Source organism: Pelorhabdus rhamnosifermentans, from assembly GCF_018835585.1.
Lineage (GTDB): Bacteria > Bacillota > Negativicutes > UMGS1260 > UMGS1260 > Pelorhabdus > Pelorhabdus rhamnosifermentans.
On the sequence record NZ_JAHGVE010000028.1, the window covers coordinates 1 to 52,086 of the forward strand.

At 40.6% G+C, this 52,086-nt stretch carries 51 protein-coding genes; 43 read left to right on the top strand and 8 right to left on the bottom strand.

The genetic code is table 11. The annotated features are described in order from the left end of the window. The first annotated feature begins 170 nt into the window (after positions 1 to 170). From Ga0466249_RS21850 to Ga0466249_RS21865, 4 genes are all read left to right on the top strand, one after another. Positions 171 to 803 carry a hypothetical protein gene (locus Ga0466249_RS21850; RefSeq protein ID WP_215831617.1) on the top strand — a complete coding sequence of 211 codons (633 nt, stop codon included), beginning with the start codon at positions 171 to 173 and terminating at the stop codon, positions 801 to 803. A 19-nt stretch (positions 804 to 822) separates the two neighbouring features. Continuing rightward, positions 823 to 1,287 (top strand): sigma-70 family RNA polymerase sigma factor, encoded by a 465-nt coding sequence (locus tag Ga0466249_RS21855; protein WP_215831618.1) that lies wholly within the window; start codon positions 823 to 825, stop codon positions 1,285 to 1,287. 97 nt (positions 1,288 to 1,384) lie between these two features. Further along, positions 1,385 to 2,527: a LamG-like jellyroll fold domain-containing protein gene (locus tag Ga0466249_RS21860; protein WP_215831619.1), complete on the top strand. Its 1,143-nt coding sequence runs from the start codon at positions 1,385 to 1,387 to the stop codon at positions 2,525 to 2,527. 150 nt (positions 2,528 to 2,677) lie between these two features. After that, the gene (locus Ga0466249_RS21865; protein WP_215831620.1) at positions 2,678 to 2,824 is read left to right on the top strand and encodes a hypothetical protein; all 147 of its coding nucleotides are present in this window, start codon (positions 2,678 to 2,680) and stop codon (positions 2,822 to 2,824) included. A gap of 354 nt (positions 2,825 to 3,178) precedes the next feature. Here Ga0466249_RS21865 and Ga0466249_RS21870 read toward each other — a convergent pair whose 3' ends face one another. The 4 genes from Ga0466249_RS21870 to Ga0466249_RS21885 all read right to left on the bottom strand — a co-directional run bounded on the left by Ga0466249_RS21870 (position 3,179) and on the right by Ga0466249_RS21885 (position 6,420). Beyond that, on the bottom strand, positions 3,179 to 4,129 hold the full coding sequence (locus Ga0466249_RS21870) for a Bug family tripartite tricarboxylate transporter substrate binding protein (protein WP_215831621.1): 951 nt from the start codon (positions 4,127 to 4,129) through the stop codon (positions 3,179 to 3,181). 888 nt (positions 4,130 to 5,017) lie between these two features. Then, complete coding sequence (locus Ga0466249_RS21875; RefSeq protein WP_215831622.1) at positions 5,018 to 5,248, bottom strand: helix-turn-helix domain-containing protein; 231 nt, start codon at positions 5,246 to 5,248, stop codon at positions 5,018 to 5,020. Between the two features lie 438 nt (positions 5,249 to 5,686). Further along, on the bottom strand, positions 5,687 to 5,995 hold the full coding sequence (locus Ga0466249_RS21880) for a helix-turn-helix domain-containing protein (protein ID WP_215831623.1): 309 nt from the start codon (positions 5,993 to 5,995) through the stop codon (positions 5,687 to 5,689). A 203-nt stretch (positions 5,996 to 6,198) separates the two neighbouring features. Continuing rightward, complete coding sequence (locus tag Ga0466249_RS21885) at positions 6,199 to 6,420, bottom strand: helix-turn-helix domain-containing protein (protein ID WP_215831624.1); 222 nt, start codon at positions 6,418 to 6,420, stop codon at positions 6,199 to 6,201. Positions 6,421 to 6,855: 435 nt separating this feature from the next. Here Ga0466249_RS21885 and Ga0466249_RS21890 point away from each other — a divergent pair, with 435 nt between their 5' ends. After that, on the top strand, positions 6,856 to 7,011 hold the full coding sequence (locus Ga0466249_RS21890; protein WP_215831625.1) for an alcohol dehydrogenase catalytic domain-containing protein: 156 nt from the start codon (positions 6,856 to 6,858) through the stop codon (positions 7,009 to 7,011). A gap of 87 nt (positions 7,012 to 7,098) precedes the next feature. Here Ga0466249_RS21890 and Ga0466249_RS21895 read toward each other — a convergent pair whose 3' ends face one another. Next, entirely contained in the window at positions 7,099 to 7,410 is a 312-nt protein-coding gene (locus Ga0466249_RS21895; protein WP_246588962.1) for a helix-turn-helix domain-containing protein, read from the bottom strand. A 137-nt stretch (positions 7,411 to 7,547) separates the two neighbouring features. Between Ga0466249_RS21895 and Ga0466249_RS21900 the strand changes: the two genes are divergently transcribed. The 27 genes from Ga0466249_RS21900 to Ga0466249_RS26765 all read left to right on the top strand — a co-directional run bounded on the left by Ga0466249_RS21900 (position 7,548) and on the right by Ga0466249_RS26765 (position 34,736). Then, the gene (locus tag Ga0466249_RS21900) at positions 7,548 to 7,796 is read left to right on the top strand and encodes a helix-turn-helix domain-containing protein (protein WP_215831626.1); all 249 of its coding nucleotides are present in this window, start codon (positions 7,548 to 7,550) and stop codon (positions 7,794 to 7,796) included. Between the two features lie 235 nt (positions 7,797 to 8,031). Next, entirely contained in the window at positions 8,032 to 9,048 is a 1,017-nt protein-coding gene (locus Ga0466249_RS21905) for a zinc-binding alcohol dehydrogenase family protein (RefSeq protein ID WP_215831627.1), read from the top strand. Between the two features lie 29 nt (positions 9,049 to 9,077). Further along, positions 9,078 to 10,355: an MFS transporter gene (locus Ga0466249_RS21910; protein ID WP_215831628.1), complete on the top strand. Its 1,278-nt coding sequence runs from the start codon at positions 9,078 to 9,080 to the stop codon at positions 10,353 to 10,355. A gap of 35 nt (positions 10,356 to 10,390) precedes the next feature. After that, entirely contained in the window at positions 10,391 to 11,101 is a 711-nt protein-coding gene (locus Ga0466249_RS21915; protein ID WP_215831629.1) for a cyclase family protein, read from the top strand. A 343-nt stretch (positions 11,102 to 11,444) separates the two neighbouring features. Beyond that, positions 11,445 to 13,616, top strand: coding sequence for a transcriptional regulator (locus tag Ga0466249_RS21920; RefSeq protein ID WP_215831630.1), 2,172 nt, complete (start codon positions 11,445 to 11,447; stop codon positions 13,614 to 13,616). Positions 13,617 to 13,707: 91 nt separating this feature from the next. Next, complete coding sequence (locus Ga0466249_RS21925; protein WP_215831631.1) at positions 13,708 to 14,133, top strand: membrane-associated protease 1; 426 nt, start codon at positions 13,708 to 13,710, stop codon at positions 14,131 to 14,133. A 31-nt stretch (positions 14,134 to 14,164) separates the two neighbouring features. Next, on the top strand, positions 14,165 to 14,572 hold the full coding sequence (locus Ga0466249_RS21930; protein WP_215831632.1) for a membrane-associated protease 1: 408 nt from the start codon (positions 14,165 to 14,167) through the stop codon (positions 14,570 to 14,572). A 77-nt stretch (positions 14,573 to 14,649) separates the two neighbouring features. Continuing rightward, the gene (locus Ga0466249_RS21935) at positions 14,650 to 15,087 is read left to right on the top strand and encodes a DnaJ domain-containing protein (protein WP_215831633.1); all 438 of its coding nucleotides are present in this window, start codon (positions 14,650 to 14,652) and stop codon (positions 15,085 to 15,087) included. 14 nt (positions 15,088 to 15,101) lie between these two features. Beyond that, entirely contained in the window at positions 15,102 to 15,701 is a 600-nt protein-coding gene (locus Ga0466249_RS21940) for an FHA domain-containing protein (RefSeq protein ID WP_215831634.1), read from the top strand. A gap of 15 nt (positions 15,702 to 15,716) precedes the next feature. Further along, on the top strand, positions 15,717 to 16,223 hold the full coding sequence (locus tag Ga0466249_RS21945) for an FHA domain-containing protein (RefSeq protein ID WP_215831635.1): 507 nt from the start codon (positions 15,717 to 15,719) through the stop codon (positions 16,221 to 16,223). Positions 16,224 to 16,226: 3 nt separating this feature from the next. After that, complete coding sequence (locus Ga0466249_RS21950) at positions 16,227 to 17,078, top strand: PP2C family protein-serine/threonine phosphatase (protein WP_215831636.1); 852 nt, start codon at positions 16,227 to 16,229, stop codon at positions 17,076 to 17,078. Between the two features lie 25 nt (positions 17,079 to 17,103). Continuing rightward, positions 17,104 to 19,239, top strand: a complete 2,136-nt coding sequence (locus Ga0466249_RS21955; protein WP_215831637.1) for a PP2C family protein-serine/threonine phosphatase — start codon at positions 17,104 to 17,106, stop codon at positions 19,237 to 19,239. A gap of 23 nt (positions 19,240 to 19,262) precedes the next feature. Further along, a complete protein-coding gene (locus tag Ga0466249_RS21960) occupies positions 19,263 to 20,549 on the top strand; it encodes a hypothetical protein (protein WP_215831638.1) in 1,287 nt (428 codons plus the stop codon). Further along, a complete protein-coding gene (locus Ga0466249_RS21965; protein ID WP_215831639.1) occupies positions 20,546 to 21,241 on the top strand; it encodes a hypothetical protein in 696 nt (231 codons plus the stop codon). The genes Ga0466249_RS21960 and Ga0466249_RS21965 overlap by 4 nt, the downstream gene beginning before the upstream one ends. A 15-nt stretch (positions 21,242 to 21,256) precedes the next feature. After that, positions 21,257 to 23,902 carry an Hsp70 family protein gene (locus Ga0466249_RS21970; RefSeq protein ID WP_215831640.1) on the top strand — a complete coding sequence of 882 codons (2,646 nt, stop codon included), beginning with the start codon at positions 21,257 to 21,259 and terminating at the stop codon, positions 23,900 to 23,902. Between the two features lie 51 nt (positions 23,903 to 23,953). Next, positions 23,954 to 24,730, top strand: coding sequence for a hypothetical protein (locus Ga0466249_RS21975; protein ID WP_215831641.1), 777 nt, complete (start codon positions 23,954 to 23,956; stop codon positions 24,728 to 24,730). A 32-nt stretch (positions 24,731 to 24,762) separates the two neighbouring features. Continuing rightward, on the top strand, positions 24,763 to 25,377 hold the full coding sequence (locus Ga0466249_RS21980; protein ID WP_215831642.1) for a hypothetical protein: 615 nt from the start codon (positions 24,763 to 24,765) through the stop codon (positions 25,375 to 25,377). Beyond that, the gene (locus Ga0466249_RS21985) at positions 25,377 to 26,942 is read left to right on the top strand and encodes a hypothetical protein (protein WP_215831643.1); all 1,566 of its coding nucleotides are present in this window, start codon (positions 25,377 to 25,379) and stop codon (positions 26,940 to 26,942) included. Before Ga0466249_RS21980 ends, Ga0466249_RS21985 begins: the two co-directional genes overlap by 1 nt. Further along, complete coding sequence (locus tag Ga0466249_RS21990) at positions 26,939 to 27,529, top strand: hypothetical protein (protein WP_215831644.1); 591 nt, start codon at positions 26,939 to 26,941, stop codon at positions 27,527 to 27,529. The genes Ga0466249_RS21985 and Ga0466249_RS21990 overlap by 4 nt, the downstream gene beginning before the upstream one ends. Positions 27,530 to 27,570: 41 nt before the next feature. Then, positions 27,571 to 28,095, top strand: coding sequence for a hypothetical protein (locus Ga0466249_RS21995; protein ID WP_215831645.1), 525 nt, complete (start codon positions 27,571 to 27,573; stop codon positions 28,093 to 28,095). 90 nt (positions 28,096 to 28,185) lie between these two features. Then, a complete protein-coding gene (locus Ga0466249_RS22000; protein WP_215831646.1) occupies positions 28,186 to 29,253 on the top strand; it encodes a DUF4280 domain-containing protein in 1,068 nt (355 codons plus the stop codon). Between the two features lie 12 nt (positions 29,254 to 29,265). Continuing rightward, positions 29,266 to 29,934, top strand: coding sequence for a hypothetical protein (locus Ga0466249_RS22005; RefSeq protein ID WP_215831647.1), 669 nt, complete (start codon positions 29,266 to 29,268; stop codon positions 29,932 to 29,934). Between the two features lie 130 nt (positions 29,935 to 30,064). Beyond that, positions 30,065 to 30,718 (top strand): hypothetical protein, encoded by a 654-nt coding sequence (locus Ga0466249_RS22010; protein WP_215831648.1) that lies wholly within the window; start codon positions 30,065 to 30,067, stop codon positions 30,716 to 30,718. Between the two features lie 292 nt (positions 30,719 to 31,010). Continuing rightward, positions 31,011 to 31,862: a DUF975 family protein gene (locus Ga0466249_RS22015; protein ID WP_215831649.1), complete on the top strand. Its 852-nt coding sequence runs from the start codon at positions 31,011 to 31,013 to the stop codon at positions 31,860 to 31,862. 136 nt (positions 31,863 to 31,998) lie between these two features. Then, positions 31,999 to 32,655 (top strand): hypothetical protein, encoded by a 657-nt coding sequence (locus Ga0466249_RS22020; RefSeq protein WP_215831650.1) that lies wholly within the window; start codon positions 31,999 to 32,001, stop codon positions 32,653 to 32,655. Positions 32,656 to 32,659: 4 nt separating this feature from the next. After that, entirely contained in the window at positions 32,660 to 34,060 is a 1,401-nt protein-coding gene (locus tag Ga0466249_RS22025; RefSeq protein ID WP_215831651.1) for a contractile injection system protein, VgrG/Pvc8 family, read from the top strand. Between the two features lie 253 nt (positions 34,061 to 34,313). Next, positions 34,314 to 34,736 carry a hypothetical protein gene (locus Ga0466249_RS26765; RefSeq protein WP_246588963.1) on the top strand — a complete coding sequence of 141 codons (423 nt, stop codon included), beginning with the start codon at positions 34,314 to 34,316 and terminating at the stop codon, positions 34,734 to 34,736. 719 nt (positions 34,737 to 35,455) lie between these two features. Here the strand turns inward: Ga0466249_RS26765 and Ga0466249_RS22035 are convergent. Continuing rightward, complete coding sequence (locus Ga0466249_RS22035) at positions 35,456 to 36,244, bottom strand: IclR family transcriptional regulator (RefSeq protein WP_215831652.1); 789 nt, start codon at positions 36,242 to 36,244, stop codon at positions 35,456 to 35,458. 218 nt (positions 36,245 to 36,462) lie between these two features. On the opposite strand from Ga0466249_RS22035, the gene Ga0466249_RS22040 reads away from it, so the two are divergent. From Ga0466249_RS22040 to Ga0466249_RS22085, 10 genes are all read left to right on the top strand, one after another. Continuing rightward, entirely contained in the window at positions 36,463 to 36,747 is a 285-nt protein-coding gene (locus Ga0466249_RS22040) for a UxaA family hydrolase (protein ID WP_215831653.1), read from the top strand. Between the two features lie 12 nt (positions 36,748 to 36,759). Next, the gene (locus Ga0466249_RS22045; RefSeq protein ID WP_215831654.1) at positions 36,760 to 37,920 is read left to right on the top strand and encodes a UxaA family hydrolase; all 1,161 of its coding nucleotides are present in this window, start codon (positions 36,760 to 36,762) and stop codon (positions 37,918 to 37,920) included. Between the two features lie 15 nt (positions 37,921 to 37,935). Then, positions 37,936 to 38,829 carry a dihydrodipicolinate synthase family protein gene (locus Ga0466249_RS22050; RefSeq protein ID WP_215831655.1) on the top strand — a complete coding sequence of 298 codons (894 nt, stop codon included), beginning with the start codon at positions 37,936 to 37,938 and terminating at the stop codon, positions 38,827 to 38,829. Between the two features lie 33 nt (positions 38,830 to 38,862). Beyond that, positions 38,863 to 40,176, top strand: a complete 1,314-nt coding sequence (locus Ga0466249_RS22055) for a nickel pincer cofactor-dependent isomerase, group 22 (protein ID WP_215831656.1) — start codon at positions 38,863 to 38,865, stop codon at positions 40,174 to 40,176. Positions 40,177 to 40,199: 23 nt separating this feature from the next. Then, on the top strand, positions 40,200 to 41,468 hold the full coding sequence (locus Ga0466249_RS22060; protein ID WP_215831657.1) for an MFS transporter: 1,269 nt from the start codon (positions 40,200 to 40,202) through the stop codon (positions 41,466 to 41,468). 30 nt (positions 41,469 to 41,498) lie between these two features. Beyond that, positions 41,499 to 43,217 (top strand): dihydroxy-acid dehydratase, encoded by a 1,719-nt coding sequence (gene ilvD / locus Ga0466249_RS22065; protein ID WP_215831658.1) that lies wholly within the window; start codon positions 41,499 to 41,501, stop codon positions 43,215 to 43,217. A 304-nt stretch (positions 43,218 to 43,521) separates the two neighbouring features. After that, entirely contained in the window at positions 43,522 to 44,310 is a 789-nt protein-coding gene (locus tag Ga0466249_RS22070; RefSeq protein ID WP_215831659.1) for an electron transfer flavoprotein subunit beta/FixA family protein, read from the top strand. Positions 44,311 to 44,390: 80 nt separating this feature from the next. Continuing rightward, on the top strand, positions 44,391 to 45,590 hold the full coding sequence (locus Ga0466249_RS22075) for an electron transfer flavoprotein subunit alpha (protein WP_215831660.1): 1,200 nt from the start codon (positions 44,391 to 44,393) through the stop codon (positions 45,588 to 45,590). A gap of 59 nt (positions 45,591 to 45,649) precedes the next feature. Continuing rightward, positions 45,650 to 47,065, top strand: coding sequence for an FAD-binding oxidoreductase (locus Ga0466249_RS22080; protein ID WP_215831661.1), 1,416 nt, complete (start codon positions 45,650 to 45,652; stop codon positions 47,063 to 47,065). Positions 47,066 to 47,384: 319 nt separating this feature from the next. Then, the gene (locus tag Ga0466249_RS22085; RefSeq protein WP_215831662.1) at positions 47,385 to 48,866 is read left to right on the top strand and encodes an HAD family hydrolase; all 1,482 of its coding nucleotides are present in this window, start codon (positions 47,385 to 47,387) and stop codon (positions 48,864 to 48,866) included. A 296-nt stretch (positions 48,867 to 49,162) separates the two neighbouring features. Here the strand turns inward: Ga0466249_RS22085 and Ga0466249_RS22090 are convergent, their stop codons facing one another. Beyond that, entirely contained in the window at positions 49,163 to 49,657 is a 495-nt protein-coding gene (locus Ga0466249_RS22090) for a hypothetical protein (protein ID WP_215831663.1), read from the bottom strand. 296 nt (positions 49,658 to 49,953) lie between these two features. Between Ga0466249_RS22090 and Ga0466249_RS22095 the strand changes: the two genes are divergently transcribed. Beyond that, positions 49,954 to 50,700 carry a C1 family peptidase gene (locus Ga0466249_RS22095; RefSeq protein WP_246588964.1) on the top strand — a complete coding sequence of 249 codons (747 nt, stop codon included), beginning with the start codon at positions 49,954 to 49,956 and terminating at the stop codon, positions 50,698 to 50,700. 142 nt (positions 50,701 to 50,842) lie between these two features. Here the strand turns inward: Ga0466249_RS22095 and Ga0466249_RS22100 are convergent, their stop codons facing one another. Next, positions 50,843 to 51,427, bottom strand: a complete 585-nt coding sequence (locus Ga0466249_RS22100) for a hypothetical protein (RefSeq protein ID WP_246588965.1) — start codon at positions 51,425 to 51,427, stop codon at positions 50,843 to 50,845. Positions 51,428 to 52,086 lie beyond the last annotated feature (659 nt).

Genomic DNA, 52,086 nt, shown 5'->3' on the forward strand with positions numbered 1-52,086 from the left:
GTAGAACAAGATATTCAAGCCTCAATTGAAAAAGTAAAAGAAGAAGAAATCACCTTCGCTGAAAACTTCCGTGCCAAACATGGCGTTTCGTGGCAGGTGGCTTTAGTTGGTGGGGCCTTTATTGTTTGGCAGGTAGGTGCTGCTGTTGCGCGTGCCCTGGGGGTGGCGTAATGGAGTATATCAAATCCTTTTTTACCTTCTTAAAATCCCACTGGCAAGCTATCGTTAAAATTATCTTGCTTGTGATTTTGTTTTATTTTATTTATCGTGGGTTTCTAGCTGTTAAACAGGATTACGAAAATTTCAAAGATGAGATACGATCCAAAACAGCGCAGACAAATACTATTGTCCAGCAGCCGACTATTATTCATGTGCAAGGCACAGACACAACGACAACTCAACTTCAGTATGTGGATAAGCCATTCTTAGTCTATACGGACCCTACAACTGGGCGGACTGTTGAAAAAGTTGATCCAACCGATGTGAGACTGACCGCTGATCCGGCAAAAGTGAATGTGATGGTTAATAACAAACCATATACTTTTGATTTGCTGCAAGGTGAATCTCAGAAGTTCGAAAAGGGTCAGGTGACATTAGACCAGAATAGCACGATCAGCTTTAAAATGGATGTGCAGCCAACGATTATAGATAATACTGCATCTGGTGGGATTGATGTTTACGCAGGCAATAAGGATATTGGTATCGGAGTCCGGCATGATCGTGTTGGTGTAGATGTTGGTAGAAATTATAAGGATAACGAAATGGAATATCGCCTCCGCTGGGAAGCGATTAAATTTAAATAATTAACGTTATGGGAGGGATATGTTGGAAATTCTGGACTCTGCACCACTGGTAAAGAAATACACTTGGAATAAATCAGACGATGAAAAAGCCGAAGCATGGCTGGCAGTTGTTGAAGCATTTGCAACATATGACTCAAGCAAAGGGGTGCGGTTGCCGGGATACGTTGAAAGTCGTGTAAAATATGCCGTATGGAATATGCTTAAAAAGAAACGGCAATATGTTAATAGGGAGAACATTGAAAGTTGTTTTGAGCCACAACCAGATCATATTGATGTAGCCGAAGTGGTAGAACTAAAGTTATTACGGGAAAGGCTTTGTAAGGTGTTGAGCGAGTTGTCAATTAAACAGCGGCAAGCGATAGTAAAAACAATAGTTTTAGGATACAGCCTGACGGAATATGCCCGCGAATTGGGGGTTATACCGCAGGCTGTATTTAATTTGAGAAAAAGCGGTTTAAGTAGTTTAAAAAAGATGCTGGCATGAATGTATATATGTGAAAACCGATATACAGGATACACACAATTTAAATAAGAGGTCCGTGGCTATGTTGGTTATCAAAAAAATATTTGGAGGTAATATAATGGCAGTAGATAACAAATATACAGTGTCGTTACTACATTTTGATGGTGGCATTACAGACGAAAGTGGAAAAGTATGGACGGCTGTTAGCAACGCTACTACGAGTACAACGCAAAGTAAATTTGGAGGATCCTCTTTGGCTTTAAATGGTACTACCCAATGTATATATACACCTGCTACTGATGATTTCAATTTTGGAACAGGCGACTTTACTATAGATGCTTGGATAAATACCAACAAGGCTACAGGTACAATAGTATCTAAATATGATGGTGCTGTAGTAAATGAATTTACAATACGTATGGATAATTACTGTGTCAGGTGGTTTGGCAATGAGAATATGTCAGGAACGATTGCTCTTACCCCTAATGTGTGGCACCATGTGGCTATTGTTAGATACGGGGCAACACTGTCACTATATGTAGATGGGGTACTTGATAAAACCGTAGCTACAAAACATGTGGGTAAGTCGGGAAACACTATTATCGCTGTAGGAGAATACAGTTCAATCAATGGCATTGGTGGCATATATTACACAGGTGGATATATAGATGAGGTGCGTATCTCAAAAGGCATTGCCCGTTGGACTTCTAACTTTACTCCTTCTACGGAACCTTATTCACCTGAAATACCATTAAATGCACCAACTAACCTAACTGCTACAGCAGGAGATTCTCAAGTGACGCTCTCGTGGACAGCAGTCACCGGTGCAACTGGCTACAATGTAAAACGTGCTACAACTGCTGGTGGCCCATATATTACCATAGGTGCGAATGTATCAACTAATAGCTATGTAGATGACACTCTAGTTAACGGTACTACCTATTATTATGTTGTAACGGCCATTACAGCGGATGATGAAAGCGGTAACTCAAATGAGGTATCTGCAACGCCAGGAAAACAAGTGACGCCTCCTTCTTCGGATGGAAATGTATTGTTGCAAGTTACTATGATTGATTCAAGTGATCGAGAATTTCAATTGTCCGCTACAGAAATTGATGGCTTTGTTAACTGGTACAATCATCATGCGAGTACGGACACGGGAAGCTATGCGTTAAACAAAAACATTGGTATTCAGGGGAGTAAGGAATACTTAGCTTTCGATAAAATCATTAGCTTCGAGGTTATGCCGCTTACGAAGTAAAACTGTTGGTGCAAGGTTGACGGTGCCATTGTAATGTTGAATCCCGCTCTTAGCAGATGCTAGGGGTGGGATTTTTTTAATTTACATAACATACAGGGAATCTTTGATTAATCATTGAATATAACAAAGAAGCAGTGATGGAGGTTTATTATGGTGATTAAACACGAGTGCGGTGGCAATGCTCATTCTACCGGTGGTACAGTGGTCATCGGATGGAACAAATTTCTTTGCGGTAGGTGTGGAGAAGTATTTTACAAATGGATTACTACAAAGATGCTAGAGAGGATGAACCAATAGCTTAGCTGTCTTGCCTTTCGGGTATTTTCCCCCTATCTCGGACCATGCCGGGATAGGGGATATTTATAATGACGTAAGCCCTCAATCGGTTTATTCCGGTTGGGGGCTTTTTTTATTTCCAGCAAAGGGGTGAGATTTTAAGATCATTTTTTGTAACTCTATTTTTATATATTTATATATTTTTTTTACTAAGAGCGAGTTTATAAAATAGATATAAAAAACTCACTATCTCACCATTGATGGGGTGGAGCCCTGACTGCTGGATTACACGACGATAGTTAAAGCCTCACTGTTTGAGTGAGGCTCATTTCATTGACGTGTGATATCTGGTGAGGGCGGTTTTTGTTAGTTCATTTATTGTTTTTGAGATTGGATTAAGTCTATAATACCAGTTTCTTGAACGGCTTGATTTAATTCTTGACTATCAGATAGCCAATTTTTCTGTGTCTTATCAGGGGATAAATATTTTACTTGTAGTCCCATATTTACTAAGTCTTTTTGAAATTCCGGGTCTGCAATCATTGCTTTCAGTTCCTCAACTAGTTTATTTTTTACTTCAACTGGCATTTCTTTAGGAGCCGCTATACCAAATTGGTTACTGAATAAAATATTAAGCCCTTGTTCTTTGAAAGTAGGTATCTGTTTCCATAATGGATCACTGAGGCGCTGCTTGGCTGTTGTTGCTAGAATTCTTATTGATCCATCTTTGAGGTATTCATTAAATGTGGTTTGCGATGCAACAGCTACTTGAATATGTCCGCCTAGTAAAGCAGCGGTTGATTCACTAGCGCCGCGAAAAGGAACTTGTTCAATTTTAATTCCAGAATAATAGGCAAACATTTCGCCTACTATGTGGGGCAGAGAACCAACACCGGCATTACCGAATTTTACTTTTCCGGGGTTTTCTTTAGCATAACTAATTAAATCAGATATATTTTGCCAGGGTTGATCTGAACGAACGGCAATTACAACTGGAGTTGAACTAATCTGTGCAAGAGGATCAAGCGCAGTGACATAATCGTATTTTGTTGTATCATACAATGACGGTAATAGCATATCTGATGAGATCATGCCAAGTGTATACCCATCAGGGGCTGCTCCGGCCAATTCGTTCCAACCAAGGGTGCCTGATCCGCCTGGTTTATTGACGACGGTAATGGGCTGCCCTAAATATTTGATCGATTGTTTTTCCAGTGTTCTAGCTACTAAGTCTGTACCTCCGCCTGCACTGTAAGGTACAATTAAAGTAATTGGCTTATTCGGATATTTTTCAATCTTAGGTGTAATAACCGTCTCGCTTTGCATGTTTGTACAACCTCCAATCATTATTGAAATAAGCAAAAAGGCTATTAACAAAAATAACGGTTTTTGTCGCACATAAACACCTCCTAACTTCCAAAATACTACATTTAATAGGAAAATCCTGCAATTAAATGTAAATTGATGTACAATGTTGTGTATTTATGGTTATGGAGACAAATTTACACAACATTCCTGGCTACACAAAAGAAGCCTCCAACTATTTTGCTGGAGGTGCTTTTTGTTGGCGTTTAATATGATGATATTGAAAGACTAATTTTTAATATCCGTATTTTTCTCGGATTTCTAGCTTTCTTAATAACTTAGAAAAATATTGTCGATAAAAATTATCCAAAGCTTCTTGGCTGGGATCATTTTCAATTGTTACGTGGACTGTACCCGTTCTTCCATTCTTGAACTGAACTATTTCAGTATATTTCCTCATTATTTTTGCACCTTCTTATATAGGGTATATAATTGGCTTTTCTTCTAATCCGTTTTCTAATCCTTCTAATCCGTTTAGGCATTTTGGCTATTTTTAGTAAGAAGACAAACCCAGTAAAATCAATGTGTTTCAGGTTCGTTCTTTTTAGTCAGAACTAAAAATCTTTATTCACATTCAAGAGGTCACTGGTTCAAAATCGTTTTCATATTTTTCACCGGCTATTATAGGAATCAAAGACAAATACGATAAAAACCTACTGCATTTATTTTGTAGTAGGTTTTTTGTTACTTTAATATTGATTTTATATATATACGCTACTATTTTTTATTAAAGTTTTGAAGAGATGTTAGTTATTTTTCCGTTTTATCTGATCAAAAGTAGGTGTAGGCATAGAAACATATCAATCCTTGATAAAAAAGTCATAGAGTGTCCTTGCGACTTTTACGTAATCATTTTCTTTCTGGTTTGTCGGATAAGCCAGCCAAGTAGTCCAACGATACATTGAAATAATTGGACATAGCTACAAGAGTATCGGCAGAGGGTGAAGTCATAGCCTTCTCGAATTGGGTAATTCCACCTTTGCTTTTTAATCCTAAAGCGGTTGCTAGTTTTTGAGTTGAAAGCCCGTTAGTTTCTCTGAGAGCCTTTAATCGTGTAGCGAAAATTTCTCTATTAAACATAATAAAAACTCCTTGACGATTAGTATTACTAACCGTATAATAAAGATATCGATTAGTAGTACTAACCGAAATGAAAAGAGAATCAAAAGAGGGGATAGGATGAAAATTCAGGCGAAGATTTACTTATGTGGCCGTTAGCAAAGTGGTTGGTGTATCTATAGGTTTTGAATTATTAAATAATCTAATTGAACTAAGAATGGACAAAGAAATTTTCGTGATCTCGTCCATGACCACTGAACGTTTTTGTGATTTGGCTGTATGCTAGAAAACATTGTTCATTGGCACGATGAATATTAGAGTTCACAGTACCTTAATTGTATTTATACATATCAGTAGTTTAATAATTTCATAATATTGTAAGTTCATTATAACGTATCTGTTTAAAGGCGTAAATCTTTATGCCAATTGAATGATCATTCAAATTCAGTGAGCTGATTATTACTTATCATTTTTTAGAGTCAGGATGAATGTAGTTAGTTGGTCGCGCTCTTCTTCAGTAAGTTTTTCAGCAGCGAGCAAAAGGCGTTTTAATGACGGATCAAGAGCTGTAGTTTCAACTGCGAAAAAATCTGCTAAAGAAATTTCTAATGCAGAGCAGATACTTTTTATTAAATCAATGTCGGCGGCTCTGTTATTAGTTTCTAATCTACTAATAACAGGTTGAGAAATATTAGTCATATCAGCTAACTCTTTGGTTGTTAAGTTTTTAAGTTTACGTAGTTCTCTTATACGAGCACCAATATCCATCGTAATCACCCTATTCTAAAATAAAGTTTCTTTATGATTTTATAGTACAGGTTAGGCTCAAGTAAGCCAATATATTAACTTTTTATTCTATTTTAGAATAAAAAGGCTTGACTTAAATAACTTTTTATTCTAAAATAGAATAAAAATGATAATAAACAGATACTTAAAAGTTTAGGTATCCATATTTAAACATTAATAAGATGCTAGTTGCTTTTTTCTGGTTTATCCGATCTACCAACTAGGTAATCAAGGGATACTTTAAAATAGTCGGCCAAAGCGATGAGAACGTCATAACTAGGATTAGAATCATTTTTTTCGTACATAAATATGATTCGACGCTTGACGCCTACTATTTCAGCTAATTCTTCTGCTTTTAAGTTATGTAGTTTTCTTAAGGATCTTAATCGCTCACCGAAAGAGGACATAAAATCACACCAACTCTAAATAAGTATATCGACAGTGCGATTTAACTGAACACTAATGAATCTGCCAGTGCAATTTAATTGCACTAATTGAAACTACAAGAAAGGTGTTAGAGATAAAAAGTAACTACCAAGACCTGCAAATACAATCAACATATTCCTTTTTATTCTTTTAAAAAAACTGCCTGGTTTCTTGAGAAACCAAATCGAAAGGAGTTGATCTCTTAAACGCTTATCCACAAAAATTGAAAGCGAGGTGAACGTAGACAAACGGCATTTATCGCCACTCAACGAAAGGCTACTCTGTCCAATATTTTGATTATTTTTGTATACAAGCGTTCGTATTGTAATTTTATTATAGCGTATCCGGCATAAGACGTAAATGTTTATGCAATTTGGACACTGATTTTGCTGAACTACAAAAGGAGCTGATAGAAAATGAAAGCGGTGAGCTTGAAATCACCTCTTAAAATCGGTATGAAAAGTGTACCCATGGCAGAAATACGGAATGCGAATGAGGTTCTTATCAAAGTGAGGGCTTTAGGAATTTGCGGTTCAGATATTGGTGCTTTTAGGGGAAGTAACCGTTGGTAAGCTATCTGTCGCATTAGTAATCAATTATCGCCGGCGGCAGCCCTTTTTGTACATCATTATGGCTTATGTATGCTACCTACAGGTAAGTTACTCATCATTTTTTAGAGTCAGGATGAATGTAGTTAGTTGATCGCGTTCCTCTTCGGTAAGTTTTTCAGCAGCAAGCAAAAGGCGTTTTAATGAGGGATCAAGAGCTGCGGTTTCAACAGCGAAAAAATCCACTAAAGAAATTTCTAACGAGGTTGTTATTGCATCAAGGGTCTCTAAAGAACACTTTTTCTGACCATTCTCTATTCCCGAGATGAAGCTTTGAGCAACGCCAATTTGTTCTGCCAACCGACTAGCTGTTACTCCTTTGCACTTTCTTATTTCGCGAATTCTTCTGCCTATATTAATCATAATGCTATATCCTCCATAAATAAATCTTGTGTCATAAAAAAGATTACTTGAAATATCACCTTGAGGATATAAAAACAATTGACAATATAACTCATCGGTGATATATTTGAAAGGTAATAAAACCTGGGGGTGATAAAATGATGGAAAAAATTATCGAGCAAATCAAAGCTGAACGTATTCGAAAAAAAGTTACAATGGATGAACTCGCTATTGCAAGTGGTGTTAGTCAAAAACATATTAGCAATATTGAAAATTACAAAGTAAAGCCAACATTGGAAACGCTGGAAAAGTTGGCAAAATCATTGGGACTAGAAATCGGCGTTAGCTTAAAAGAAGTTGAGTTATTAGGCAACAGTAAAAAAAACACTCTAAAATTAGCAGCCTAAAATTAACTGATTATTAAGAAAAAGGAGGCTTTCTACTTTAAATAACATAAAGCGAGGTGAAAAGAGAAGCGCAATACGTCGGGTACGAAGTATTCCAGCCGCCAAGCAAAGGTTTACTTCATCATGGAATTTCATAATATTGTAATTTTATTATAACGTATCCGACACAAGACGTAAATGTTTATGAATTTTGGAATATGATTTTGAACTGAATTACAAAAGGAGTTGATAGAAAATGAAAGCGGTGAGTTTGAATTCACCTCTTAAAATCGGTATGAGAAGTGTGCCCATGGCAGAAAGACGGAATGCGAATGAGGTTCTTATCAAAGTGAGGGCTTTAGGAATTTGCGGTTCGGATATTGGTGCTTTTAGGGGAAGTAATCCGTTGGTAAGCTATCCAAGGATTCTTGGTCACGAAATTGGTGGCGAAGTGCTGGAGGTTGGCGAGAGCGCGTCAGGGATTGCTGTTGGGAACAAAGTTGTTGTCGAGCCTTATCTTCCTTGCCGAGAGTGTTATTCCTGCAGTATGGGACGAACTAATTGTTGTGAGCAGTTAAAAGTATTGGGTGTTCATATCGATGGCGGGATGGCAGAGTATTTTTCCCATCCTGTGGAGTGGGTTCATCGCGTGCCAGACGAAATGGAATGGAAACAGGTAGCCATGATCGAGCCGCTTACGATTGCCTTGCATGCCAATCATCAGGCCAAGGTCAAAACCAGGGAACATGTTTTGATTATCGGGGCGGGGACGATTGGCTTGTTGGCCGCTCAAGTGGCCCAGGTCTATGGAGCGATTCCCATTGTCATGGATATTGAAAAGGAACGGTTAAAACTGGCCAGGGCCATCGGCATGCCCTATACTCTTCAGCCCGGCGAAGGAAATGTAATCGAACAGGTACAGGAAATTACCCACGGCCGAATGGCTGAAGCGGTGATTGAGGCTTCGGGTGCGAAATCAGCCATTTACAGCATATTCGATTATGTATCTTATGCGGGGCGGATTGTCCTGGTAGGGTGGCCGAAGGGGGAAACGCCGCTGGCTACGGCAGTGATCACAAAAAAAGAACTGACTGTTGCCGGATCGCGCAACAGTGTAGGGGAATTTGCGGAAGCCACGCAGTTAATACAAAGTAAACAGGTGCAACTGGAACCGCTTATCAGTCGTGTGGTTACGTTAGAGGGAATTCCCGATGCAGTGGAGAGTATTGCGTCCCATCCGGATAAATTCATGAAAGTTGTAGCGGTATTGTGATAAAAAAACACGGGGAGAGAGGTACTAGCATGGAAAAAGTGCGAAAATTCAGTTTACCAAAGGCCCATCCGATTTCTTGGTGCATGCTTTTGATTACGACCTTGGCCATTTTATTGACATCGGTTTCCCGGCAAATCCTGCCGACTGTCATACCGGCCATTATGCAGGAATATCATTTCGATGCAGTCCAAGCCGGATGGCTGAACTCGTTTATGTTTATCGGCGCTTTTGTCGGTTCGGTGTTTTTCGGGATTCTTTCCGATTGCGTCGGCACCGGCTATAAACGAAGCTGGTCGTGGGTCTATGCGATTGGTGTCGCCGTGATCGGCGGCATCATTACCGCCTATACCCGGACTATCGGATCGATGCGGGCCTGCCTGGCATTTATGGGCATGGGAACCGGCGGTTCAGAGCCGGTCAATGTGGCGATTGTAGGGGAATGGTGGCAAAAGGAAAACCGGGGTTTTGCCATCGGGGTTCATCACACCGGCTTTCCACTGGGGCAATTTGTGGGGCCGCTGATTATCGGAGCGATACTGAGTGTTGGGACCTGGCATGAAGCATTTATTTTTGTTCCGCTAATCGGTGTTCCGATCATGATTGCCCAAGTCGTTTTGGGCAATAAGAAAAATCAGGACAAGGTCTATGGCTGGATCAGAGAACATCATCTGACGGTGCCGGTGGAGGAAGGCAAACCGGCTACCAAATCGTCGTTCAGCGACGCCTTCCGGTATGTCGGAACTTGTTTTAAAAATCGCAACTGCTTGTTGTCGATTGCGATGATTTTCTTGTTTTTATGGGCTGAGCAAGGGATTGGAACGTTTCTAACCTTGCATTTGACGAAGACCGGCATCGGACTTGCCGCTGCCTCGGTCATTTCCGGTGCGTCGGGACTGACCGGCTGGATCGGACAAATTTTTTGGAGTTCATTGTCTGATTATACGGGCCGGAAAGTATCGCTCAAGATTATCACGGCGGGATGGATTGTTGCGACGCTGGCCTGTATTTTTATCGACTCGGAAATGACGGGGTGGGTTATCCTGATCGGCTGGGGCTTGTTTCGCAATTCGCCGTATCCGGTGGTTTATGCTCTGTTGATTGACTCGATGCCGAAAGCGGCGGCGTCTAGTATGGGACTGATGATCGGGATTGCCATGGGGCTGTCCGGTTTTCTGGTAGCTCCGGTTGCAGGCTGGATCATCCAAACTTATGGCTTTACGGTGCATTACCTGATACTTGCGGCTGTTCTTGTCGTCGCATTTATTCCGATGGTTTTGATCAAAGAAACGGTTGTTCCCACGAAGTAATGGATGGGTAATCAGATTGAGGAGATGAAAAAATAATGTTAACCAGGATTGACGAATTAAAGGCTTTTCTTGATAGTATGGAAATGGTGGATTTAACCTTTACGCTGGAATCGGGTATGCCGACTTGGCCGACTCATCCCCGGTTTTATCATGATGTAGTTGAGTCTTATGCTCTGGGTGATGCTTCCTGTCACTATCAACTGGTGCTGGGGGAACATTGCGGCACGCATATCGATGCGCCTGCTCACTTTATTGCGGCGGGGCCCCGTCATTTGGGCATTGATCGAGTGCCGCTGACAAGTTTTTATGGACGGGCAGTGAAGGTCGAAGCAGTGGATAAAGGTGAGAATGGCTTGTTGACGCGCGAGAATTTTGAGCAATGGGAACAGGGGCATGGCAAGATAGGCGCGGGAGATATTGTTCTGCTTCATTTCGGTTGGGACCGGTACTGGGCCAAGAAACCGGACTACGCTAAATTTATGAATAATTGGCCCGGACTTGCTAAAGATGCTGCGCAGTATCTGGTTGAAAAAAAGGTCAAGGCCGTAGGTACAGACGCTATGGCACTGGATGTGTTTACAAGTACGGATTTTCCGGCGCACAATATATTGCTCGGCTCAGGCATACTTATTATTGAGAATTTAAACAATCTTAGCCTGTTGCCAGACTTTTCGCTGCTTCAAGTTTTCCCGTTAAAAATTAAGGATGGATCGGGTTCGCCAATCCGGGCTATCGCTTATAAATAGAGATAAGTCAGGATCGCCCGCTTAGGAACTGTTTAGGGTTATTTGAATTACATAAGCTGATGCCGTTTTTTCAAATGGTGTCAGCTTTATTTTTTGTCTGAATACGTTAGTTTGTTATGAGACGATGGTCCCTTCTTTCAGCAGATTGGCACTTTTTTAATAACCAGTCACAATTTTGTCATATTTCCATGGTACCGTTTGTATATAGATGCAAATAATACCATGGAAAATAGTGGAGAAGGCCCGGGGCTTGTGGGGACGGGCTATTTTTTATGACTGCCAGGTTGCTAATGAAAGATAGTTCGGCAGCAGGGTAAAACGCTTATGAGAAAGGACTGTCAAAATGGAAATCATTGAACAGACAAATCGTACTATTTTATTTGAGGAAATTAACCCGGAAAAATTAGATATCCTCACATTAGTAGGCGACGTTAAAGGGCTGGAAGGCTTGAGTGATGAGAAAATCAAAGAAATTAACGAAGCTCTGGAGGTAAAGAGTTTTGATGAGTTTCTGGATAAGTTTTCGCCGGTTATTTACTCTTTTTACAATGCAGCAAATCAAAAAGTATTATACACGCTAAAAAAGCCTGAAAATCTTCCGGAAAATTGCATTACTGAAATTCCAATTAATAAGCAAAATGATTTTGTAAAAATGCTCATTACGCTGATTGACGCTAAAAGTTCTCAGGGGACAGCGAATGTTGATTTTAAGTTTGAAAATCTGCTTGATATGATATCACCCAAAAAGGTGATGGAGGATATTCGTCAATCCCGTAAAGAGATAAATTATCTGTATAATCAATACGACAAGTTGGATGAAGAAGATCCTAAAAAACTGGATGTTGGCGATAAATTAAACTATATGTTTGAAGAAGCCAGCCAAAACTACAACAATATTATGGCCATGCTGCCTTTGGCTATTGAAGATATAAAAACCCGGCTGTTGTTAGGCAGTGGCGAGCAACAAAGTGCTAACGAGGTATTGCAGATTGGCGTACTTAGTATGGGGGACAATGGTGAACTGAAAATTATTGAAGCGCCGAAAAATGAGACTACGGCACTGATGACGCTGGACGATAAGGCTAACACCGGATTGATAACTGCCTTTGAAGAGGACTATGAGGAAGTCAACCAGACCCCGTCAGGTTATGTAAAAAGTTTGGTTGTCCGGACTTTTTGTCCCTTGCCGTCAACCATGCAAAGTGAAGTTGATGTAGCCACCGAGGTCCAGAACTATAACACTTATCTGGAATTTTATAAAAATGCCAAAGATGACTTTGTCAAAACGGTCAAGCCCTTAGTGGAAAAAATAATCGGCGTGAAGATGTATTTTGATCAATATGCAGTAAAAAACAAGGAAATGCAGCCGTCGCTGCTTGTGACGAATACGAAGTTGGATATGCTGGTAAAAAGCAATAACTTGCCGCGGCTAAATACTTACTTTAACACGGTAAATGCCAAGAATGACTTTACCAATACTGTCTGGTTTGGCATTGTGCCTGATGTAAGTATGGAATTTGGTGGCAAAGTGAAATTAAGCCGGGAGCGTTTCAAAGGCAATCAGCATAGTAATCGCCACGAAACCAATACCATGGAGTCGTTAGTCATTCTCTTAAATGCCATAAAAGACTATAAAGTCCAAATTTTCTTCAGCTTTGAATGCCGGGAGGAAACGACTTTTAGTCATATTGCTACCGCCGGAATTGACAAATTTATTGATAAATGCGGGGACCTGGTCCGCAAGGATTATAGTGAGTATGCCATTCCCTGCATACCGAACTTCACGATTATTCCCAAAGATAAATCGGGAGTTATTCTGGATAATAAAATGACGGTCAATCAAGTGGGGGCCGCTGAACTTTCCACAGAAAAAGAGGATTTGATGAAGTTGTGGCTTGAGGGAGTATATATCAGCAGTTCCTATGTTGCCGCCGGCCTCATGGCCGCTTGGCAATGTCCGGAATTTTTGCGGGAAACCGTAAAAAATGCTGACAAAGCTTATCCTGGTGTACGCTTTGACGTTGAGGCTGGCGATAACGCTTTGAAGGTACCTACCACCCTAGCCAAAGAAATATCAGGTTTCACCAATAATATCAAAAGCATGATTAACAGGCGAAATTTTGGTTTTATCTTTTCATCAGAGAATGCTCAGGTCGGTGGTAAGGATATAAAAAAAATCACGGTGTATAAGGCCAGAAGTTTGGCCAGCAATGGGGATGAATTTGAGCCTGCATACAAAACCACCGTGAGCACCTATATTGAGAGAATTCTGCGCTTTAGCAGTAATGACTTTAAACAGGATAATATTGTATGGTTCTTTAGCAAAAATCCCAGCAGTCAAAAGAGTATGTGGCTGTCTTCAAAAAGCTATGTGAACTCGATTATCCAAGCGGGCGACGATATTAACTATACAATTGATGATAAAAATGGGCTCTGCCAAATTGATCTTACTTTTAATGGTAATGTGAAGAATCTGGAAGTCGCTATTACCAAAAATACGGCAGCTAGAGCCTGAAGGTTCGAACTTTTACTATCTTTCTTTAGTCGAATGGTAACTCGTATCGGTCTAAAGCTCAGATAAATATCATTTATTCAGGAGGATTTTTATGGGATTCAAACTTAAGGTTGAAGGTCAGGAAAACATTGAATTAGGGGTAAAAAGTATCACAACTGTGAAATTTTTAACAGATACACCTGACGATTCTAATGCCCGTTCCACCGATTTGGGAACATCAATCATTGTTACTGGTAAAATATTGGCAGCAGTAGGAGGAGAAGAAGCCGACGGAACCATCAAGTTGGGCAAATGGTCTTTGGTTACAGCTGAGAAGGCTGCTTGTTATCGTAAGCTGACAATTGAAGTAATCGCCGCGGATCAAGTGGTAAGAAAGTTCGAGCTGCCCAATGCTTTTGTGGTGGATTACACCGAGGACTTTGGGACTGAAGAGGGCACAGGTACTTTCTATTTGCACATGAAGCAAAAGAAAGATAAACTTCCCGATGTGAAAATTGAGGGCGGTTATTCGGCTTAGGACTAACAACTAACGAAAGGAGTGGCTATTTATGGGGTTTAAGGTAAAGATTGAAGGGGCCGAAGCCATTGAATTAGATGTGGCCAGCATCACAACAGTTAAATTTAGTATGGACACACCCGTAGATTCTAACGCCCGTTCTACTGATTTAGGGGCTACGGTTACTGTTTCCGGCAAGATATTGGCAGCCGCTGATACCATAAAGCTGGGAAAATGGTCGTTAGTAACAGCGGAAAAAGCCGATTGCTATCGGAAGGCTACTGTAGAAGTACTGGCGGCTGATCAGATAGTAAGAAAGTTTTATTTCCCCAATGCTTTTGTGGTAGTATACACGGAATCTTTTGGTGATACCGAAGGTACAGGTACGTTTGAACTTGTTCTCAAACAGAAAAAAGACAAATTGACGGATTTAACCATCGAAGGTGGTTATCAAGCCTAAGTAATAAGCGTAAGGGGGCTTTGCCCCCTTTACGTTTTATACCAGCTCCAAAAATCTACATTGTAAGGACATAAAAAATGAAAGATTTTTATGAAGTTTTAGAAGTAAACTGCAACGCCGATCCTAGCGAAATTAAAAAAAATTACCGCCGGTTATCAAAAAAATATCATCCTGATTTGAATCAGGGTAACCAAACGGCCGAACAGCGTTTTAAAGACGTGAACGAAGCCTATGCTGTACTTAGTAATACCGAGCGGCGCCATGAATACGATAGAAAGCAGGGTGCTGCGGCTGAAAAGAAACCGAAGCCTAGCAAAGAGCAAGGGCCAAAGCCGAAATTTGCCAAAAGCAGTTTTGATGTAAGCAATATCTCCAGACAATTTGAACATTACTTTGGTTTTGATCCGCAGAGTAAAGCAAAAAGTGTCAATTTTCACGGTAATCAACATCAAGCGAAAGATCCTTTAGATACATCCGACATATTCGAAGGTTTTTTTAAACCGAAAAAGAAGTAATGGGGCTGATTTTTTTGGGTACTCAAGAAAAAGATTTGTATATTTCATTGGAAGAACAAGAGATCCGCCGTATAAAACGTCTTAAGGCTGTGGACATCAGCATAGTATTGCTGGCGGTAGCCATTTGCGGTTTTATTTTAGCATATTACCAAACTTACGAAATGCAGCAGTATGTTTTACTTGGTGTATTCGCTTGTATTGGTTTATATTATGCCATTCGATTGATACCTGCAAAACAGGAGGAGACGCCGGCTGCTGCTCCGGAAATAAAAAGCATTATCAGTGGGATTGCGATGCTCAATGAACATGGAGTCCATATGAAAGAGTGGAATCTTGAGGGGCTGGTATCGCTTATCATTGGCAAAAACACCAAGAACAAAGAGGTTGACATAGATTTGAGCGACAGTGCTTATGATGCTTTAATTCATGAAGAGCATGCTCTGATGAATTTTGCTGCAGGCAACTGGTATCTGGAAGGCCTGCATAAGCCAGCGGGCATCAGCATCAAAAAAATCAATGACACCACGCGTTACCGGCTTACTGACAATAAACCCTGCAAGCTCGACCGCGGCGATATTGTATATATAGCTAACACACGATTGTTGATAAAGTAGAAGGGAGCAATAAAAATGAGTCTTACTAGATGCCAAAATGGACACATGTTTAGTGCTAGGCGGTACGGGACAGTTTGTCCGTTCTGCAATATCGAAACGGCTGCCAAAACTAAAGTGGAGATGGAACCACAAGAGGCAGAATTGGAAGAAGATTTATATTATGAAGAAATAGAACCGGTATGCGGTTGGCTAGTATGTGTGGAAGGCGCACAGCGGGGCTTGGATTATAAAGTCCGTATGGGTAAGAACTTTATCGGGCGCGGCGATGATATGGATATTCAGATACTCCGGGATAATGCGATTTCCCGCCGCAATCATGCCATCATTGTATATGACCCTAAGAAACGCAATACCGTGCTGCTGCCTGGTGAATCTTCCGGCATTGCTTATCTCAATGGTGAAGCGGTATATACCCCGCAAGAACTGGCGCAATATGACATCGTGGAATTAGGAAACAGCAAATTTTTGTTTATGCCCTTCTGTGGTGAAAGTTTTGAATGGCAAGAAAAAGCAGAGGAATAGGCCATGGAGTGGATAGTATTCGGCACATATAGTTTAATGGGTTCAGTATTATTACTGTTGGTTGGACTCATGATTTACCGCTATAAGCTGTCTCATGAGCCGCCGGTGGAGAAACCTCCTGCCGTAGAAATAGGCGAAGAAAATTCTATTGGCGGTATGGAAGTACAAGAAGATGCCGGAGGTGCGGCAGAAAAAGACTGGGGTATTTTAGCGTTACTGGCTGATGGCATCGGCAAGGGACAAGCTGGCTACAACGCCGCGCAAGTTACCGTGCGCACTTTTTTGCGGCTGTTTGCCAGTGAAGATGTTACTACGAATAGTTCCTATTTTTTTACCCAAGCCTTTAATCAAAGCAACAGAGAAATACTGGAACGATTACAGGGGAATAAGGGCGGAACTGCGGCTGCTGCTGCACTTATTAGTCAAGGATTACTGTATTATGCCTCAGTGGGTGATATGAAAATTGCCTTGCTGCGTGATGGGCAGCTTATTCCTGTTAATGAAGGCCATACGATGAAAACTGCGGCGCTAAGGGGCTATAACAAGGGGCTGTTGGACCGGGAACAAGCCTTGGCCATTAGCAAAATCAACAAACAAGCCAATTATGTAGGCCGCGACGGTTTTAAAAATATTGAGATAGGCGGAAAAGCAATTACGTTAGTCCCGGAAGATATCATTTTGATCATGACGGACGGGCTGTATCATTGCCTTACCTGGGTGGAAATAGAAAATATCGTGAAGCAGCCGGCTTCAACTCAGCACTTGGCTGAGCGGATTATTGAAGCTTTTAACGAAAAAACTATGCCCAATAAAGACAATGCCAGCTTATTTGTACTACGGTATAACGGATGCTGAAAAGTATAATACCAGGAGGATTGCTATGAGAAAAATCAACGCGAAATTCAACACTGCTTTTATATCGGAAGCAGGCAGCGCTCTGCAAAACAGGGATTATTTTGCCTTCGTGGAAATGGACGATTTTGCTTGCTATGTCATTGCTGACGGAATTGATGATGATCTGGAATTAGAAAGTGCGAAAATTGCTGTAGCCAGTATTATCAGGCAGTTTAATGACAAGCCATCCATGCGCAAACGCGCCATTAAAAGTTGGCTAAAGGTGGCCAACCAGGAACTGTTGGATCAGAGCAGAACCATGCGGCTCAAGGCGTCGGTAACTGTAGTTGTCACAGACTATATGAGCATGGTATACGGTATGGCCGGAAATACCCGTTTGCAGCTGTTTCGGGAAGGAACGCTCATTTATCAGACGAAGGATCATTCCTTAAGCAGTAATCTGGTGGCTGAGGGGAAAATATCCAAAGACAAGGTGGCCAGTCATTTAGAACGGAATAACTTGTATTGCTATCTCGGCCAGCCAGAGGCGTTTAATCCCGAAATTTCTGCAACGATTAAACTGGAAGAAGGAGACATTATTACCCTGCTTTCCCGGGGCATATGGGAAAATGTAGATGAAGGAGAAATGGCTGATGCCATCGAGGATGCCAAAAAGCCGCAACAAGTATTAAATAATGTTGAAGATCTTATTTTGTCAGGACAGCCGGAAAAACTGGAGAATTATACGCTGGCAGCTATTTTTATTGACAGGGTCTATAAGGATCCCGGCAGACGCCAGGCTTTAATAAAAAGAATGATTGCCGTAGCGATTCCTGTGCTGCTCATTATTGCCGGCCTCTTAATATTTTCTCATATTTCTCAGGCGCAGCGGCAGGATAAGATTGCGACAATGAACGGACATTTCAAGCAGGCGCAAATGCTCAGTGAAAATGGAAATTTTGTCCGCGCTGCTGATGAATACAAGGCAGCCTTGGATATTGCCCAAGCCCTTAAACTACCTGAGGATCAGAAAAATTTTGAAAACTATTATAAAACAGCCCTATTGATTGTTGACGCTGATACGGCTCTGCATCAAAAAGAATTTGCCAAAGCGGTGCAAAAGTATGCCGATGCCTTAACTGCCTCGTATTTTGCCGACCAGTTAGGTCTCGAATACATTCAGAAGCAGCAGAGTTTAATTGCCGATTATATGAGGGTGACGGAACTTATCCAGAGTGGCGACAGTAAGCTGGAGAGAAAAGATCTCATCGGAGCCCATCTGGATTATCTGGAAGCCAAAGTCATTGCCACCAGACTGTATTATGAAGAAGGTCGCAAAGAAGCCGCTGATAAACTGGCAAAAATTGATGAGCAATTGAAAATCAGTGGTGCACAAGCCAAAGAGCAAGAAGCCATGGTGTATGAACAGCAAGCGAACAGTATGGTCAGAGCAGGCAACTATGAAGGAGCCGTGTCCATGCTGATGATGGCATCGGGTATCTATGATCAGGCTGGTAAATCAGATAAGTCGGGTGTCATTCAACAAAAGATTGCTGCTATTGAAAGTAAAATGACGGATGCTCAAAAAGCGTCTCTCATGGAAAACGTATCGCAAGAGGGCGCGAGGTATGAAGCCGAAGGCGATCAACTGATGAATGGCCGGGAGGACTATGACGGTGCTATGGAACAATACTCTTTAGCCCTAGACCTCTATAATCAAAGCGGCAACAAAGAAAAAGCGGCCTTAGTGCAGTCTAAGATGACGAATCTAAATGCCAGAAAGCAAAATGCCCAAACATTTGATATGCAGAATCAAGGCATGGAGAAGGAAAGAGAAGGGGATTTAGCTGTGGCCCAAAGCCAGTTCGATGATGCTAAAACAGCGTATTATTATGCGATTCAGGACTACAGCAGCGTCGGCTTAGCCAACAATGTATCTATGGTGCAAAGAAAAATTGATAGCCTGGATCAGAAACATACTGCTTTTGAACAACAAAAAAGTAAGGCGGCGACCTATGTTGCTGATGGTGATAGCAAAACTCAGGCCGGTGATTATGCGAACGCCAAATATTTATATATGCTGGCCGGGGACATCTATAACAATCTGGGCTTGAAAACCGAAAAAGACGGAGTGAATGAAAAAATAAAATTGCTGCACAAATTGTCTAAAGGCGCAGTATAAGCCAAGCTGAGAGGGGTCATATCGTGAAAGATCAAATCGCTGCAAAGCTCAAGGGTATCAGCAATTTAGAAGACCGATTGATATTAAAAAGTGTACTGAATGAAGTATTTCTGCAATTATATGATCATAGCAGCACAATGTATGGGCAATTAGAAGAAAGAGTATTTGCTGAAATGGAAGCGGTTCCTCATTGCTATGATATTTATACTACAGCAGTTTTGCGGCGTAATTTTGATCCTGTGCATGATTTCCTGCGGCCTATGCAGTCTGAGGATTTGGCAGAGAAACAGTATAATTTGGCAAGTATCAGGGAAGCTGTGCTTGCTAGGCAGCCTTTTCCCCTAACGAAAGTTTTTTTTAGCTGCCCTTACCCTAAGCTGCAGCAAATATTTACGGGCAATCGAGTTTTCCAGGGCCATATTATTACGGACAAAGGCAGCACACCAGCTGCCTTTACTATCCGTCAGGACCGAAGCTATTTGAACCAGATAGAAAAATTATATGAAACTTTTTTAAACAACGAGATTCCCTGGAAAACCATGAATCATCCTTATATCTTTCGGTTTGCCCAAATCGTGCTGGAGAGCTGCGAGCAGCTGCCGGAACAGTGCGAGAGCATTAAAAAGGTGGTAGTAGATTTTGCTGAATTTGGGCCTTATGTTCAATATGATGTGGTGCCCTTATGGAACGTAGAAACTTTAGAGCTTAGGAGTAATGGGTTTCCGATTCCTTGCGGCGATAAAATTAATTTTGAACATATTGTGAACTTAGACGGTAGTGGGGCCCAACACGGGTATTTGACTGTTTTTCAAAACGATCCAATTTGCTATAGCCATCGTACAGAGCATGCTCTGATTATTACAGCTCCGGCTGACAGCCAAAATACTTGGACGGTCATGATGATTATCCATCCGGCGTCAGTAAAGGGTGAGCAGCTGGACTATCCCCTAGTATCGAACGCTAAACATCAGGCGTTTACCGAACTTTTATCCCAGCGAAGTCGCAGGATCATTCGTACTGAAGCAGAGTTAAGACGGCTGGTGGCTTCTTTTGTTGCTGCCGAAGGTCTGGAGCTCGACCATATTGAACTGGTACCCCGGGATTTAGCAACAGCAGCTGCATGTGAGAGCTATGAAATGAACTTTTTTATCATGGATGAAATTCGCCGCGCTGACTATCAGCGTAAACTAGTTTGTTATTTTACCACTACGGATAAGGACAACTTTCTTATTTATGATGTGATGAGTTTTGTAGTCTCGGAAGTCCAGCGCCATTATCCTGACTATAAGTGTGAGGGAATACTGCTATGAATTATATCTGGGATACGGCCATCAAAGCCTGCTTACAAGGTATAAAATCTGATAATATTACTTTTCTTCCCGCCAGCCATTATAGTCCCTATATGGAGATAGCCTTTGATGACATCAATGTCACCCATTTAACGGCACCTCTAAGAGTGGAAATAAACCCTTATTATCGCTTCTCCGATATTTTCCAAGAACTTTTAGATGCTAATTTTGCTGAACACGAGGAACTGCGGGACGTTTTGTTTGATATTATCACTCACTTTTTACTGTTTCTTGATTGCCAGCAGGGATTCAATAAGCGTGAGTACTACGGCCGATTTATCTGTCAGGATATTCAAAACGGTGTGTTTGGTGAAGCCATTCAAGACAGCATATCGGCCTTTACTATAGAAGAACTTGAACGGGTGGTTCACAGCCTGATTACTTTGTACCGGACTGAAAGCACCCTGCACCTGTTTAAGCAGGTGGTGCGCAGCATATTTACCAGCAGCATTATCTATTACCGAAGTGAAGATATCCCTGAAATTCTCATTTATCTGGGAACAGCTCAAACAAAAAGTAACAGGCAAAAGATTGACACGCTGCTAGCGCTATTTTTGCCGTTAGGTTTTAAGTACCGCTTGTATTGGCAGGATCATTTCGGTCTGATTGGTTATGATTCCACCATGCGTATTGATCATATTGTTATCTATTAGATAGAGGAGAAGAACATGGCTACATATACTTACAAACTATACAAAAACAATATGAAAGAGTCCAAGCCTGCTGCCAACAAGGAATATGTCCGCAGAGAGTTAAAACTGATGACCACTCACCAGCTTAGAGAAATCTGCATCAAGGAAAAGCTGGTGGAAAGCAGGCTGGCAACCTTGGACCGTTATGAGCTCATTGAACTTATTATGCGCTACCGGGGTGCCAGGGAAAATATGTTGATCACCGAATATTCGCCTAGCGGACAGGAACGGCTGGAACAATTCATCGGGCGTATTGATACCTATATGGAAAACAACAAATCGATCCAGAATCCCTCAAAAATTGTTATTTATGAAGGACTGGATACGGATAAATATGACCGTTATGTTGTGAATGCCCCTAAGGTTCTGGAAGAATCGAATGTACTCCTGGTCAGTGGCAATAAAGAATTATGTGCAGTATTTAACTTGATTGCTGATGGCAATATCCCCGGGCGTTTTTATTTGACCCGTAAGGGCGGACTGCCGGTCAAAGAGTTCCAGAACAAGAATTATAGCCTGCTGTATTTTGCCAAACGGGAGTCAGAAATTTTATATAACGTCTATTATGATGAAAATCTGCTCTTGCCGAAGAACATGAAATGCTATAAACTGCCGCTTTTAAACTTGGAAGTAAAGCAGCCGATTGAAACAGCCCAGCCGCTGGCCATCGATTTTGGCACCACCAATACGACTGCCGGGCTCTATATTGACCGTGAGCTATATGACGCCATTGATAAAGGCGGGGCGGAAGAAAATCTTTTAAAATCCGATGCTATCAACCTTGTGGAAGTATTTTGCGACACGGACGAAGGGGAAATCCTTACCCCGCTTATCCCATCGGTAGTAGGAATATGGGACATTTCAGATGATGACGCTGACGATATAGAATATGTATTTGGCCATCAAGCGTTAAAATTAGCTCGGGCTAATTATATTCATGAAGGTTTCTGCGTATTTTTTGATATTAAACGCTGGATTCGTGACTATGACCGTATGGAGGAAATCACGGATCGTAAAGGACGACGGATTTTCAAGAAACGCAAGGAAATTATCAAAGTCTTTTTGGAACATGTCATTGCCATTGCTCAACAGCGCTTTAAATGCCGCTTTAAAACCTTACATGTTTCCTCGCCGGTTAAAGAGAAACAGCGGTTTTTAGATCTATTCGGTGATATTTTATCAGCTTGGAATCTGGAAACAGAAAACATGCTTGATGAAGGTGCGGCTGTTCTCTTTAACACGATTTCGAACTTTTTGGAAAAAAATGCCGGGCGTCCTATGGATAAAGAAGAGCATAAGGCTCTGGTTATTGACTGCGGCGGCGGTACTACCGATCTCTCCTCGTGTGTGTTCAGTATTGAAAGCCGACGGGTTTCCTATAAGATTGACATTGAAACTACCTATGAAAACGGTGATACGGATTTTGGCGGCAACAACCTCACCTTCCGCATTATGCAGCTCATCAAGATCATGATAGCGGAAAATCTCACAGGCGGTACAGCTGCTAAGTCCCGGGAGATCTTGGCGGCGTTTGATGGTGACATTTACCGTGAAGTGGACCAGGTCGGTATCAAGGCTGTATATAAAATATTGGACGGCACTTATGAGCAGACGGAAAGCTATATTCCTACCCGGTTTAAAAATTACGAATGCGGCAGCTCCAAAGAATATTTTAAAGTCAAAAATAACTTCTATTTCCTGTTCCAGCTGGCTGAAGACATCAAAACTGAACTATTTGCCAGGCAGCGCTATCAGCGAATTGTCATTGACAGCCAAGAACAAGAAAATCTCAGAAGCGGCGAGAAAATCATTGCTCCCGGCCGCTGGCGCATATCAGTTATGGAAGGCGACGAGCTAAAAACCTTGCGGGATATCCCTTTACTCAGTTTTACTCTGTATGACATTGGCCTATTATTAAAAGCCGATATCTATGAAATTGTCCGCAAGTTTATTGAAGAATCCTATAATACCGGTGAGTTAAATGACTATAGTGTCATAAAGCTTACTGGTCAATCCTGTAAAATCGGGCTGTTTAAAGAGGCTCTTAAAGAATTCATTCCCGGCCGGGTTATTGAATTCGGAGGACGAGAAGGTATTGACGGGCCAGAACTAAAGCTCTCCTGTCTAAGGGGTGCCATCAAATATCTTAAAGCCAAAAAAGGCGGTTACGCTGAAGTCACCATGCGCCAGCGTCCGGCCATACTACCCTATATCGTTACGGCTAACACCCACATCGGTGAAGAAAAAATTCTTATTGCCAGAGACGGCAATCTCAGCGGGAATATCTCCCGCTTCGTTGAAGGGGTGGCTTTGAAATTAACCCTTAAGAACCTAACCGGTGAAGAATGCTATACCTATGTCTATGAAAACCGCCGCGAGGATTTTAAGCTTGTAACATATGAAGAGATTCAGGCTCAATACGGGGACAACATTATCCAGGATGAAACAGATAACATTATTGAAAATGAAGTGAAGTACTTTGTCTGGTATAAAGAAAAGCTCTGGGGCTTTGTAGTAGTGCCGGTATTGCGCCAACAGGGCACCTTGCAGTTGGGCCGGGAAGAATTGTTTACTTTTGAGAATGATTTGTGGGAAAACAACTTCTTTGATGGCTTGAAATAAATAGTAAAGCATGTAAAAGAAATGCGTTGCTAAAATACTGAGGAGTAGAACATGTTTATAGATACATATCCGAAATTCACCGCCGGACGGGTGTTAAAACACGAGACGCTTAACTTGCTGCGGGACTATCCCCGCGACTATGTTGACATATTATATCGAGGCTACACGGATGGCCTCATGGCTGGCTGTCAGCTGGTCATCAACAGCGATACTATTACGATAGAACCCGGCTTGGTTCGCTATTTAGGAAAAATCTATATGATGAATGAGAGCATCAATATCCCTTATACTGCTACAGGTCAGGATGCTATCTTAAAAATTTGTTTCAAAAAAGAAAAAGAAAACAATGAAACTATCGTGAGTCAAGGCGACATGATGTTGCAGCCGGGAACAAAGCTGGCCGAAAATGAGCTGGAACTTTGCCGCTTTAAGCTAAAACAGGGAGCTAGACTGCGCGATGACTATCAAAACTTTGCCGACTTGGCTACTGAATATGATACGGTCAACATAATTTATGTGCGTTATGCTGCCCCTTATGAACAGACGCTGTCACCTGTCATCACCAGGCGATTTGCCCAGGAAGCCCTGGAAAACAAGTTGTTGCAGCCCTTTGACTATGCTTTTATCAGCCAATGCGCAGGAGGAGAACCGGTAGCCCGTATGTTCATTACGGCTTATATCTCAGCAAGATTAGGCATAGTAGCCAAAGACAGCACCCATCAGGATATGCACAGGCATCTTGCTGCAATCCTAAGTGATATCAGGCAGGGCAAAGATATGGCCACTGCTCCAAGACGAAACAGCGGCCGACGGGTGTTGATAGACTAAAAAGTGGGGAGGTAGAAAATATAGCCGAATATGTGGATGAACAAATCCGTAGAGTAATTAATCAAATTGAAGAACAAGAAGCGCTTTCAAATCAAAACATTTATGAAGGTGTAACAGTGAATAATCAATATTATGAATTTGAAGAACGCTCTTTTTTTGATGATCAGTTAAAAATTTATATGCCTATGGTATTTGAAGATATGTCGCCGGAATTTGCCCGGATCAAGTACCCATCAGAGGATCGGCCTCAAGTTATCAAAACAGATAGCACAGGCGGTATCAATATTACCTTAAGTTGTATTCCTAATGGTATTGAGGATAACGACATTCTGGAAGTAAAAGATGGCGTAAAAGCTATTCTTAGAAAACTAAACCCTTGCTATCTATTTATTGAAGACGGAGTTGAAACTGTTGAAGAAAAAACAGTCGGTTTTATAGAATTCAAAAGCCCGACTCTTGGTCAACCTTTATACCAGCTCAGATTCTTTTTGGAAATGGACGGTAACGTAATGATGGGAATCTTCAGCTGCCAGTTTGATGATTATGCTGCGTGGCGGCCCTTAGCACAGCAAATAATGAAATCCGTGCGCGTAAGTCCCCAAACAGCACTAGCTTATAAGAACGAGCCGTCAGGAGGCGGTATATAGTGGAAAACTATCAACAGCAGGCTGAGGCGGCATTGGCGAGTGCAGGTAAAGCCATTAATTGGCACAGTATACGTTTTTCTCCCTATTCATTCAAAGACATCCTAGCATTGGAAATTACGCAAGAGATTAACGAACATGCCAAACTGCATATCAGTGGGACATTACCGGATATCATAGCAGGCGCAAACCAGGACTATGTACAAACGACTACCGAAAATACTCCCGTGACATTGGAATATCTTGACGGTACGGGAACAGAAAAGATTCTGTTTAAAGGATTGGTTACCGATATAAGCCAAAGGACCCTGGCGGGATTAAAGCACCTTGATATTGAAGCTGTTAGTTTTAGTTATCAGTTGGACGTCATAAAACACAGTCGTTCTTTTCAACGTCATCAGGAACCCTACAGTTATATTTTTGAACGGATTAACACCTCAGCTCGTGAATATGTACCTAATCTTAAAGACGATGTAGTGAAGGCGGAAGGGAATGAGGATCAACAAACTACGGGACGGCTTATTGTTCAGTATCAAGAGACGGAATGGCAGTTTCTAAAAAGACTTGCGTCTCATTTCAATATCGGACTGACACCGGATATTACCTTTGACAGTCCCAAAGTTTATTTTGGTCTGCCGCCTGAGCCCCGGCAAAATGCTAATCGCGACAACAGTCAGGATAATAGCGATCAAAAGCAAGAAGCTGCAGGGCCAGAGCTAAATGTGTCAGACTATATCATTTGCCGCAATACTAAAGAATACGCAGTAGCCAGCAAAAACAATCGAAAAAACAGTGGTGCTGCATTTAGTGAAAATGACTTCACCTATTGTGAAGCCAAATCATTAGATATTCTGCAGCTTGGACAAAAAGTGACCTTTTTAGGATTGAACTGGTATATAAGAGCCATCCATACCACCATGGAAAAAGGGGCTGTAAACAACACTTATACCCTGTCAGCAAAACAAGGCTTGATGCAGGATGATTTATACAACACCAAGCTTAGCGGTATTTCCTTGCACGGGGTAGTAAAAGAAGTAACGAAAGACCAAGTAAAAGCGCATATCACTGCCATTGACAATGAATGGGATGAGGGGACAACCTGGTTTTTCTCATACACAACGATTTACTCTTCGCCTGACGGCAGTGGTTGGTACTGCATGCCTGAGGTAGGCGATAATGTAAGAATTTACTTTCCCTGCAGCAAAGAAGAAGAGGCTGTTGCAGCAAGTTCGGTCAATCTGACTCCTTCAAAGCGGGGTAAACGGGAAGACCCTGACAGCAAGATTCTCAGTAACGTATATGGAAAACAAGTAATCCTTAATCCCGGCGGCATCGAAATCATCGCCAATGATCAATTGCTTATGACCTTGACGGACGATGGCGGCGTAAACATTAAAAGCGATAAGAAAATTACACTGGAAGCCGAGGAAGATATCGAAATCACTAGCAAAACTAGCAAAATAACAGTAAGCGGCATGGAAGAAGTTAGTATTCAACAAGGAGCTGGTGAAATTAACCTGAAACAAGATATCTTTCTCAGAGGAGCAAAGGTGAACGTGCAGAAATGAACCACGAGAAAATAGTACAAGATTTTATAAAAACGCAAACCGAAGGTTGGGTGGAAGAAGACTTTGCCGCGATGAATCTAGCCTTATCTGACAATAAGAAAAATATAGTAGGAGAGCTGTCCGCTGCTATCAGGCAAGTATGCTCTCAGGCAATCACACAGCAAGCGCAAGGAATCAAAGGTCCGGCTGCAGTCATCTGTATATCCTTTTTGCGTACAAATATGATGGACAATATTTGGGAATACCGGGTCAATCTATATGACGAAAAGATGTTTTTCGATCAGGTTGAATGCTGCGCCAGTTATAAAATGGATTTTGTATGGCAGTATCTAAGAAAGCGACTGGAAGGCTTAGCTGCAGCAGTTAAAACCGGCATGCATGCCAATAAGGTTCGTCCCTTTCATTTGGAAGATGTAAAACTTAATATGGCAGAGCAATATCATGCGGCTGCCGCTACGATTACTCAATTAGCCATTGGTGAGGCGATTAAAATTCCGGAATATGATACACTGCAGAAAATAGACAACTTCAAAATTGTTATGGGAGAATATTGGGATTCGAATGTCTTAATATATGAAGGAACTTAAACATCTTAACCCCCAATAAGATTGGAGACAAGGAACATATTATGGAATATTTTCGCTTAAGGCAGGATAAGGACTATTTAAATGCCCCGATTATTCTTGATGTCATTAAACAGATACAACGTCGATATGTCACGCCGGAAGATGCTGATAAGATTGCTGAAATCACCGTATTTAAGTTAGCCAATCATGATAAGCTTGATTCCCTTGATCTGCTCGACCGTCAGCTATTTCTTTTATCACGCTTACTGAAAGACACTGTCAAACTTTATGTGCCAAAGCTAGTCTGCAAAAAGGTGCTGTTATTGAACTCGGCAAAAAAAGTGCAGTTACTTTATTACTTGCCTATTTTTCCAGGCGTTGATTGTATTTCAGACCAAAGCATTATGACGCCTGACAAAAGTGTAGTTAAAAAATTGGTATTAAAAAGAGCCGAGATACCTAAGCAAGCCGTATTTAAAGTCAGACACAGCCATGAAACAATCATCATTGCTCGTCTTGATGCGGCAGAGAGCATGATGCGGAGAAGATTTCGCGGCATTAAAATGCATAGGGTTGAGCTGGAATGAAGCAAAAAGCTACTGTCTATAACCTGATTGAGGCTTTGAACGGAGAAATAGTGTTTTTGCATAGAGGTCGAAAAAAGGAGTGGCGTAAAGATGGCCAAGAGCTATATTGTCGAAGGGGCAGGAGTGCGCTGTAATAGAGGGGGGAAATTAACTCGACTTCAATTGCCGCAGGACCATGGGATGTACTTTATGAACAAGCCGATATTAAATGAGCGGGATTGTGTTGCCGGAGTTAACGTAATGCCTTTTGGCACTTGCCAAATTCTCGGTACTTGCAAACCGTTGTTATCGTTCCAATGGGAAGAAACACAGCGTGATGCAAAAATTGGTCCTTGCTCTGGCTTGATTATGGATTCCTTTTTAGGATGCTATTGGGGCGGGTGTATTACCATCAAAGATGATGGACAGAATTCCACTGCAGGTACAAATGGTAATATAGACTGGGATGAGATTATTGCTGCCAGTAACGGAGCTAACCCCATTGGCAATCCAGCCGATGACAACTCGCTATCGGCGATGGCCTATAGATCGTTTTGGAAAAATGATGATGGCGTTCCGCAGTTGTCTAATAATGTGCCGGCTGTGTTAAGTATTGCTGGGGCTGCTGGCGATGCGAAGATAGCATATACGAAGCAGACTAGTCAGGAAGAACTATTTGGCAAGAGTAGAGAAACTAATGAGTGGTCCAATCGTTCGAGAAAAGTACGTTTGGAGGAAATGGACAGTCGTATGAACGATTTGGGTGCATCTGAAAAACTCAGCAAAATTGGCAAGTGGGCAAATCGTGCCACTTATGGGACTACTATAGTAATGGATGTTTACACTAATGTGAATAAAAATGATAAAGGTGAATACGAATTTTGTGCCAATAAAGATGCTACAAATAAATTTGCTTCAGAGCTTTCGACTGATTTGGCATTAGCGTGGGGTACAATTGAACTTTGTGCAGCAGCTGGGAGTATTGGAGGGCCGATTGGCACGGCAGCGGGTGTTGTTGTAGGGATTGGTGCTGCTTGGTTACTTGATGGTATAGATATTAAAGGTAAAACACCGAGAGCATATTTACAAGGCTATGCAAAACAGGGGCTTGAGAATATGGAGGAAAGCTGGAATAAACCTAGTCAAGATGGAACTCCCAATATAAGAACTTTTAGATAATAGGAGAATGATATGGAAAGTAATGAAGTAAATAGTGTATTTCAATATTTGGATATTGATACTGAAGGGGAGAAAATAAATAAAATTGCATTTCCACTATTAGCATTTGAAGCAATGAGCTGTTTTGTTTTTGCTGAGAGGATAAGTTTTTTGACTACATTTTCATTTGCAGTGGTTATTTTTATTGTTATGTTTATTTGGGGCGTGAACATAAGTAAAAATAGTAAGTCGCTATTTCTGTATCTTGGAATAGGGTCTGGATTGTGGTCGTTATCTTTTATATTAGTAGCATTGGGAGCGAGTTACATTGATTTACTGCATGGATGTATCGCATTTATTATAATTATGCTATTTAGTATGCCCGCTAATATATATATTGTAAAAAAGAATGCAAGGAAAGTTTTAAATGTAAAGGGCAGCTGTGCTTATACGAAGTTATCGAAATCTTATTATAAAGCATGTGGTGCACTTGGTTATTTAATTGGCATTATTTTTGTGAAAATTTTATGTCCGGGTTTGATAAATTTTGGAATAATAGTATGTTTTGCAATTTTGGCTTATATGTTTCAGTATGTGTCCATAATTTACTTTTACAAACACATCATTAGAAGAAGGTACCATATCGATGAATTGCTAGAACAAAAGGCTAATGCAAAGATAAAATCCGCGGTGAAGCAATGATAGAAGAATGTAAAAAACGTTGAAAAAAAATTTATAATTTCAACGGAAGCTGGAATAGTCCGCCAAGATTTCCTTGTCCAGCTCTTATTTGCTAAAACAGATAAAGTGCTTCAGTTAATTGGAGATTATTATGGAAAACTACGAAATAAAGAAAGTCCGTAAGTACTTAAATATTCAAGTAGATGCAAAAAAAGTGCGCTATATTTATTTTCCTTTATTCGTATTTGAATTAATGTGTTGGGGATTTTATCCTGGCTATGTAGGCAATGGGGGTATTATCATTGCAGTTATAATCTTTTTTAGTATGTTGATTTGGGGAGAAATAATACGAGTGAGGGGGAAGAATCTATTTTTATATATGGGGGTAGGAATGAGCTTATGGTCTTTATGTTCAATATTATTAGTATTGTATATAGTTCATGCTGATTTCTTTCAGGGGTTGGCGATTGGTATCGGTATATTATTGCTGTCTGTGCCAGCAGCTATATGGCTTGTAAGAAGAAATGCGCAAAGAATACTAAGTGGAAAAGCTAAACCGCGAATTAATTTACCTATGAGTTGCTATAGCGCTGCAGGTTCGCTTGCTGTAGCAACTGGTTGTGTCACCAGAAGGTGGTTAAGTCAGAATACAAATGCTATTGTTGCAATAGTGGCGGGTATTTTTGTTGCGTGTGGTTGTCTGTATGCTGCTATTGAGAGATTTTACAAACACATTATCAGAAGAAGATACCATATCGATGAATTACTAGAGCAAAAGGCTAAAGCAAAGGTAAAACAGCAGTGAAGCAATGACAGTAAGTAAAAGAAGGCAAGAATCGGTAAGTTCTGACTTCATATAAAAAATTATCAAAAGAAGATATGACATCAATATCAATCATGTTCTGGCAGCAATTAGGGAAGATACAAGTTCCCAATGATCGATTAAAAATTAATCCTGCTAGTTTTGTGTCTATGGAGAATGAGATGTACTTTCGTGCTCCTAATGTACATGTAAATGATGGCTGATGTAAAAGCTTGACTTTGGGGCAGATTTTTGTTTATCCGATTTTAATAAAAAAATATAAAGAGGTATTAGAATGTTTAATGAACTACAAGAAAGAGAATTTGGTTTACTTAGCGTCTTATCAACGGCCTGGTCAGTTTATTGTCAGCGGTTTAGAGCAATTCTCATAATTACGCTGATAGTATATATTCCTACTAATATTATTGAGTTTTTTATTTTGATGAATGTAGAAAAAGTCGAATCCTATATGAAATTTGTAATGAATTTAGAAATGTTCATTGGTGTTATTGCTTGCATGGGCATTGCCATTATTGTCGAGAAAGCCGTAAAAAATGAGGATGTTGACTGGAAGACAGCTCTAAGTCAAAGTTTTGCAAGTTGGAATAAGTGTGTAGTGACGAATTTATCAGCTGGCCTAAGAATACTGGGATGGACGCTACTGCTGATAGTACCAGGAATTATATGGTTTATATACTACTATTTTGTTACGCAAATAGTTGCTTTGCGTGGTATTAGCGGAATTAAGGTTTTAGATTATAGTAAAGCTTTAGTCAAAGAACGATGGTGGAGAACCTTTGAGATAATAGTCGCTATTATAATAGCAACTATTGTTATAAGCTGTGTAAAAGAATATCTATTAGGTACGCTGTGTAATATGTTTTCCGAGAGTTGTCTGGGTCTGGATATGTTGCCTGATTGGTTGTTTGATATACTGCCTGATTGGCTGCTTAAGATATGGCCTGCTATTTTTTCGGTATTTTTCATTATTTGTGAAACTGTTGAGAACATTATCGATGCATTTTTTACTGTTGCAGTTACCGTGCTTTTTCTTAATTTAGATTACATAACTAAGATAAATATAAATGAATTAAATAGCGAGTTGCCTGGCGAAATGGATGTTGAAACTTGCGAAGCTAAAATTTAATATTCAGGGAGGAAAATTTTAAAAGAAACAAGGAGCAAACGATGCTCTAAAGACTATGAAGGAAAGCTGGAACAGAACTACAGTAGATAAAAATGGAATTAAGACTATAACGTCGTGTAGATAATGGGAGAATAATATGGAAAAAGATAAAATAAATCTTGTATATAAATTTTTGGATGTTACCGGCGAAAAATTTGGAGATATGTATTTTGCGCTATTTGTTATGGAGGCATTTGCCTGTCTGGCTAATTATACCAATATAGGCTTGGGAATTTCAGTTCCCTGCGCATTAGTTATTTTTATGAGCATAGTCATTTGGGGGGACATGATAAAAGAAAATGGTGAATTTTTTTTCATATATCTTGGTGTGGTAGGGTTTTTACTGTCTTTGTGTTTTATGCTAATAGCATTGGGACTTAGTCAGTTTAACCTGCTGTATAGCTTTATTGTTTTTATTGCAATGCTGCTGGTTAGCATACCTAGCGGTATCTATTTTGTAAAAAGAAGGGCAAAAAAGATATTAAGTGGACAAGATAGTCGGGATGATACGAAGCTGGCACCTTTCATTGGTGTTGTCGGCCCGCTTACTGTAATAATTGGTATCATTGAAACCCAAATTTTAAGTGGTGAAGTGAGAACTTTAATAGTCATAGTGTGTAGCTACATAATGTTTTGCATATCTCTGGGGTGTGCAATCATGGACTTTTATAGAGAGATTATCAGAAGAAGATACAACATCAATATCAATAATTTGCTAAAACAGCAGACTGCAAAACCAACCAATAGGCGGTGAAGTAATGGCGGCAATTAGCTATGACAAAATAAAAGTAATCAGTCCATGGGAAATTCAGTCTATTTATGATCTTAAGATAACGAACAAGTTAAATCAGCATGGAGAACTACAGCTTACTGCATTAATTAGCGAAGAATCAGGCAAACGTGCAGGTCTTCAGGAAACAGTAACAGATCAAATCAAAGTGATTATTATCGATGGAAATAATACCAAGGCGATTTTTACAGGACGGCTAAAGGATGTCGATATCAGCGTTAAGGCTGGTTTGTATAACTTGCAGGCGTCAGCGCTTTCCGAGAGTTCTATCATGGACGAGGAGAAAAAAAGCCGCTCCTTTCAAAATACCAATCTAAATTATTCTGATATCGTGCAAATAGTGACGCAGGACTATTCGGGTAAAAGCTTCGAACTTACAGCCGATAAAGCGGCGATTAATGGTCCGATTATTCAATATCAGGAGACGGACTGGCAGTTTATTAAACGGATGGCATCTTTAATGGAGACAGTGATTGCAGCCGACGGTACGGTGGAAGATCGAATCTTTTCTTTCGGCTATCCCAAAGGAAAAGCCATAACATTATCCAAAGATATAGCGTACACGACAGGCAAAAATATTAAAGCATTTTATGAGGATGTTAGCTGCAATTCTAAGCTTAATTCCAATGAATATGCTTATTATGTAGTGGAAAGCCATGATGAACTAAATATTGGTGATCAAGTTACCTTTTTGGACAATGAAATGTATGTGGGGGCTGTAATCATTGAACTAATACAGGGATTAGTAGTTTATCGTGCCACATTGGTGCGTAAAATGACACTCAGACAAAATCCCATTTACAATAGCAATATACAAGGCGTAAGCCTAGAAGGAACTGTGCTTGATTTACAAGATCAGTCCATTAAGCTGCACCTGAATATTGACAAAGAACAAAATCCAGATGAAGCCTACTGGTATTCCTTTGTACCGCCCACTACCGATATGATGTATCTTATGCCGCAATTGAACACCAACGCTAGTCTCTACATACCGGGACTAAGAGAGCAGGATGCTATTATTACTGGCTGTGTACGAACAAACGGGGCAAGTTGTGAAGATACAAGTGATCCCAATGATCGATTTTTGGGGACGGAATATGGTCAGGAACTAAAAATTACTCCTGACGGCATATATATCACGGCTGGCCGTGACGATCTGATACTTACCCTGGATGATGAAAAAGGCGTAAATATATCCAGCCATAAGGGAATTGTAATGGAAGCAAAAGAAGAAATCATACTTAAGTCCAAGAAAAAAGTAGTTCTTCGTGCTCCCAGTCAAGTGCTTATGAATACACCGGCTAGTTTCGTGTCTATGGAGAATGAGATGTACTTTCGTGCTCCTAATGTACATGTAAATGATGGCTGATAGTATATATTCAATATTTGGCGTAATTTGGCGGAATCTTAATAGGAATTGATAAGATACTTCATCTCTTGGCTAGCTGGGCTAAGAGATGTTTTTTATTTTTTTTATAAAAAATGACCAGACAGTCATAATTTTGTCATATTTCCATAGTATTGTTTACATAAGGAGATGCAATTGAGAAAATCTAAATAGATTCTCCGAAAAATTACATAGAGACCAATCAATATAAAATATAATAAAGGTGGAATTTTTTATGAAAAGTATAGCAAAGAAAATAATTGCTTACTCGCTGCTGGCAGGTGTTATGCAATTCGGATTTAGCGCAACCGTCACACAAGCGTCGCCGAGAGATGATTGGCAGCAGCAACATAATGAACAGCAGTTTCATGAAAAGCAGCGGCATGAGCAGGAGATGCAGCGACATGATCATGAGAGTGATAGAGGATGGCATGAACGGCAGCGCCAGGAAAACGAAAGGCATGAGCGGTATGCGCGTCAGGACAATGAACGTCAATATCGGAATGAATTAGAAATGGAACGGCATGAGCGAGAGTTGCAACGTCGTGAGGATGAGTCGTGGCAGGATTGGAATGATAGAGTGTGGCTAGAAAACCAGCGGCATGATGAGATAGTTAAACAGATTGAGATAGATGTATTCGCGATGTTCTTAAATTAAATGGATTTTTGAAACGATATCAAGGCCCAATCGGTTTATTCCGGTTGGGGGCTTTTAAGTGCCCTTTTCTTTCAAAGGTATCGTTCAAAAGCCTATTTTTATTTTGCGATAAAAAAATTTTTGTTAAGTTTTTCTTAATATATATCGATAATATAGGAAATAAGTCCTGCTGACAGCAAAGATGGTGATGAATATGATTTTGAAAGTCGCGCGTGTACAACCTATTTTTAATAATTATAAGCAGGATTCGCAAACACCCAAGGAAGGGTTAAAAAGGAAGGAAGTCACTTCGTTCGCTAATATTCTGGAAGATACAATTAGATCTAAAATTATTAGCAGCAAGTAGTAGCTATTCTAAGCTTATTAGGTAACGGGATAACGTTCCTAACTCCTTCACTCCTCCTTTTTATTCATCTACGGTAATCCCCCTAAAGGCCCATCTTTTGGCGATTATGCCAGGGGATGGGCCTTTTTTGAGATTTCACCAAAGATAGTGTTTATTTTGTAAGCGTTAAAAGTCGTTACCAATTGACTCGTGTCAAGGTAACGACTTTTTTGACGCTGTAGCTTTAGGTAGGCTGCCTAATCTTAGTAAAACGATAGGAAAATTATGGGTGAAGTTACGCCGTTATCCTGATTTTTTGGGGGCAATGTGAAACAGTAAAAAAGTCATAAGAAAAGCCCTCTTAAGGGCTGACTGAAAGGGATTATACGGATGGTCAAATATCGGAAAGTTTTATTTCATCAATTTTTAGGTTAATAAATATGTCTTCAAGATTTTTCTTGGAAAGTAACAATTGATCAATGATTACTTGTTCTTTTTCTTTGTTAAGCCGAAAGGTAGGAATGCTGACGCTAATTGCTGCAATAATTTTACTGTTATATTTTAACGGTGTTGCAAAACAGTTCAAGTTTTCGGAGGCTTCTTCGCGTTCTATTGCAATTTTTGTTTTACGTATAGCTGCTAATTGGCTACACAGTATATCTATATTAGTTACAGTTTTTGGTGTTATAGGAGCCAATCCTTTGGGATAGAGAAGAGCAATTTTTTCTTTTGAATAATCGCTTAATAGAGCTTTTCCAATGGCGGTACAGTAGGCTGGCAGTCGTTTTCCGACAAAAGAAATTAGACGTATTGGAAAAGGGGAATCTTCTTTTTCCAAATAGAGTACTTCGCTATCTATTAATATTCCCAGTTGGCAAGTTTCTGAAGTTTTCATTACTATTTTTTTCATTTCCGGTTGTATTAAAGAAAGAATATCCATATCTCTTAGGTAGGCGGAGCCGATGATAAAAGAATTAAGACCTACTACATATTTTCCGGTGGCTTCATTAATTGTAATAAAGTGTCGACTATATAATGTTTTTATAATCGGAGTAATCGTGCTTTTAGGAACTTTTATTAAATTGGCTATTTCGGTTAGCGAAAAACCGTCTATTGAATGTGAAAGTAACTGTAGAATATCCAGCACTCTGGTTGTTGGTTTATGTTCGGTTACATTCATCATGTATCACCCAATTATTATACGACATCATATTTTATTAGTATAGCATTTTAGTCATTTCATTTCAATTATTTAGCTCTTTTGTTAATACGGGCAAGTTGTTATTGATGATAAAATAACAAAAACTGAATATTGATATTTTCAAAATATAATGATATAATATACACAAATAAAACGTATATAAGAATCATTACGTATATACGAACAAAGGAGGGCGAAAAATGAAAAACGGAATTATTGTTGATCCATTAGACAATGTCGGTGTTGCCATTGAAAATATCAAGAAAGGAGAAGATATCGTTTATCTGGACGAAGCCCAAAAAACAATTCGCTTGAAGGCGGCAGATAATATCCCTATTTATCATAAATTTGCGACTTGTGACATTAATATGAATGCGCCAATTGTGAAGTACGCGCAACATATTGGACTGGCAGCCATTGCAATTTCTCAAGGGCAACATGTTCACGTTCATAACGTTAAAAGCGTAAGGGAAAATTTAGGATAAGAAGGTGTAATCATGAATTTTTTAGGATACAAACGACCGGATGGCAGAATTGGTATCCGTAATCATGTTTTAATTTTACCCACTAGTGTCTGTGCTTCCGATACAACAAGAATTATATCGCAACAAGTAAAAGGTACGGTAACTTTTAATAATCAGAACGGTTGTTCTCAAGTTGCTTCTGATCAACAATTTACAATGGATGTCATGGCCGGTTTTGCCGCCAACCCTAATATTTACGGTATCGTGGTCGTGTCTTTGGGGTGTGAAAACTGTCAGATGGATTTAGTGGTTGAAGCCATAAAACAACGTACGAATAAGCCGTTGCAGACAGTGATTATCCAAGAAGCAGGCGGAACGCTAAAAGCAATCGATTTAGCGGCTCGCTATGCCAAAGAAATGGTATTGCAGGCTGGAAAAATATTGAGAGAAGAGTGCGATATTTCAAACTTAATTGTCGGGACTGAATGTGGAGGTTCTGATCCCACATCGGGTCTTGCGGCAAATCCGGTGGTAGGCAAGTTAAGTGATATCCTGGTTGATCTTGGCGGAACTTCTATCTTAAGCGAAACTACTGAATTTATTGGTGCCGAACATTTATTGGCAGAACGTGGAAAAAATGAAACTGTAAAGAACAGAATATTGGAGATTGTACACCGATACGAAAAAGCGTTACAACTGGTAGGCGAAGAGGTAAGGGAAGGAAATCCTTCTCCGGGAAATAAAGCCGGAGGAATTACGACTCTAGAGGAAAAATCATTAGGCTGTATTCATAAGGGCGGCCATCGGATGATCAGCGCTGTTTATGATTATGCAAAACAAATTGAAGAAAGAGGATTGGTCATTATGGATACGCCAGGTAATGATCCTTCTTCTGTAGCGGCCATGGTCGCCGGCGGCGCGCAAATCATTGTCTTTACGACCGGACAGGGCACTCCGAGCGGAAATCCGATTGCTCCGGTTATAAAATTAACGGGCAATAAAGAGACCTACGCCAATATGATCGACAATATCGATTTTGACGCCAGCCCGCTGATTTACGGGAATAAAACAATAGACCAATTAAGTCATGAATTATTAGAAATTACCGTAGACACGGCCAATGGAAAAATGACAAAAGCGGAATCTCTCGGCTATATGGAAATCGGAATTGCGCGAGTTTGCAATTACGTATAAAAAGGAGCGAATAACATGAAAAAGGCACAATTTTTGACCCCGGTTGTTACAGCGTTTGATGAAAACGCAAATTTGGATGTAAAAGGTAATCAGGCGATTTACGAGCACTTGATTCAGGGCGGTATTGACGGAATTGTCGTGATGGGAAGTACCGGCGAGTTTTTTGCCATGTCCATGGAGCAAAAAAAGCAATTAATCGATATTGCGGTTTCGTACATTAACCATCGCGTCAAATGTTTCGTCGGCACCGGCTGCATGACGGTTCAAGAAACGGTCGAACTGTCGAATTATGCCGCCAAGGCGGGCGCCGACGCCGTAATGATCATCAGCCCCTATTATTTTTCGATGAATCCCGGCGACATTGAAAAGTGGTATGGCGATATTGCTTCGCAAGTCAACAGCGATATTTACATTTATAACTTCCCGGATCGGACTGGTCATGACATTTCGCCGGAAGTTACGCTTCGGCTTTTACGGCAACACAAGAATATTGTCGGCTATAAAGACACGGTTGAGGCTCTCGGACATACCCGGGCTCTCATTGAGCTGACTAAGGCGGATTTCCCCGATTTCGTGATGCTTTCCGGCTATGATGAAAATTTGGCCCATGTTCTCTTAAGCGGCGGGAACGGCTGTATCGGCGGGCTGTCCAATTTGGCTCCGGAAACTTTTTCCGCTTGGGTAAAAGCTATTAACGAGCAAGATCTTTGCAAAATTGAGGAATATCAGCGAAAAGTCAATGCTCTAATGGAACTTTATACAATTAATACCCCATTTATCCCGGTCATGAAAAAGGCCATGATTTTACGCGGCGTGCCGATCCAGGAAAAATGTATCGAATTTTCTCCGATTACTGCGGAGCAAACTGCGAAAGTCACGGCAATCATGAAAAAAGCCAACCTGCTGTAACTTGAAAAAATTTTTTTTAAGGAGAGTTTGAGCATGGATACAGATGTGATTGAACAATTATGCAGTGACGTAGAGATTCCTAAAATGGTACGCGTGAAGCAACATTTTGATCCTTCTCACATTCCGCCGGAAAACATTCCCGAAGTCATCAATAAAGAATTGGCCAGAGACAGTATTTCTTCTCAGTTTAAATCGGGAAAGTCAATCGCCATTACCTGCGGTAGTAGAGGCGTTGCCAACATTGCTATTATTTTAAAAGCGATTGTTGATTACGCAAAATCAAAGGGAGCCAAGCCGTTTATTTTCCCGGCCATGGGAAGCCACGGCGGCGCGACACCCAAGGGACAGCTTGAAATTGTAAACGGCTATGGCGTTACAGAAGAAAGCATGGGTTGTCCGGTCCGGGCGACCATGGAGACGAAGCAAATCGGTATGACGGATGACGGGCGGCCCGTATTTATTGATAAATACGCCGCTGAAGCCGACGGAATTATTTTATGCGGTCGGATTAAAGCGCATACGCAGTTTGTCGGTCCTTACGAAAGCGGCTTGATGAAAATGGCCGTAATCGGGATGGGCAAGCAGCATGGAGCGGAAGGCGTTCACGAACAGGGCTTTACACATATGGCTGAAAATCTGCAGCGCTACGGTAAGGTAATTTTACATTCGGCGCCGATTGTCTGCGGCGTCGGAGTAATGGAGAATGCTTATGACCAGACCTACAAAATCGTGGCATTGACCGCTCCGGAAATCGAACAGCGTGAACCGCAGCTGCTAGTGGAAGCCAAGGAAAAAATGGGCCGCATCATGATTCCCAACGCGGATATCCTGATTGTCGATGAAATAGGCAAAAATATCAGCGGCGACGGAATGGATCCGAATGTTTCCGGCACGCTGCCGCGGGAAACGGGCGTTCCCCGTGGGAAAGACGGTTCGGAGCCCCGGATCGGCAATTTCAAGGCTCAAAGATGCGTTGTGCTGGACTTGACGGAAGAAACCCATGGCAATGCAAATGGAATCGGCTTGGCGGACGTTACGACGCAGCGGGCCGTTAATAAAATAGTGAATGAAATGGCTTATCCGAACGCCCTAACATCCACGATCCTGGAAATGGTGAAAGTGCCGTTTTATACGCGGAATGATAAAGTGGCGATACAGGTGGGCATTAAGAGCTGTAGCGGGATCGACAAGCTGCGCCCCCGCATTATTAGAATAAAAAATACGATGGAAATTGAGGAAATCGAGGTTTCCGAGGCGCTTCTTCACGAAGTGGAAAAAAATCAAAACATGGAAGTTGTTGGAAAACTGAAATCTGTGAAATTTAATGAAAACGGCAATCTTTTTTAAAAACCAATAGGATGGTGAGTTATATGCAAGAAACACTGGCAAATATCCCAAGTGCGCGTTGGTTACGGATTATTCCACCTACTATTTTAGTCTATATTTTCGGCTTTATGGATAGAACGAATATTGGTTTTGCCATGGCCGGAGGAATGACGGAGTCGCTGCAGATGACGGCTTCGCTGTCCGGTTTGGCCGCCGGTATCTTCTTCATCGGGTACATGGTTTTACAGGTTCCCGGCGGACATATTGCCGAACACGGAAGCGCCAAAAAGTTTATTGCCTGCTCGATTTTGGCCTGGAGCGCCATGTGCGTGGCTTTGGGATTTGCTCAAACTTCGACGCAGTTACTGATTTTGCGGTTTATGATAGGCGTTGCCGAAGGCGGCGTTTGGCCGGCGATTTTGGTTATCATTAGTCACTGGTTCCCTAATGAAGAGCGGGGCCGGGCAAATTCATATTTTATTATGAATGTCGCCATTGCATCGATTATCACGGGACCCATTTCGGGATGGCTGGTCAGTACGTACGGCTGGCGTTCGGTATTTATTGCGGAAGGCGCCGTTTCCTTTCTCCTGATTTTTGTTTGGTGGCCGTTCATTAGTGATAGACCGTCGGACGCCAAATGGATTTCCAAGGAAGAAAGAGACTATTTGGAAACCACTTTAAAATCCGAGCAGACATCATTGAGTGCGGCGGACGACACGCCCACATCGCTTGCGGCGATTTTTGGCAGCCTGAATATGTGGAAATTAATCTTAATTTATTTTTGCTATCAAACAGGTATTTATGGATTTGCCATGTGGCTGCCGACCATATTGAAAGACTTGATGAAAACAGGAATGACCGGTGTCGGGTTTTTATCTACAGTACCGTATTTTGCTTGCATGGTAGGCCTGTATATCTTTGGCCATTTATCAGATAGCAGTGGGAATCGGCGGCGCTATGTAGCGTTACCGCTATTGGGTTTTGCAATTTGTTTCCTTGCGTCGGCATTTTTGAAAGAGTATGTGTGGGTTTCCTTTGCTTTTCTGGTTGGCTGCGGGCTGTTTTTGCAGTGTGCTTCGGGTGTGTTCTGGACCATTCCGACGCTGTTGTTTCCGGCTAAGGTCGCTGGTGATAGTTTGGGAATAATCAACGCGTTAGGAAATTTAGGCGGATTTGTCGGCCCCTTTGTTGTAGGCTGGCTGATCACCACTTACTCAACGGTGTACGCAGGCATCTATTTCCTGGCTTTCATGTTGTTTGTTGGTTTTGTACTTACCTTAAGCTTGCCTAAAAAGACAGCAGGTCAGTGAATCATAAAAATAACGAGACGGGGTGATTCTATGGAACAAAAGAGTAAAGCGGTAAGAAAATTATGGGCGCAGTCTGACTCTCTCAAAATAGGAACCGAGTATTCCGAAGATGATTTAGACAAATTGCAAATATTAGTTGATGACGTATATGGTGAAAGCCATCCTGGTAGTGTCCATTTGGATAAGTTAGGGAAACAGGTAAGTCTTGGTGTATACGAAAGCGGCGGAAAACCAAACAATTTTCATGTCACCGATATTTGTGATGGCTGGGCTCAAGGTCATGATGGCATGAATTATATTCTGCCGTCGCGGGAAGTCATTGCCGATATGGTGGAAATTCATGCATCGGTGATGCCTTGGGATGGAATGGTTCTGATTTCCAGCTGTGATAAGGCTATACCGGGCCATTTAATGGCGGCAGCCCGTATGGGACTACCGGTTATCCATGTGCCTGGTGGGTCGATGCGATCCGGCCCCAATATTACGACTTCTGATTTAGCAGGTCCTTTAACTGCACGGGATAAAAGAGGTTTGGTTAGCAAAGAGGAAATGCGCGATTATAAATTGACAGGATGTCCAACTTGCGGGGCCTGTCAGTTTATGGGGACGGCCAGTACGATGCAATGTATGTCTGAAGCGTTAGGACTAGCCCTGCCGGGGAGTGCGTTGATTCCCGCCACCTTTATGGAAATTCAGCGCAATGCTCGTGTCGCTGGAAAAAAGATTATGGAACTCATCGACAAAAGAATCGATGTGACAAAAATTTTAACTCAGTCCGCATTTGAAAATGCGATAAAGGTCCATGCCGCTATCGGCGGAAGTACGAACGCAACACTTCACCTGCCAGCCATTGCCCATGAACTGGATATCCAAATTCATCCGCGCCTGTTTGATCAAATAGGCAAAAAAATTAAGTACCTGACCAATATTCAGCCTAGTGGACAGTATATTACAGAAATGCTGTGGTACGCCGGTGGGATTCCGATGATTCAGATGTTGATTAAAGACGAGCTGGATTTAAATGTGATGACGGTAACGGGCTACACCTTGGGTGAAAATTTAGAGATGATCCAAAAAACGAATTTCTTTGATCGGGGATTGGGTTATTTAAAATCCTATGGAATTGATCCGGAAAAAATCATTCGTAAACCCGAAAGCTCAACGAAATACGGTTCTTTAGCCGTATTATCCGGCAATATTGCACCGGACGGCTGTGTTGTGAAATATTCCGCCGTGAAGCCGACGATGCATCAGCATGTCGGACCTGCCGCCGTATTTGATTCGGAGGAGGCGGCCCAAGCCGCTATTATTGAGGGGAAAATAAATCAGGGGGACGTTATCTTTATTCGGTATGAGGGACCGAAAGGATCAGGAATGCCGGAAATGCTGATGACAACCGACGCTATTGTGTTTGACGAACGTTTGGACGGGACGGTCGCTTTGGTTACGGACGGACGTTTTTCCGGCGCTACGCAAGGCCCCTGCATTGGTCATGTTTCACCGGAAGCGGCGGAGGGAGGTCCCATTGCGTTAGTTGAAAACGGCGATCTGATTGAGCTGGATATTCCGAACAGAAAATTGAATATAATCGGGGTTAACGGCAAAGAATTATCGAATGCAGAAATTGAAGAAATTTTAAAGGAACGGAAAAAGCATTGGATACTGCCAAAGTTCCCAAATAAAAAAGGCGTATTAGCAAGATATAGTAAATATGCGACTTCAGCTATGTCTGGAGGGTATTTGAAATAGAAATATAAACAACAAAGCTGGTCTTAAAGCAAGAAAAAATAGCTTATATCCTAAAAATTAGGAACGGGCCAATTTTGCTAATGAATATATGTTTAATAATAGGTTACCTTTTCGGAATTACCGAGAGGTACCTATATTTTTTTTACTAAAATTTGGCCTGCATTATTATTGACAACCTAGTTGAAATCTTGAGAATTGTATGATAATATACATTTCAAGTGGTCATACCATTATACCATCATACCAATTTTTTAAGGTTTCTTTAATTTAAAAGTCTAAACGTATAATTATTGGGAGGTAAAGAATGAACATTTTAGTATGCATCAAACAAGTACCAGAAACTTCAAAAGTAGAAGTTGATCCAGTAACTGGGGTATTAAAAAGGGATGGTGTGGATTCAAAAATGAATCCCTATGACTTGTATGCGCTTGAAACAGCATTAAGAATACGTGAGGAAGTTGGCGGAATCGTAAAGGTTATCAGTATGGGACCACCACAAGCAGTAGAAATAATTAAAGAAGCATATATGATGGGCGCAGATGAAGGTGCTTTGCTTTCAGATCGGAGATTTGCTGGGGCTGATGTTTTGGCGACGTCCTACACGATATCACAGGGTATTAGGAAAATGGGAAATATAGATTTAATACTATGTGGTAAACAAACAACAGATGGAGATACAGCTCAAGTAGGACCAGAGACGGCGGAATATTTAGAAATTCCTCATATAGCAAATGTCATTAAAATAGAAGAAATTAAGGATAAGTCAATAGTAGTAGAAATGGACATGCCGAATACGATCGAAGTAGCAGAAATTCAATTTCCATGTTTATTAACTGTTGAAAAAGATATATACCAACCAAGACTTCCATCTTATAAGAAAAAGTTGGCAACTACAGATAGGGAAGTAAGAATGTTAAGTCTGAAAGACTTTGAGGATCAAAATGAAAAAAAATATGGATTAAATGGATCTCCAACGCAGGTAGAGAGAATATTCCCGCCAGCAGTAAATACGGACAAAGAAATTTGGAATGGAAGTGGGCCGGAATTAGCAGAAAGATTGTCTGACAAACTTAAGGAATTAAAATTTCTTTAAATTGATAAAGAGGGCCTGAGTTAAAACTAAATGCTGATATATTGGAATTGACATAGGACCAAATTAAGGGGGAGAGTAAATTGGGTAGATTAATTGTAAATCAGGATAAAGTGAATTCACTAAATATCGATGAATTAGTAACAATATGTCCTTTTGGTGCAATAGAAAATAAAGCTGGAAAAATAGAAATAAACGCAGCTTGTAAAATGTGCAGGCTTTGTATTAAAAAAGGACCAGCTGGCGTTATGGAGTTCGTGGAAGAAGAAATTGTAAAAATAGATAAGAGCTTATGGAAAGGGGTAGCTGTTTATGTAGATCACCTGGAAGGAGATATACACCCAGTGACCTTTGAGCTTATAGGAAAGGCAAGAGAATTAGCAGCAAAAGTAGATTATCCGGTGTACGCAGTATTTTTGGGGCATAATATTAAGGATAAAGCAGAAGAAATTTTGCATTATGGAGTAGACGAGGTTTTTGTATATGATTATCAAGAATTAAAGGATTTTAAAATAGAGCCATATACAGCAGCTATGGAGGCTTTTATAAATAAAGTTAAGCCTTCAACATTACTGGTTGGTGCAACAACAATAGGAAGGTCTTTAGCACCTCGAGTGGCAGCAAGATTTAAGACGGGCCTTACCGCAGACTGTACTGTGCTTGATATGAAAGATAATACAGATTTAGTACAAATAAGACCGGCATTCGGCGGTAACATCATGGCTCAAATCATAAACCCTAATAACAGGCCGCAGCTTGCAACAGTCAGATATAAGGTAATGAATGCACCAGAGAGAGCGGCTGCGATATCAGGAAAAATAACTGTATGTGATATGGATACAGTTAGGTTTACTTCAGCGATCAATGTGTTAAGGGTAACTAAAAAAGAAGTTGAAGTAAGCATATCTGATTCTGAAGTAATAATTGCGGTAGGCAGAGGGTTAAAAGCTGAAAAAGATTTAGAGATGATAAAAGAATTGGCAGAATTACTTGGGGCACAGTTAGCTGTAACAAGACCGCTAATCGAAGCAGGCTGGGCCGATGCCAAGAGACAAATCGGGCTCAGTGGAAGAACAGTAAAACCCAAACTAATCATTACTTGCGGAATATCCGGAGCTGTTCAATTCACAGCAGGTATGAATAATTCTGATTGCATAGTAGCTATAAATCAAGATCCTAAGGCTGCTATATTTAATGTAGCGCATTATGGCATGGTAGGCGATATATATGAAATAGTTCCTAAATTAATCAGTAACGTTAAAGAAGGAATGGAAATAGCTTAATTTTGTTTTACTCTATATAAAAGTTATAGCGAGAAAATTTGCAGTAGGAGGTAAGTAAAATGGGATGTAATTGTACGACGGAATATAAAAAAATAGACGCAAAAGATATTGATTTTTTAATCAATTTACTTGGTGCAGATAGGGTATTTACAGGATCCGATATAAGTGAAGACTTTAGCCATGATGAATTAGGTGGCATAAGCAAAATGCCAGAAGCGGTAGTTGAAGTGCTAAGTACAGAAGAAGTAGCGGCGATAATGACTTATGCTTATGAAAATAATCTTCCGGTGGTGGCAAGAGGCTCGGGGACAGGGCTTGTTGGCGCATCAGTTCCAATTTTCGGCGGAATTATGATTAATTTAACTAAAATGAATAGAATACTTGAATTAGATGAAGAAAATTTAACTTTGACAGTAGAGCCAGGAGTTTTACTAATGGAAATAGGGAAATTTGTAGAAGAGCATGATCTATTTTATCCGCCAGATCCGGGAGAAAAGTCAGCTACAATAGGTGGAAACATTAATACCAATGCCGGAGGCATGCGAGCTGTTAAATATGGAGTAACCAGAGATTATGTTAGGGGCCTTACCATAGTGCTTCCTACAGGAAAAGTTATAGAAGTTGGAGGAAAGGTTGTTAAGAACAGTTCAGGGTATAGTATAAAAGATCTAATTTGCGGATCGGAAGGAACACTAGGAATAATAACAAAAGCTGTATTAAAGCTATTACCATTGCCTAAAAAGGCAATAAGCCTTTTGATTCCATTTTCAACTCTTGAAATGGCTATCAATACAGTTCCTAAAATCATAAAATCAAAGTCAATTCCGACAGCTATCGAGTTTATGCAAAGAGAAGTAATACTTGCGGCAGAGGAGTTTTTAGGCAAGAAATTTCCTGATAATTCATCGAATGCGTATCTACTGTTAACTTTTGATGGAAATAGCAAAGAAGACATAGAAAAGGACTACGATAGAGTTGCAAAAATATGCTTCGATGAAGGGGCGTTAGATGTTTATATTTCTGATACAGATGAAAGAAAAGAAGCTGTATGGTCAGCAAGGGGGGCTTTTTTAGAAGCAGTTAAAGCCACAACAACGGAAATGGACGAATGTGATGTTGTTGTTCCACGAAATAAGGTGGCGGAGTTTGTTAAATATACAGATGAACTTCAAGAACAATTTGGTGTAAGAATTAGAAGTTTTGGCCATGCAGGAGACGGAAATTTGCACGTATATGTGTTAAAAGATCATTTGTCACAGGGAGAATGGCAAAAGAAATTGAGTGCCGTATTTACATGTATGTATAAAAAAGCTTTTGAATTGGATGGATTAGTATCTGGAGAACACGGGATAGGTTATGCTAAGAAAACCTATTTGTTTGGACAAATTGGAGAGGACTATCTATCGTTAATGCGAAATATAAAATTAGCATTTGATCCTAAGAATATTTTAAATCCAGGTAAGGTTTGCCAATAACTGAATCATTTCTTGCGATAAAACGATTTTTTGATTTGAGCTGGTTATGAAAAATGAATATAATCGGGGTTAATGGATTCAAGCCTTTGCGGATTTCGCAAAGGCTTGAATTATTTTCGAATTATGTTAACTTTCATAGTCGCCTCCCCAATGGACATTTACGTTTCCATCTGCTAGGGATAGGTTTTAATGTTGGCATACTGTTGATAAATTGCTTGTGAAAGGTATAGAAATATAACAAAAACTTAATGTATCAATAATATTAAAAAAAATTTTTTGTATATAATGGAAATATAATGGAGAGGGAGTGCTGTTTCTTATGAAAAAAGTAAAGTCTTCAAAAAAGCTTTGCATTGTTAGGAGTATTTTGGGTACAGTAGTAGCTGTTAGCCTGTTTTATCCGGCAGTTAATGCGGAAGTAACAGTTATGGCCGCATCACCTACTGTGATTGAGCAGCAATTGCAAGTACCAGCCATACAGAGCTCAAATTGGGAACCGGAAGTTAAGACAACGGTAAATAATTTTTTGAAAATGTATGGAAAATATTCTCCGACCTATAATCAAAATAATCCTCCTTATGCTACCTTTGATTTTGATAACACGACTTCAATTATGGATGTAGAAGAGCAGTTGATTATTTGGCAGCTTGACCATCTGGCATTTGCTATTCCACCGGAAAAAATGGAGGAAGTATTAAAAACAGGAATTCCTGCGGAAAAATTGACAATGACTTATGGTGCGAATAATGGTGATGGTCGTCCGGCGACAATTCAAGCAGCAATCAATGATGCTGTGAATGATTATAAAGTGCTCTACGAACAAGGGGTTGTCACTACAACTGGTAGTGAACAGACAGATGCAGTCAAAGGAAGCTTTGCTTATCAGGATTTTACTGCTAAGATGCGGTGGCTTTATGATGCTATTTCTGAAACAATGGATAATTCAGTATCCTATCCTTGGGTTACATATTGGTATACGGGTATGACGCCACAGCAGGTTTTTGATCTAGCTTATACCTGCGACAGTTATTACGGTGATTCATCAAAAGGTCAGACGTGGACGAAAGGTAAATATACCAGTCCTGATACTGAGGCCAGCCAGGCTGGAAGTGTTACAGTATCATACAATCAAGGGATTACTGTAACGCCGGAAGTCAGAGAACTTTATCAGGCATTGGCTGAAGACGGCATTGATCCATGGATTGTTTCGGCCTCACATGTTGATGTAGTACGGGCAGCAGTAAAATATTTTGCGATTCCTGATGTGAAAGGCGTTGTAGGCATGACGAATAAGCTTGATGATCAGGGCAAATATATTAATATCTATGATTACGATGCGCATGCCCAAACCCAAGGTGTGGGTAAATCATTGTCAATTGAGAAAGTCATTGCACCTCAGTATCAGGGGCAGGGACCTATTTTCTGCGCAATGGATTCGCAAGGGGATTTTAATTTCTGCACTGAATTTGCAAATACCAAAGCTGTATTGATCATGAATCGCCGTCGTAAGGATGATGCGGCATTATGCGCTGCTATAGCTGAATATCAGAAAGAACATCATATCACGTTGCAGCAAGCCAATGACAATGGTGACGTAAGATATGTTTTGCAAGGACGCAATGAGACTGTTGGGCTGCTCTGGCCTGACAATCAAACAATTTTTTTAGGGAAAACGGATAAAGTCTTTTTATCGGATCGAGCTAAACAAGCTATTGCTGAGTTAGATAGTGGTATGTCAATCGCTCAGCTTCTGAAAAAAGATACAAGCTTAAAGGATTATCAAGGATATAAGACCCGTTGATAGCCTTTTATGAGCAAAAGATCCGTATAAATTAAGCACAGCTAGATTATTTGGGTGATTTTGAACCACGTTCTAAATGCTAAGCATAACAAAATAGTTAAGGACAACCTTTATTAGACTAACAGCGATATCTCAATTTACAGAGATATCGCTGTTAGTTATCTTTGGCGGAAATTCTTCGCGTATTATTAGTTGGTTGTCTGTTGGCAAAATTATGGGGAAAGTTACGCCGTTATCTTGTTCTTTTTGGGGTAATGGCTTAATTTTTGGCTATTTAGGGATTAGGGAAGCAATGCTCAATCATATTTTATTAAATTGTGTGCAAGGACGTAATTGTAAGCAGTAGTGACTATATTTCTATTAAAATTTGCTTCCGAGTCATCTCCATAATATGCTCCACCTGGCATATAGCCGTGTGATTCATATAAGCATTTTTCAGGGGAATTTCCCCAAAGCTCATCATTGGTTATCCAAATTGAACCATCGGGGATCCATTGATTAGTATTTTTGTTAAAAGAGCATTTAAAGGTAAAAGTTTGCTTTTCAAAAGAAACTTTATTATCCAAAGTTTGGCCTCTTAGTTTATCTAAAGTATTTTTATCAGGTATGCAGATTAGGTTATATGTCATTTCAAAAAGAGAGTCTTGCTCATTTTTCTGTGTTGCTTTTGCTGTTAATGATTCTGTGCGAAGATACTTGGCAAAACCATTTTCCGTCGCAATGTATATATCTTCTGCAAAGCATATGTTGGTTAGCATGACAAAAATAATTGTAAGTAAAAACTTTTTCATTGCAGCATTCCTCCTTATTGTAAACGATTCTTTATATTAATCTAGAATCCTTCATGCTGTATTATGGCTGCTTTGCAGTAGCGGTATTTTTTATAAAACAGTCATAATTTTGTCACATTCTTATGGTATTATTTACATGAAAATGTAAGAAAAACCAGTGATAAGTATGATGCACTGTCATGCAGCCCTTAATCGCTGCATGAGCAAGGCCTAACCTTGGTAAAATGCAGGAATGGATTGGAGCTAAGGCTCTAGTCTATGAATGAAAAAAACTGATTTTGTAGAGGAGTGGTTTGATGAAACGAAAATACTTATTAAAAAAGGATACCCCAGACCTTCGAGACCGTATATATTATTCGGCCTATTATAAAAAAACTGAACAGATTCCGGCCAAAATTGATTTGCGCGATAAGTGCAGCCCAATTGTCGACCAAGGAGAACTTGGGAGTTGCACAGCTAATGCTATTGCGTCCGGACTTAGGGAATACCTTCTCAAAAATAAAGCTGCCTGGATAGCTTTATCCAGGCTGTTTTTATATTGGGAAGAGCGTAAACTGGAAGGAACGGTGAATGAGGACAGCGGGGCTGAAATTCGTGATGGAATGAAAGTACTGAAGAAAATCGGCGTATGCCCGGAAGCTGACTGGCCGTATGATATTTCAACTTTTACCAATACGCCGACGGATAAAATGGTTACGGATGGCGCCGTTTATGAAGTTGCTGAGTATCACCGTATACCATCATTTGATCAGCTCAAGGTGGCACTGGCAGAAGGGTTGCCCATAGTAATCGGAATTGAGGTCTACGAATCGTTTGAAAGCGATATTGTTTCTAAAACTGGGATTGTTCCTCTACCAAACAAAAACACAGAAAAGTACCTTGGCGGTCATGCTGTTTTAGTCGTTGGCTATGATGACAACAAAAAACAGCTTATCGTCCGAAATTCTTGGGGAACTGATTGGGGCGATAAGGGATATTTTTATCTGCCTTATGATTACTACACTAAAGGATATGTAAGCGATTGTTGGACTAGTGCCAATTGAATAAGCTTATTGATTAATACGAAGCTTCTATCCTGGCATGAGAGCAATAGTCTGCGTCGGCGGATAACTAAATAGGATGAGTATAGCGAGAGCGCATTTCCGGGGGCCTGGAAATGTGCTCTCAAACTTTACTTACGAGGAGTTAATTGCCCATTTGTCTGATAATACCATTAGAAAAGGCATCTGCCATCATTAGAGCCTCTTTCTCGATTTGGTTGAATGTCTCGATGCTTCTGTCGTAATTTCTGTTGAGCATGGTGACAGCTTCCGTCTTTGTTAATGACAAGTGTTCATACCACATTGCCCGCATAGGTTCGATGAACCAATAACGATTGATATGGTTTAGAAAGCGGACGATATCATCTGCATTTGCATACCATCTTTTTTCTGCATCCGCCGCCCCACTACTGTCATCGGCTTTCGCTGCCTTGACAAGTTCTGCGGCAATAACTAGATGGTCAGTCAATAGATGGCTGAACTCAGCTGCATTGTTTTCTCCATAAAAACGACACAATAGTTTCGCGAAATCGGGTGCATTACGGAGAAGACGAGTTGTAGTCGCTTCTAAATCGGGCAAATCAAATACAATACCCATGATCACCATTCTTGTCCAATAAACATGTTGTTCCCAAAGTAGTCGAAAACAGTCTCTTAAATGTACGGCTGCTTTGTTCAGCCGATATCTATCATAATCAAAAGATGGAGGGTATCCATAATTCGGTGTCATGTAAGTTCTCCTTTACTATCGTTTTGTTACATTATACGCAAATAGTTCGAAGCAGGTGACATAACTATTAATTACAATCAAAAAAAGCCAGGACCGGATTGGCCCTGGTATGGGAGAAGCATAATCCTAACATTCGGCTTTTATACATGGAAAAGCCAGAGTCAGGCATTGAGCAAATTAACTCTGGCTTTCCATTGAGGATTATTAGGAGTTTCCACTTATAGAATACCCGAAGAAAAAAATATTATGCGCGAAGGGTTAGCGGGAGAGAACATAAAGTTTGTGGCAAACGGCTTGATAATGGGGAATGGGGGAGGAACGAAAAAACAACGGCGAGAGCTTTTTCCGATCTGCTCTCGCCGTTGTTCCACCTTCCACCTACTACGCACCACCGTAGTATCCCCATAAATAGAATACACTATGTTAACAGGAAAAGCAAATCTAATAGAAATAAAATGAGCGTTGTAGGTCGTACTATAAGCTACAGATTCTTAAAGGCTACTATCTCACAATCATTTTACCAGTGACATACCGAGTTCAAAAGCCTGTTCATTCTTAGCTTCTGTTCCTTTTGGTACCCTGGCCAGTACGGCCTTCACGGCCGACTCTTTGCTTACCGCTTTTGTCAGGGCTACAATGGCCCCAATGGCAATGATATT

Bases quoted from the DNA above. Each gene is read 5' to 3' on its own strand.
- Ga0466249_RS21850 (WP_215831617.1), top strand. From the start codon at position 171: ATGGAGTATATCAAATCCTTTTTTACCTTCTTAAAATCCCACTGGCAA.
- Ga0466249_RS21855 (WP_215831618.1), top strand. From the start codon at position 823: ATGTTGGAAATTCTGGACTCTGCACCACTGGTAAAGAAATACACTTGG.
- Ga0466249_RS21860 (WP_215831619.1), top strand. From the start codon at position 1,385: ATGGCAGTAGATAACAAATATACAGTGTCGTTACTACATTTTGATGGT.
- Ga0466249_RS21865 (WP_215831620.1), top strand. From the start codon at position 2,678: ATGGTGATTAAACACGAGTGCGGTGGCAATGCTCATTCTACCGGTGGT.
- Ga0466249_RS21870 (WP_215831621.1), bottom strand. From the start codon at position 4,129: ATGCAAAGCGAGACGGTTATTACACCTAAGATTGAAAAATATCCGAAT.
- Ga0466249_RS21875 (WP_215831622.1), bottom strand. From the start codon at position 5,248: ATGTTTAATAGAGAAATTTTCGCTACACGATTAAAGGCTCTCAGAGAA.
- Ga0466249_RS21880 (WP_215831623.1), bottom strand. From the start codon at position 5,995: ATGGATATTGGTGCTCGTATAAGAGAACTACGTAAACTTAAAAACTTA.
- Ga0466249_RS21885 (WP_215831624.1), bottom strand. From the start codon at position 6,420: ATGTCCTCTTTCGGTGAGCGATTAAGATCCTTAAGAAAACTACATAAC.
- Ga0466249_RS21890 (WP_215831625.1), top strand. From the start codon at position 6,856: ATGAAAGCGGTGAGCTTGAAATCACCTCTTAAAATCGGTATGAAAAGT.
- Ga0466249_RS21895 (WP_246588962.1), bottom strand. From the start codon at position 7,410: ATGATTAATATAGGCAGAAGAATTCGCGAAATAAGAAAGTGCAAAGGA.
- Ga0466249_RS21900 (WP_215831626.1), top strand. From the start codon at position 7,548: ATGATGGAAAAAATTATCGAGCAAATCAAAGCTGAACGTATTCGAAAA.
- Ga0466249_RS21905 (WP_215831627.1), top strand. From the start codon at position 8,032: ATGAAAGCGGTGAGTTTGAATTCACCTCTTAAAATCGGTATGAGAAGT.
- Ga0466249_RS21910 (WP_215831628.1), top strand. From the start codon at position 9,078: ATGGAAAAAGTGCGAAAATTCAGTTTACCAAAGGCCCATCCGATTTCT.
- Ga0466249_RS21915 (WP_215831629.1), top strand. From the start codon at position 10,391: ATGTTAACCAGGATTGACGAATTAAAGGCTTTTCTTGATAGTATGGAA.
- Ga0466249_RS21920 (WP_215831630.1), top strand. From the start codon at position 11,445: ATGGAAATCATTGAACAGACAAATCGTACTATTTTATTTGAGGAAATT.
- Ga0466249_RS21925 (WP_215831631.1), top strand. From the start codon at position 13,708: ATGGGATTCAAACTTAAGGTTGAAGGTCAGGAAAACATTGAATTAGGG.
- Ga0466249_RS21930 (WP_215831632.1), top strand. From the start codon at position 14,165: ATGGGGTTTAAGGTAAAGATTGAAGGGGCCGAAGCCATTGAATTAGAT.
- Ga0466249_RS21935 (WP_215831633.1), top strand. From the start codon at position 14,650: ATGAAAGATTTTTATGAAGTTTTAGAAGTAAACTGCAACGCCGATCCT.
- Ga0466249_RS21945 (WP_215831635.1), top strand. From the start codon at position 15,717: ATGAGTCTTACTAGATGCCAAAATGGACACATGTTTAGTGCTAGGCGG.
- Ga0466249_RS21950 (WP_215831636.1), top strand. From the start codon at position 16,227: ATGGAGTGGATAGTATTCGGCACATATAGTTTAATGGGTTCAGTATTA.
- Ga0466249_RS21955 (WP_215831637.1), top strand. From the start codon at position 17,104: ATGAGAAAAATCAACGCGAAATTCAACACTGCTTTTATATCGGAAGCA.
- Ga0466249_RS21965 (WP_215831639.1), top strand. From the start codon at position 20,546: ATGAATTATATCTGGGATACGGCCATCAAAGCCTGCTTACAAGGTATA.
- Ga0466249_RS21970 (WP_215831640.1), top strand. From the start codon at position 21,257: ATGGCTACATATACTTACAAACTATACAAAAACAATATGAAAGAGTCC.
- Ga0466249_RS21975 (WP_215831641.1), top strand. From the start codon at position 23,954: ATGTTTATAGATACATATCCGAAATTCACCGCCGGACGGGTGTTAAAA.
- Ga0466249_RS21990 (WP_215831644.1), top strand. From the start codon at position 26,939: ATGAACCACGAGAAAATAGTACAAGATTTTATAAAAACGCAAACCGAA.
- Ga0466249_RS21995 (WP_215831645.1), top strand. From the start codon at position 27,571: ATGGAATATTTTCGCTTAAGGCAGGATAAGGACTATTTAAATGCCCCG.
- Ga0466249_RS22000 (WP_215831646.1), top strand. From the start codon at position 28,186: ATGGCCAAGAGCTATATTGTCGAAGGGGCAGGAGTGCGCTGTAATAGA.
- Ga0466249_RS22005 (WP_215831647.1), top strand. From the start codon at position 29,266: ATGGAAAGTAATGAAGTAAATAGTGTATTTCAATATTTGGATATTGAT.
- Ga0466249_RS22010 (WP_215831648.1), top strand. From the start codon at position 30,065: ATGGAAAACTACGAAATAAAGAAAGTCCGTAAGTACTTAAATATTCAA.
- Ga0466249_RS22015 (WP_215831649.1), top strand. From the start codon at position 31,011: ATGTTTAATGAACTACAAGAAAGAGAATTTGGTTTACTTAGCGTCTTA.
- Ga0466249_RS22020 (WP_215831650.1), top strand. From the start codon at position 31,999: ATGGAAAAAGATAAAATAAATCTTGTATATAAATTTTTGGATGTTACC.
- Ga0466249_RS22025 (WP_215831651.1), top strand. From the start codon at position 32,660: ATGGCGGCAATTAGCTATGACAAAATAAAAGTAATCAGTCCATGGGAA.
- Ga0466249_RS26765 (WP_246588963.1), top strand. From the start codon at position 34,314: ATGAAAAGTATAGCAAAGAAAATAATTGCTTACTCGCTGCTGGCAGGT.
- Ga0466249_RS22035 (WP_215831652.1), bottom strand. From the start codon at position 36,244: ATGATGAATGTAACCGAACATAAACCAACAACCAGAGTGCTGGATATT.
- Ga0466249_RS22040 (WP_215831653.1), top strand. From the start codon at position 36,463: ATGAAAAACGGAATTATTGTTGATCCATTAGACAATGTCGGTGTTGCC.
- Ga0466249_RS22045 (WP_215831654.1), top strand. From the start codon at position 36,760: ATGAATTTTTTAGGATACAAACGACCGGATGGCAGAATTGGTATCCGT.
- Ga0466249_RS22050 (WP_215831655.1), top strand. From the start codon at position 37,936: ATGAAAAAGGCACAATTTTTGACCCCGGTTGTTACAGCGTTTGATGAA.
- Ga0466249_RS22055 (WP_215831656.1), top strand. From the start codon at position 38,863: ATGGATACAGATGTGATTGAACAATTATGCAGTGACGTAGAGATTCCT.
- Ga0466249_RS22060 (WP_215831657.1), top strand. From the start codon at position 40,200: ATGCAAGAAACACTGGCAAATATCCCAAGTGCGCGTTGGTTACGGATT.
- ilvD (WP_215831658.1), top strand. From the start codon at position 41,499: ATGGAACAAAAGAGTAAAGCGGTAAGAAAATTATGGGCGCAGTCTGAC.
- Ga0466249_RS22070 (WP_215831659.1), top strand. From the start codon at position 43,522: ATGAACATTTTAGTATGCATCAAACAAGTACCAGAAACTTCAAAAGTA.
- Ga0466249_RS22080 (WP_215831661.1), top strand. From the start codon at position 45,650: ATGGGATGTAATTGTACGACGGAATATAAAAAAATAGACGCAAAAGAT.
- Ga0466249_RS22085 (WP_215831662.1), top strand. From the start codon at position 47,385: ATGAAAAAAGTAAAGTCTTCAAAAAAGCTTTGCATTGTTAGGAGTATT.
- Ga0466249_RS22090 (WP_215831663.1), bottom strand. From the start codon at position 49,657: ATGAAAAAGTTTTTACTTACAATTATTTTTGTCATGCTAACCAACATA.
- Ga0466249_RS22095 (WP_246588964.1), top strand. From the start codon at position 49,954: ATGAAACGAAAATACTTATTAAAAAAGGATACCCCAGACCTTCGAGAC.
- Ga0466249_RS22100 (WP_246588965.1), bottom strand. From the start codon at position 51,427: ATGACACCGAATTATGGATACCCTCCATCTTTTGATTATGATAGATAT.